The organism is Marinobacterium iners DSM 11526, from assembly GCF_900107855.1.
Taxonomy (GTDB): domain Bacteria; phylum Pseudomonadota; class Gammaproteobacteria; order Pseudomonadales; family Balneatricaceae; genus Marinobacterium; species Marinobacterium iners.
This window is the reverse complement of sequence record NZ_FNRJ01000009.1, coordinates 57,672-114,853: the sequence shown is the minus strand read 5'-3', so window position 1 is coordinate 114,853 and position 57,182 is coordinate 57,672. Positions and strand designations below refer to the sequence as shown.

The following is a 57,182-nucleotide window of genomic DNA, read 5'->3' as shown; positions in this document are numbered from 1 at the left end:
GCTGGACAGCTGCGTCCACCACTGGGTCGAGGGCGCACCAAAACCCAGGCTGGGTTCAAGCAGATTGACGTTTACGCCGATCACCATCGGCATCAATCCCAGCACTGTGGTAATGGCGGTGAGCAGTACCGGACGCATGCGCAGACAACCGGTTTCCAATGCTGCATCTACAGGCGACATGCCCTCACTGCGCAACTGGTTGTAAGTGTCGATCAGGACGATATTGTTGTTCACCACAATACCTGCCAGCGCAATGATGCCCATACCCACCATGACAATGCCAAACGACTGGCCATTGACCAGCAGCCCGATCAAAACACCCGCGGTCGAAAACACAATGGCCGACAGCACCAGCAGAGTCTGGTAAAAGCTGTTGAACTGGATCACAAGAATCAACATCATCAACAGGATTGCAGTGATGAAGGCACTGATCAGGAAGCTGGCCGACTGCTGCTGATCCTCACCCTCGCCCCCAACACTGAGGCTTACACCCTCAGGCAAATTACTGTCACTGGCCTCCAGCAGCGCTTGCAGCCGCTCTGCCACTTGATAGCCTGGCGCCACATCGGCCTGCAGTGTAATGGTCCGCTGACCGTCCACGCGGCGCAGGGTGCCAGTCTTATGAGACGGCTGCAGCGTCACGAAATGACTCAGTGGCATTTGTCCACCATTGCCAGTCAGTGTCATGCGCTGCAGCTGATCCAGGCTGCGCCACGACTCGGGCAGGCGCACACGAATATCAACTTCATCCAGCGCGTCTTCAGGCCGCCAGGTAGCCAGCAGCAAACCATTGCTGACCATTTGCACGGCATTACCGACGGATAGCACATCCGCACCGAAGCGAGCAGCCTCCTCCCTGTCTACCTGCAGCTGCCACTCGATGCCCGGCAGGGCACGGTCATCCTCGATATCCACCAGGCCGCCCAGCTCAACCATGGCACTGCGCACCCGGCTTACCGCCTGATCCAGTGCTGTGCTGTCCTGTGAACTGAGTTTCAACACCACCGGCTTACCGGCGCTGGGGCCCTCCTCCTGTTTGCGAAATTCAAGCTTCAACCCGGGAAGATCAGCGGTTCTATCACGCATGTCATCCAGGATGGTGGCCGCCGGACGGCGCTGATACCAGTCGATCAGCTGAAACTGCAGTATTCCAATCACGTCTTCAGCCATTTGCCCGTCGGCCATGGCAAAACTGCGCGCGTACAGCACCTCGACCTCAGGCATGCCAAGCAAACGCTGCTCTACCCCCTTGACCAGCGTGTCCCGCTCATACACGGACAGATCACCACGGGCGTGAATCAAAACCTGGGCGGACTCCGGCTCCACATCCGGAAAAAACTCAACGCCATGGTTAAAACGACCATAAAAAGCGTAAACCAGAAGCATGGCCAACAGCATCGCCGTCAACGTTTGTCCGGGCCTTGCCAGCAAAAATGCCAGCGTGCGGCGATAGCCACGGCCCAGCCTGCTGTTGCGGCTTTTCTGTGGCGACAGGCGCCCACCTCCGCTGACCTGTCCCATAACCGGCAGAAACACCAGTGCCATCGCCAGTGACGCCAGCAGGCAAAGGATCACGGTAGCTGGCAGGTATTTCATGAACTCACCCACGATACCCGGCCAGAACAGCAAGGGCAGGAACACCATAACAGTTGTGGCAACGGAGGCGATCACCGGCCAGGCCATGCGACTGGCAGCACCAGCCCAGGCCTCAGCCGGGGTCATCCCCTGCTGGCGGTTACGATCAGCCAGTTCAGATACCACGATTGCACCGTCCACCAGCATTCCGGCCACCAGTATCAGCGAGAACAGCACAATGATGTTCAGCGTGAATCCCAGCATGTAGATCAGCAGAATACCGGTCAAAAAGGCGCCGGGGATGGTCAGCCCCACCAGTAACGATGAGCGCAGTCCAAGCGCCGCCAGCATTACGATCAACACCAGCACTACCGCCGTCAACACGTTATTGAGCAGATCGGTAAGCAGTTCCTGCACCTCTTCCGACTGATCCATCACGTAGTGCACCTGCACCCCCTCGGGCAGCAGTGGGCGCGCCTGCTCGATCAACTCCTTGATCTGATCAATGGTGTCGATGATGTTGGAGCCGGCACGCTTGGACACTTCCAGCACCACACCCGGTTGACTATTGATACGCGCAAAGCCGGTGGGGTCCTTGAAGGTTCGACGCAGCACCGCCACATCGGAGAAAGTGACGACCCGATCATCTTCCACCTTGACCGGCATGTTGAGTAGATCTTCGATATTTTCGATCACGCCGGGCACTTTCAGCGGCAACCGCCCCGAACCGGTATCAAGGCTGCCGGCGGCGACCAGCCGGTTATTGTTGCTGACCAGCTGGTAGAGGGCGGCATAGTCCACGTTGTAGCTGTCCAGTACCTGAGGATCGACTATGATCTCAAGCAGGTCTTCACGATCACCGCCGATATCCACTTCAAGCACATCGGCAATACCTTCTATTTCCTGCTTGAGCCGACGCGCGGTTCCAACCAGTTCAGCTTCACTCACCGGGCCGGAAAGGGCTATGGACAGCACCGGAAAGAGGGCGATATTGATCTCGTTCACGCTGGGTTCGTCGGCCTCAGCCGGCAGTTCGGTGCGGGCGGTATCAACCTTCTCACGCACATCCGCCAACGCGGTTTTGGGGTCAAAACCGGCATCGAACTCCAGCATCACCGACGCGTGTCCTTCCGCGGCGATGGAAGTCATCTCCTTCACTCCTTCGAGCGATCGCAACTCCTGCTCCATCGGCCGCACCAACAGCCGCTCTGCATCCTCGGGGCTGATCCCTTCAAGGCGCATGGAAACATAGATATAGGGAATGGTGACATCCGGGTTTGCCTCCTTGGGAATTGTCACCCATGAAGCAAACCCAGCCGCAAGCAGGATCAGCAACAACAGCAGAGTGGCTCTGCTGCGGCTCATTGCGGCCCGAATCAGCGCATCCATCAACGCGACTCCGACGCTTGATCAACCTTGACCTGCTGACCCGGCGAGACAAAGCCGCCGCCCAGCGTGATCAACCGAATTTCTTCCGGCAACCCACTCACCCAGCTGCCTTCGGTTCCGGTACTGATAAGCTGCACCGGCGCGAACTGTACCCGGTCGTCCGGCTCCAGATACAACACACCCAACTGACCGCCTTCACCCAGCGTCAGCAGGGCTGTGGAGATCCGGTGAGCATCCACGCTGCCGATATCGATCCGAACCGTGGCACTGGCGCCGGCGATTCTGAGACCTTCAGGGTTTTCCAGCCGTATCTCCACTGTAAAACTTCGGGTGGCGCTATCCGCCTCCCTTGAGATGTGACTGACAACACCGCTGAAAGTACGTTGATCCAGCAAAACCACTTCTGCTCGTTGCCCCAGCTCGAGCCCGGCCACCTGTTGCTGCGGCACCTGCGCTCGCACTCGCAGCACTGCCGTATCGAGCAACCTCCCCCACACTTGACCGGCAACCAGATAGTCCCCCAGGTCCACATCGAGACTGTCAAGTACGCCTGCGAAAGGTGCGACCGGACGTGTGTGTTCAAGTTCAAGTTCTGCACTGCGTACTGCCTGCTCAGCAGCGGCCAGCTCACTTTGTAATCGCAACAGGTCGGTTTGTGCATTCAGTCCCTGCCGACGCAAACTCTGTCCTGCTTCCAGCTGACTGCGGCTATAGGCCAGCTGGGCACGCGCCTGCGACAGGCGGCTGCGGCGGTCGTCTTCCGACAGTTGCAACAGAAGATCACCCTTAGCAACCTGAGCACCCCGCCCTACCGGCAGAACATCGACTGTAGCATTGATCTGTGCACGCAAGTCCACACTTTGCCAGGGCTCAACCTGCCCCTGCAGCACAACTTGTCGACGATAGGGCTGAGCCGCACTCAGCCTGGCAGCGACCGTAATCGGCTGTGCTACGGGAGCAACCACTTCAGGTGCATTGTCGCGACTGCTGAGCAGTTCACCGCTGAACAGCCACACCAGCAACGCCAGCGTGAGCAGCAAGGCTAGATGACCAAAACCGGGTTTGAATTTCATGGCCTGACAAGACTCCGTTTCGGGCCTGAATCGGGGGATAAAAGCTGGCTTAAGACTACCATTGCCATGGTGCAGGGTCATCCGGTTTCAGCTTTAACCCTGCCGTTTCTACTGCTACTCTTTGAGCAAACTTCAGGAAGGAAACCACCTCCCATGACCGCAAAAACCGGATTTCGTACCCGCATCGCGCTCCCCTTTGTTATTACGGCTGCAGCACTGGTCTTTGTCGGGCTGTTCAGCGTCAACACCAGTCGCAATTTGGTCTCAGACACCGATGACCTGGCCAGCAATTACCTCCCGGCAATCAGCGAAATTCTTAACGGGGATCGTGACCTCTATCAGGCTCTGGTGGCGCAGATGGCGGCCGTCGATGCGGGCACTAACCTGCAGGAAGCCGACGCAAAAGTCGCAAGCTTTGACGAAAATGCGCAGCAGGCGCATGACCGTTTCAACCAAGCTGTTGCGCGCCTTCGCGGTACCGGTGTCTCGAGTTCGTCCGAGGGATTTGAGCAGGCTTTCCGGCAGTGGGAAAGCTCGGCTCGTCAGGTGATGGAACTGGCGCGAGGCGGCAACCCTGAGCGTGCACGTGCCTTGTCACATCAGGTCACACAGCCGCTGTTCAGCCAGCTACGCGACTATTTCGACCGGGTAGGCTCCCATACCGAGCAGCTGGCTCAGGAGCGGGGGGCCGAAGCCTCTTCCGAAGGGGTGAGCAGCTCCGTTACCACACTTATCATCACGCTGGTTTCCGTGCTTCTCAGTGTCGTACTGTTCTTCATTTTCATGCGTCTGATTCTGCGCTCCATCACGGCCCTGCGTGAACAGCTGGACAACATCGCCAAGGGTGAAGGTGACCTGACCCAGCGTATTCCGGTTGAAAGCAACGATGACCTGGGTCGGCTGGCCAACAGCTTCAACCTGGTATTGAGTAATCTGCAGCAGATGATTGGCAGTATTCAGAGCCTGAGCCGTGACTTGGGACAGGAGTCAGGTCGCCTGGCCTCGGCAGCTCAGGATAACGATGCAGGTGTCAGCCGCCAGACTGATGCCATCTCCATGGTGGCAACGGCCATCAATGAGATGCAAAGCGCCATCGAAGAGGTGGCAGGCAACGCTTCACGAGCCGCGGACATAACCCGTGAAGCGGATCAGACCGGCCAGCGCAGCTCCGAGATCATTCACCAGTCTTCGGCGCAGGTACGACGACTGGCCGAACAGACCGAGAAGGCGGTGACCTCAATCCGAACGCTCGCCGACAATTCCAACGAGATCAGCAGTGTGCTGGATGTGATCCGTGATGTGGCTGAGCAGACCAACCTGCTGGCGCTCAACGCGGCCATCGAAGCCGCCCGCGCAGGCGAGCAGGGACGCGGTTTTGCAGTAGTGGCCGACGAAGTGCGTACCCTCGCCAGACGTACTCAGGAGTCCACTGAAAACATACAGAACATGATCAGTCGACTGCAGGGTGGCGTTTCTGAAGTCGTCACCGTAATGGAAACCGGCAGCAAAGAAGCCAGTGCCACCGAATCTCTCTCCAGCAGCGCCGAAGCCGAGTTACAGACCATCCTGCAGGCGATCTCTCATATTACCGACGTCAATACCAGCGTCGCCTCCGCTACCGAGCAGCAGACTCAAGTCGTGGATGAGATCAACCGCAGCATCACCGAAATCAATGATTTGGCCACACAGGGGGCCGATCGCTCACGAGACATCGGCAGCATCAGCCGCTCACTGGATGGGTATGCCCAGCAATTGCAACAGCAAACCGGTCGTTTCAAGGTGTAATGCCGCACCGCAACTGAGCAGGCCTGCACCAGTGTACAGCACAGCTGTGGCGAGTTCTGGTGCGGTCTGCCTGTTTCATATGGCACTTTCATGATCCTGGATAAAAAAACGGTGCCTCCCCCACTGTAGATACAGAAAGGAATAAACACCGTTATCAAAAACCACTTGATGAGCGTCTGACCTTAGGCCTGACCCAAAATAATGGAGCAGGTTTTATGCCAAGATGTCGACTACAAGGGTGAATCATAGGGAAGAGAATGAGGCGCCACCTGAGCCCGCGTACCGGAGTCAATTCCCAGGGCTGCCCCTAAGCAGGTTCATGCGATGACGACGAGATCCAATTGCCAGAACTTGCCACAGACGGTGCAACAGCACCGATTACAGTCACCGATGTTGATTTATATTGGATCAGTGGTCAGTCAACACCACAGTTCCCCCACTGGGGTATCGACCGAAAACCGGTCCGCAACCTGAGCCTGCAGCAGCTCGGCACAGGCCAGCGCGTCGGTCAGAGCATGATGAGGGCGATAGTGAGGCAGATGATAGCGCTCGCGGCTCTGAGCCAGACGGATTGAAACCGGCCTGCGTCCGCGTAAACGATCCCAGAGGCTAAGAGGCCTGCGACGGTGCAGTCGCGCTTCAAGCTCCATGGTATCAATCACCGGGAACTCGATTCCTTCGCCAATTCGTGCCTGCAGGGCCGCATTGAGAAAGCTGCGTTCGATGCCGCGATGGTGCACGACCCCAACTCTGCCACGCAACTGTTCCAGCAATTGATCCAGGATCTGGGACAGATCAGGTGCTGCCGCTATCTCTGAATGGGTGATGCCATGAACCACCACCGATTCAGTGCTGAGCCGAGCACGGGGCTTGACCACCCAATGACGCGCACCGGCACAGTGAATACGGCTCAGACTCATCGGCATCAGCCCGATACTGACAATGCCGCCCTTCCGGGGGTCCAGCCCAGTGGTTTCGAAATCGATCGCCACCAGCGGCACGTCCTTCAGCGGTGTATCCGGCGTCACGGCACCCGCCTGATAAAAGTCCTTCAGCGCCGGGTAGCGTGCCTGTCGAGCCAGTTCGGCAAACCGGGCCGACCAGTCGCTCACCTGCAGATCTTGGGCATCCCGAGCCGGTTCCTCCTGCAGGGCATTCCGATCCAGATAGAACATCAGTTCGAGCGTCCTGGCTGATAACGATATTTCAGAAACTTCTGCGCGTGGCTCAAGATTTGGAAGGCATCCTTGAGATTCTTGCGCTCGAAGTCGGACAGGTTTTCCGGCTCCACGTTATTGTCCGGTTCCTGTCCCGCTTCAAGGTCCAACGCCTGATGCCGTATCCGTACCATGGAGATCAACTCCAGCGCATCGCGCAAGTCCGGCCCGCGCCCGGGGGGCATCACCGACGCATCGATCACATCACGCAGACGCTCGAAAGAGTTGCTCGCCCGAGACCCGACAGCCAGTGCATGCACGCGAATCAGGTCTGCCACCGGTGCCGTCCCGCGCCGCTTCATGTTAATCGAGTTGGTGTGCCGGCCATCGGTCTCCATCACGAAGTCCTTGAAGAATCCCAGCGGTGGCGTACGCAAAAGTGCATTGCGTGCCATACAGGCCAGGAAGCGAGGATTGCGTTTCGCTTTGCGCCGGATCAGGTCATTCAGCATCTCGGCCCAACGGGTCCTGCCCCACACACCCTCCAGATCGAAGAATATGGCACTGTTGAGCAAAAACTCCGGTGTCGGTTTGTCTATCCACTCAGTGAAGTACTGCTCCCATACCCGTAGTGGCTGACGCCATTTCGGGTTGGTGGCCATGATTTTGCCGCTGCAATAACTGTAGCCACAGGCATCCAGCCCATCACAAACAAACTCCGCCAGCGCCTTGAAGTAGGCTTCATGCTGTTGCGGATCATAGCGGTTATCGAGGATCATGGCATTGTCCTGATCAGTCACGATCAGCTGCTCCTCCCGCGCCATGGAGCCCAGAGCGAGAAAGCAATAGGGCACCGGAGGCGGCCCCAGTTCGGCCTCGCCCAACTCCAGCAGACGCTGTTTGAAGCTGCGACCGATCACCGCCATGGCACCGCCAATCATGCGCGAGTTGGCATCCTCGTTCACCATGCGGGTGAAGCAGGCGCGTACATCCTGCTTCAGTGCCACCAGCTCCTCCACACTCTGTGCCCGGAAGATGCTGCTGACCACAAACAGGCTGTTCTGCGACTCGTAGCGGATGATGTCGGACAGGGCGATCACCCCGATCGGCTGCCGGTGTTTCAGAACCGGAAGGTGGTGCACATTGAAGCGCAGCATCAGCAGCATCGCTTCAAACACGAACTGGGAGTGCTCAACGTACCGAAGCTCGGAGGTCATAATCTCGGTGACCGGCGTATCGTAGTCCAGCCCCGGAGAGACCAAACGATTGCGAATATCCCTGTCGGTGATAATACCCGCCATGCGGCTGTCACGCTCGGGATCATCGTTCGCATCCAGAATCAGCAGAGACGACACACCCTCTTCCGTCATCCGAATGGCCGCCTCGCGCGCCGTGGCCGTAACCGGCAGACACACAGGCTCACGACTCACCAGGGTTTCAACCCTGGAGGTCATCAACTCATTGGCATCTTCACGCCGCGCCACCGCCTGGCGCAGACGGGTGCGGTCTTCCACCTCAACAATATCAGCAAAGCCTTCATTATTGTCGAACAGGTCGTTGAACAGGGGCTCGGCAATCAGATACACCAGCGTGTCTTCCAGCGCCACTACCGGAAATCGCACCCGCCTGTTGCGCAGCAGGCCGAACTCACCGAAGAAACCTCCTTCACTCAAACGGTTGTAAAGATCACCGTTACGTCGGAACACCTCAACGGCACCGCTGCGGATGATGTACCAGTCACTGATCTCTTCACCAAAGTTCAGTATCTGGCTACCCGCCTTGAAATAGGCGACTTCAACCTGCCCCGCAACCTGTCCCAGGGTTTCCTCGGACAGCTCCGTAAAGGGAGTAGTACGGCGCAGGAAGTCGAGTATCTCGATATGTTCAGCCTGCTGCGTCTCAACCATGGGTAATCAGACCCTCGGCTCGGAGGCTAGCCCTTTCACCATCGAGAAGGCTGCAACCAGCAACACAATGGTAAACGGCAGACCGGTCGACACTGCCATTGCCTGCAGCGCGACCAGCCCCCCGCCAAGAATCAACGCAATGGCCACCAGCCCTTCAAACGTACACCAGAACACGCGCTGTGGCGTCGGCGCATCCACCTTGCCACCGGCTGCGATTACATCGATGACCAGCGAGCCAGAGTCGGATGAAGTGATAAAGAACACCACCACCAGAATGATTGCGATGAACGAGGTGATCTGCGCCAGCGGCAATACGTCCAGCATGGTGAACAACTGCAGCGGCAGCTCCGCGTCGGCCACGGCGTCGTAGCCCGCATTCACCACCTGGTCAATAGCGGTGGTACCAAACACGGTCATCCACAACACGCAGGCCAGCGAGGGCACCAACAGTACCGAGATGATGAATTCGCGTACGGTACGCCCCCTGGACACGCGCGCGATAAACATGCCTACAAACGGACACCAAGAGATCCACCAGGCCCAGTAAAACGCGGTCCAGCCAGATGCAAAGTTGCTGTCCTCACGCCCAACGGGGTTAGCCAGCTCCGGCAGATAGGTCAGATACGCCATCAAGTTATCGAAGAAGCCGGTTGCAATGGCCAGCGTCGGCCCAACGAGGATCACGAACGCCAGTAACAAGACCGCCAGCACCATGTTTATTTCAGACAGTCGCTTCACCCCGGCATCCAGACCGGCCAGTACTGAAACCAGCGCTATGGCGGTGATCCCGATCACCAGAACAATCTGTGTCGTGTTGCCCAGCGGAATACCGAACAGATAGTTCAAACCTGATGCAGCCTGAGAGGCACCGAAGCCCAGAGAAGTAGCCAGGCCGAACAGGGTCGCCAGCACGGCCAGAATATCAATGACATGTCCCGGCCAACCCCAGACTCGCTCACCCAGAATCGGATAGAACACCGAACGGATGGTCAGCGGCAGACCCTTGTTGAAGGAGAACAACGCCAGCCCCAGTGCCATGACGGCATAGATTGCCCAAGGGTGAAGCGCCCAGTGGTAGATGGTGGCGGCCATGCCCAAGCGCGCAGCCAATTCGGCATCCCCCCCAGCAGCCCCCAGTGGCGCCCAGTCGGTTCGAACTCCGTTCTCGATACTAATGCCACCAAAGGACGAGCTGAAGTGGGACAGTGGCTCCGAAACGCCGAAGAACATCAAGCCGATACCCATACCAGCAGCAAACAGCATGGAAAACCAGCCGGCGTAGCTGTAATCCGGTGTGGCTTCGGTCCCGCCGAGGCGTACCCGGCCAAGTGGGGTGAAAATCAGCACCAGACAGATAATCACGAAAATGTTGGCTGCACTGATGAAAAACCAGTCCAGATTGGTAGTCAGCCAGCCACGAAGGCTGCTGAACAGCGGTTCCACCTGGCTTTGAAAAACCAGGGTAAGCAGTACGAACGCGATCACGGCAAGACCGGAGATCGCAAAGACGCGGTTGTGGATATCCAGGCCGAAAGGGCCTACGTTGACAACGATGTTATCCTGACCGATCTGGTAGTCGGTATCGATCGGATTCACATCACCATCGGGGATCATGGGGTCTTTATTGGCCGCCATTTGGTTTGTCTCCCTCAGGTCAGATTTGAAACGTTTACCTTTTTAGTATGTTGGATCGGGTTATACTTTCGCAAGTCGCAGCCTGCCGGCCGTCACCGTTTGTGCGACGCTTTGTCGCACAAAGGCTGGACCACATACGTGCCGTTGGCAGGTATACTGCCCCATTAACCTTAGCGTAATTCCTCCGGGGCTGCTGTGCTGAGCGGATTTCATCACCACCTGCTGCAACTGACCTATATCCGTACTCTGGTGCTTTTTGCCCAGAGTGGTGCTCTGCTGTTCGCTCTGTTTGTACTGCATCTGACACTGGATGTATGGCTGCTTGGGTCCACTCTTGCAGCTCTGGCACTGCTGAATGTGATGACGTTTGCACGCCTGCACTCGCGCTGGCCGGTGACTGAACTGGAGTTCTTCAGCCAGCTCTGTGCCGATGTCGTGCTTTATGGCTGCCTGCTGTACCAAAGCGGTGGCGCCACCAATCCGTTCATCTTCATGCTGCTGATTCCGTTGCTTGTCAGCGCCGCCACCCTTGGCGCTCGATACACCCTGTTGATGGCCACCATGCTGGTAGTGCTCTATACCTCACTGCTGCGCCACTACATACCGGTACTGAAGTTGGAACAGGGTCACCAACACCGGATTTTCGATTTGTATGACCTTCACATCACCGGCATGTGGATCAATTTTCTGTTTACCGTCCTGCTGATCAGCTGGTTTATCGTGCGCATGCATCAGACCCTGCAGCGCGGTGAACAGCGTTTGCAGGCCGAACGTGAACAACATATTCGTGATCAGCAGCTGCTTGCGCTGGCCACACTGGCCGCCGGTACTGCGCACGAACTGGGTACCCCGCTGTCCACCATGCAGGTTACCCTGCGTGAAATGGAGCTGGATCATCCTGATGACACGTTACTGCAGGATGATATCGCGCTGCTGCGCCAGCAGGTGGCCACCTGCTCGGCACGACTGCAGCAGATGAGTCGCAGCGTGCAAGAAGAACAGCAACGCAGCCATAGCCGTATCGCCGTTACCGAACTGCTTGAGCGCGTGATTGAAGAATGGACCCTGATGCGCCCCGAAGTCAGCTACCGCATACCCCCGTTTCCTTCTGGCCCGGCACCAAGGGTGAGCGCTTCTATAACACTGCAACAGGCATTGCTTAACCTGCTCAACAATGCGGCCGATGCCCACCCCGAGGATATCGAGATTGCGCTGAGCTGGGACAGTGAGCGTATCCTCCTGCAAGTGCATGACCAGGGTCCCGGGCTACCGCTGGAACAGGCCGATCAACTGGGTAAACCGTTTGTAACGACCAAGGGGCGAGGGCTGGGTATTGGCCTGTTTCTCACCTCTTCCACTCTGGCTCGACACCAGGGTGAAGTGCGCCTTTACAGCCACCCGGACGGGGGCACCCTGACTGAAGTTGAACTGCCGATCATACCCGAGCCATTCAAGGGAGCTGACGTATGACCCGACATTTTCTGATTGTGGACGATGACCCGGCCTTTACCCGTGTACTGGCCCGTGCCATGACCCGGAGAGGCTTCGAGGTTCAGGTCGCACGCGACGTAGCAACAGCCGTTGCGCTGGCCCATCAACAGGCACCAGACCTGGCCACTGTGGATCTGAAAATGGAGGGCCCATCCGGCCTGTGCCTGATTCCTCAGCTCAAACAGCTGAATTCAGAGGTACGCATTCTTGTGCTGACCGGCTATGCCAGCATTGCCACTGCTGTCGAAGCAATCAAGTCGGGGGCACATAACTACCTGCCCAAGCCGGCTGATGCCGATCAGATCCTGCGGGCACTTGAAGGTGAAGCAGAGGCTTCAGAGCTGAACAGCGACATTCCAGACACACCGATGTCGGTCAACCGGCTGGAATGGGAACATATCCAGAAAGTTTTGCATGAGCACGAAGGCAATATCTCAGCCACGGCACGGGCACTGGGGATGCATCGCCGCACTCTGCAGCGCAAGCTTGCCAAGCATCCGGTGCGGCGCTGACGTCGGTAGAGCTATTGCTCATCAATGTAATGGCGGGCGTCGAATGTACGGATCCAGTCAGGATGAAACACCATCATGCCGGTCATGATAATGCCGTTCAGCAGTCCTTCGGGGAACATGATAAGCGGCAGAAAGCGCACATACTCCAGATAGATCTTGGCCCAGGGATACACACCATCGGCCCACAGCAGAAGTGCCATCGCCATGCCGCCAACAGCGGTTGCCACACCGGCACCAAAGAAGGCACACAGAAACAGATAGACAAAGAAGTTGCGCGGCAGTTTTGCTTCAACCAGGCGCAGTACCGCCATACTGGCAAGCGCCGGCAACACAACTGAACAGAGCACATTGACACTCAACGTGTCCCAGCTTTCCCGCCCGATCAGGGTCATGCCCAACAACGCCAACGTGCCGGACAGGATGGCCAGGTCCCAGCCAAACATCAGCGTCAGCGTGGTCATACCGAGAAAGTGAATGCCCAGCCCGGGCGAGATGCCGGCCCGCATGGTCCACATCAGCATCAATACAACGGTTGCGCCAAACAGAAGATGTTGCAGCCGGCGCTGCTGCATCAGCACTGACCAGGGAGCAGTCTTCAGCGCCAGCAACAGCACCAGCAGCGCTGCCAGGCTTGCCGCCCAGAGCCAGCCCCCACTGATCAGTCCCTGTGTCAGACTCATTTCGGCTCACTCCCGCTTCAAGGTTCCCGGCTGAACAACAGCGCGTCTTCAAGCGCATCACCCAGAGGATAGTAGTTTTTACGGCGACCGCAGGGTTGCCAACCACAACGATGATAAAGGGCCTGTGCAGCACGGTTGGATGCACGAACCTCAAGGAAAAAGCGGGTTATCCCTCGCTCAATCAGTGCGTCCTGTACCTTGTGCAGCAGGTCGGTAGCCAAGCCCTTGCCACGTTGTTGCGGATCAACCGCTATACGTAGCAGCTCAGCTTCATCCATTATCTCGCTGAACAAACAATAGGCCACCGGTCGGTCCTTCCAGGACAAAATCCAGCTGCTGGCCCCGGCGCTGGTCAATGCTTTCTGCCACCAGACAGCAGCAAAAGGCTCGCTCTCGAAACAGGTCGCATCAAGCTTGAGCACCGCATCCAGCTGAGCCTTCTCAAGCTGTTGCAGCTGCAGATCAGTCACTTGAACGGACCAGGCGCAGCGGCTGAATATCACGCCAGGCTTCAGCTTTACGCTCGGGCAGCCGCAGCAGCTCACTCAGACTCAAGGTTACCACCACCGGCAGCCCTGAAGGCAGTTTGAAGCTGCGCCCCTGCAGCGTATCCAACGGTGCCGTTTCACCAAGTATCCAATGGGCAGCGGCCTCTCCCATCAGCAGCACCTGAGTGATACGGCGATGTGACTCCAGCGTACGCCGGAGCTTGTGCTGCACGGCGCGGCGCGCCTCCTCGGCGCCCTGATCCAGCGTGCGGCTGGCCAGCATCGGCCAGGGCAGCATCATGGCATCGCTCAGTTCAATATCAGCTTCAGCCCCCAGCGCGGTGGTGATTCCGGTCAGCAGGGCACGATGATGTCGACTGAACCCCTGCGGCTGATGCGGCGGCAGTGAATCGACAATCAGCAGATCCTGCCGCAGCACAAAGGCCAGCTTGAAACGCGGCGCTTCAACCACTGTTGAGGTTGGCGTCGTGCGAACCGGTCGCTCAACCGGTGTCGCTTTCGGCACAGCGGCAGGCCGCTGATCCAGCAGGGTCTCGGTGTCAATTCTGGCACGTGCAGCGACAGGTTTTGGAGCTGGGGTCGAAACAGGGACCGCTTGCTCCTCAACGCTTTCGGCAACATCTTCCAGCCAGGCATCAGCCTGGGCATCATTAGGGTAGCAAAATGATTCCACCCAGGGCGCTATCTCGGCTGCACCGGGCAAATTTCCACGCGGCAGCCAGCTGTCGACACCCAGTGCCTCCAGCCAGCGGTGACGATTCTGTTCTTGTGCCGCCAGCGTCATACCGGCCTCACACCTGCGGATGGGCTTTCTGGATATTGGCATCCAGCAGATTCAGTGCGTGCAGATAGGCCTTGGCCGAGGCAATAATGATATCGGTATCGGCCCCCAGACCGTTGACGATGCGACCAGCCTTTTCCAGCCTCACGGTGACTTCACCCTGAGAGTCGGTGCCGCTGGTGATAGCATTGACCGAGTACAGCTGCAGATTGGCACCAGAGGCCGCCACCTGCTCGATCGCCTTGAAAGCCGCATCCACGGGACCGCTGCCGGAGGCTTCAGCGCTGTGTTCCTGCGTATCCACGGACACCACCAAGTTGGCCACCGGCACTTCACCGGTCTGGGAAGTGACATTCAGACTGCTCAGTTTGTACTTTTCATGACCGGCAGAGGCACGGGCATCGCTGACCAAAGCAACCAGATCATCATCAAAGATTTCGCTCTTCTTGTCCGCCAGCTCCTTGAAGCGGGCAAAAGCCGTATTCAGCTCGGCGTCGGTGGCAAACACAGTGCCCAGCTCTTCCATGCGGGCGCGGAAGGCGGCACGACCGGACAGCTTGCCCAGAACCATGCGGTTGGTATTCCAGCCCACATCTTCTGCCGTCATGATTTCATAGGTTTCACGGTGTTTGAGTACGCCATCCTGATGAATGCCTGATTCATGGGCAAAGGCATTGGCACCGACAATCGCCTTGTTGGGCTGTACCGGAAAACCAGTGATACTGGATACCAGACGCGACGCCGGCACAATCTGAGTGGTGTCGATGCTGGTTTCCAGACCGAATGTATCCTTGCGAGTACGCAGCGCCATGACGATCTCTTCCAGCGCGGCATTACCGGCACGCTCGCCCAGGCCGTTGATGGTACATTCCACCTGACGCGCACCGGCATTGACGGCCGCCAGCGAGTTGGCCACTGCCAGCCCCAAGTCATTGTGGCAGTGAACCGAGAAGATCGCCTTGTCGGAGTTGGGAATACGCTCGATCAGCTGACGAATGGTGTTGCCGTATTCGTGCGGCACCGCGTAGCCCACGGTATCGGGGATATTGATGGTGCGGGCACCGGCTTCGATCACCTGCTCAATGATGCGGCACATGAAGTCCAGCTCTGAGCGACTGGCGTCTTCCAGCGAGAACTCCACATCACCGACCAGATTACGCGCCCGCTTGACTGCACGCACGGCGTTTTCCACCACCTGATCCGGCTCCATCTGCAACTTGTACTGCATGTGGATCGGAGAGGTCGCGATAAAGGTATGAATGCGACCGGAGGCGGCATTTTTCAGCGCTTCACCGGCCCGGTCGATATCCGCGTCCAGCGCACGGGACAGAGAGCAGACGGTGCTCTCCTTGATGGTATCGGCGATCGATTTCACCGACTCGAAATCGCCGGGGCTGGCGATGGCAAAGCCTGCTTCGATCACATCCACGCGCAGCTTTTCCAGCTGTTTGGCGATGCGCAGCTTTTCATCACGGGTCATGGAGGCACCGGGACTCTGCTCACCGTCACGCAAGGTGGTATCAAAAATAATGACGCGATCATTGCTGCTCATGCTGGCTACTCCCTTCTATACAGGCTGACAACCGTCGCCTGCATGTAGATACTGAAGCTCTGATTGTAAGATCGGGCATTAACCCGAGTGAAAAACAGGATCAGGGCTGTGTTATGGCTATTATTGTATCACCAGATTGTCGTTGACCGCAGACCCGATGAAGGAGTACCGATGAGCCCAACCCGTTTCGACCAGCTGATTGACCGCCGCGCCACCTCCAGCGAGAAGTGGGAAAAATATGCCGACACGGAAATTCTGCCGATGTGGGTGGCCGATACTGACTTTATGGCGCCAGAAGCCGTGATTCAGGCGCTGCATCAGCGCATCGATCACGGCGTGTTCGGTTACACCAGTACTCCTGCCGAGCTGAATCGGCTGGTGATCGAGCGGATGCAGCGGCTGTATGACTGGTCTATTGAGGTCAACGATCTGGTCTGGCTGCCCGGATTGGTGTGCGGCCTTAACTTGGCCTGCCGCTCGGTGGGCGAATCAGGCTCTGCCGTACTCACTCCGGCACCGGTCTACCCGCCGTTCATGTCGGCACCCCGTCTGTCCGATCGCAGCCTGATCAAGGTACCGCTGATCCGTGAGGAGGATGGGCGCAGCGTCATCGACCTGGACGCACTCGAAGCTGCCATTACACCGGATGCCAGACTGCTGCTGTTCTGTAACCCGCACAATCCCGGTGGTACCCTGTATCGCCGTGAAGAACTGGAAGCCCTGTCCGAAATCATCATCCGCCACGACCTGATCATCTGCTCTGACGAAATCCACTGCGACCTGATTCTGCAACCGGGCCTGACGCATACCCCGATCGCGTCGCTGAACGACGAGATTGCGGCCCGCACCATCACCCTGATGGCACCGAGCAAGACCTACAACATCGCGGGCCTTGGCTGCTCCTTTGCCGTCATCCAGAACCCGGAACTTCGCCAGCGCTTTCAGCGTGTACGCAAAGGGATCGTGCCTGACGTCAACCTGCTTGGCTATACCGCCGCACTGGCGGCCTACCGCGACGGCGATGAATGGAACCGTGCCCAGCTGGATTACCTGCGCGGCAACAGGGACTATCTGGTTGAAGCGATCAACGCCCTGCCCGGCCTCAGGCTTGATCCAATTGAAGCCACCTACCTGGCCTGGATCGATGTCTCCGCCGCCTGCCTGGATAACCCACCCCACTTTTTCGAGCAGGCCGGCGTTGGCCTGTCACCGGGAAGGGACTTTGGCGATGAGCGTTTTATGCGACTGAATTTCGGCTGCCCAAGGGCACTATTGGAAGAGGCAGTCGACAGAATGAGGCGGGCGTTGTTGAAGGAACTGCCGGCTTGAGCAGGCTTATGCCCGCTCATGCATGAAGGATACCACCTGATCCAACCCTTCGGCCCCCAGCGCCAACATCACCAGCCGGTCGACGCCGAGGGCGACACCGGCACAGTCCGGCAGTCCGGTTTCCAGCGCCTGTACCAGTCGCAGCTCCAGTGGTCGCTGTGGTAGCCCCAGCGCCGCCCGCTGCTGCTGGTCAGCCTGCAGGCGTCGCGCCTGTTCCGCCGCATCGGTCAACTCATGGTAGCCGTTGGCCAGTTCGATGCCGTTGACGAACAGCTCAAAGCGGGCGGCCACCCGGCGCCCCTGCTCATCCTCGCACACCTGCGCCAGCGCCGCCATGGAGGCCGGATAGCTGTGGATAAACACGGCACTCTGCAATCGCGGCTCCAGCACGTGGGACATCAGCAAGTTGAGCCAGGTATCGCGATCATCGTCCTCGAAAGGCGCATCCACGTGCTCACGGCAGATCCGCTGCAACTGCTCCAGACTGGCCGTATGTGGATCCAGCCCCAGCTCGGACTCGAACAGCCGGGCATAGCTTAGATAGCTCACTTCAAGATCGGGTATCACCGAGCGCAGCAGAGCGTCCACTTCCGCCATCAACTGGCGATCATCGAACCCCAGACGATACCATTCCAGCATGGTGAACTCGGGGTTGTGGCGCCGCCCAGACTCGCCGTTACGAAACACTTTGGCCATCGAATAGATATCACCACTGCCCGCGGCGAGCAGCCGCTTCATGGCGTATTCAGGCGAAGTTTGCAAATAAAGCCGTTCATCCTCGATTCCCGGCTGAAAGCCGAAACTGACCTCAAGGCTGTCGATAAAAGGGTCACTGACCGCGCAATGAGACAGTACCGGAGTTTCAACTTCCAGTACGTTACGCTCGGCAAAGAAATGACGAATCCGTTCCAGCACTTTGGCTCGGGCACGCAGATTGTGAATCGGGGCGCTGGGACGCCAGAATGACTCTTGCATCGGAATTTTGCTCAAAAACAAGAACGGCAGCCGAAGCTGCCATTTCATAAGCGAGCGGATGCCGGTGAAGGTTTACGGACACGCCATGAATACATCCCTGTAGGCTTGACTGCGGCCATCCTTGGCCGCAGACAGTCCGTAAACCTCCTCCGGCTCCACTTCAGCAGAATCAGTTGGCGCGGCTGACGTACTCGCCGGTACGGGTATCGATGCGCAGCACTTCACCACGTTCGATAAACAGCGGCACACGCACCACAGCGCCAGTGCTCAGGGTAGCAGGCTTGGAGCCACCCTGGGCGGTGTCGCCTTTCAGGCCCGGATCAGTCTCAACCACTTCCAGTTCAACAAAGTTCGGTGGTGTTACGCTGATCGGGTTGTTGTTCCACAGCGTGATGATGCTCTTGTCCTGTTCCTTCAGCCACTTGGCCGCATCGCCAACCGCATTCTGATCAGCCGCGAACTGCTCAAAAGAGCTTGGATCCATGAAATGCCACATTTCGCCATCGTTGTAGAGGTACTCCATATCCAGATCCATCACATCAGCACTTTCAACCGATTCGTTGGACTTGAAGGTACGCTCCCAGATACGGCCGGTCAGCAGGTTACGCAGACGCACGCGAGTAAACGCCTGCCCCTTGCCCGGCTTTACGAATTCGACATCGACCATGCTGCAGGGGTCGCCGTCGATCATCACTTTCATGCCGTTTTTGAACTGGTTGCTGGAGTAATTAGCCATAAATTGAAGGTTCCGCGTCTTGGATTCCAGAGCAGGCTACATTCTTCTGAAGGGCAGCCCGATAAATTGACAGCCATTCTACTGCAAAGGAGAATGCAGGCCAATTTATCCTGCTCACCCTGCACCGGCACTTTTGATGAATCTGCTCTACCCCACTGCCTCTGACTGGCAGACCGAACTGCGCCAGTGTATTGAAGACCCGGCTGAACTGCTGGAGTTGCTGGAACTGCCCGCAACCCTGCTTGAGGGTGCTCTGTCTGCCAACCGCGAGTTTGCACTGCGCGTGCCTCGTCCGTGGCTAAGCCGCATCCGCAAGGGCGACCCGAACGATCCGTTATTGCGTCAGATTTTGCCGCTGGCGGATGAGCTGTTACAGGTGCCCGGCTTCAACACCGATCCGCTGGCCGAGGCCGATGCCAACCACACCAGCGGTCTGATCCATAAATATACCGACCGTGTACTGCTGATCCTGTCCGGTGCCTGTGCCATTAATTGTCGTTACTGCTTCCGACGCCACTTCCCTTACGCCGACAACCAGCTGGGGCCGCGCCAGTGGCAGGCAGTGCTGGACTACCTGCATCAACACACCCAGGTCAGTGAAGTGATTTTTTCCGGTGGCGACCCGCTTGCCACACCGGACAATCGACTGCAGCGGATGCTAAGCGATTTGGGTGAGGTGCCCCATCTTCAGCGTGTACGCATCCACTCTCGCCTTCCGGTGGTCATCCCGCAGCGAGTGACAGACACCTTGATCAGCGCATTGACCTCCTCACGTCTGCAGCCGGTACTGGTACTACACGTCAATCATCCTCAGGAGATTGACGCAGATGTGATCAAGGCATGCGTGCGCCTGAAGCAGGCCGGCATCACGTTGCTTAATCAGGCGGTACTGCTGCGTGATATCAATGACAACAAATCTGTACAAAAAATACTCAGCGAGACATTGTTCTCCTGCGGGGTCCTGCCCTATTATCTGTTCGTACTGGACGCGGTCGCGGGTGCTGCACATTTTGACGTTGATGACCGACAGGCCCAGCGACTGGTAGGGGAATTGCAGTCGGAGCTGCCTGGTTACCTCGTGCCTCGGCTGGCGCGCGAGATTCCCGGGCGTCCATCCAAGACACTGCTGTTGCCATTACAGCCAGGGCAGGTTGACTGAACGCGTTGCTCAGCCGATGTTCAGATGTAAAGCTGCACTTTTGCCCACAGAATTAAAAATGAGGATCATCAACTCCATGGAGACCTGCATGACCATACCTTCAGCCCGTCAGGTGATTCGACTGGGCAGCCTGGCACTGACGGCAGCACTGCTCAGTGCCTGCGCCCAAAAGAAGCCTGAACCGGTTGCACAGCCCAAACCAGCCCCTGTGCTCAAGCCGGTATTGATGATCAGCGACCACCGTGCCGGTGGCAGCAGTGATGCACATATCAGCTTTATCAACGGTACGGACAAGACACTGCAGTACGTGATGTTCAAAACCACCGCCTTTACCCACAGCGGTCAACGTGTGAACTCGAAAAAAAGTGGTCGTCCCGACACATGGCTTCGTGTTGCCGGCCCCTTTGCTCCGGGCGAGCACAGTGGTGACAAAGTCTGGAAACAGGTCTGGCAGCACCGTGACCTGGGCTGTTTTCGGATTGAAGGTGCCGAGCTGATCTATGCCGAAGACCAGAGCGTGGAATACCATGCCACTGACCGTTTTGCCCTGCTCAACGGCAGCGAGCTGCGCAACAGCAACTGCGGCAACAACCTCACGGCCGAACGCACTGTACGCTAGGCACACTGACGCGACGATTATTTGTCACGTTTGGGAGGAGCCAAAGGGAAAGCCGCCACATTCCCTTTGGCCTCACTGATGCGCGCCACCCCTTCGTTGCGTACTTCGTCGATGCGAATGATCGCCTGCATCGGCACATAGCAGGTATTTACGTCAGCAAACTCCTGCTTCAGTTTTTCTTCACCGGGATCGACCAGCAACTCTGAACGATTGCCGAAAACAAACTCTTCCAACTGAATGAACCCCCACATGTCGCTTTGATAGACATGTCGGACATAAACCTCGTACACCTTGTCCTGATTGACGAAACTGACACGATAAAGACGTTCTTCACTGGCCATGGCCCGACTCACTCCGACATAAACTCTGTTGCTGCGGCGATTATGGGGGCAGCCCAAAGAAAAACAAGGCTGAGCATTTTTTGATCAGTTTGTAGCCGACAACGCCCCCCTTGGGTATAATTCGCGGTCCTCTTTCGAGGCCCTTTTTATTTTCACGACGCAACACAGGTGATTCATGGCCAAAAAGCTGTTTATCAAGACACATGGCTGTCAGATGAACGAATACGACTCCTCCCGCATGGCAGACTTGCTGGGCGAGAGCCACGCGCTGGAGTTGACGGACAATCCGGACGAAGCGGATGTCCTGCTGCTGAACACCTGCTCAATCCGTGAGAAGGCGCAGGACAAGGTGTTCCACCAGCTGGGGCGCTGGCGCAAACTGAAGCAGAACAAGCCTGACCTGATGATCGGTGTCGGTGGCTGTGTTGCATCTCAGGAAGGGTCCGCAATTCTGGAACGCGCGCCCTATGTCGACATGATTTTCGGACCGCAGACCCTGCACCGCCTGCCGGAAATGATTACCGAAAGCCGCAAGGGCAGTGTTGGTATCGTGGATGTCAGCTTCCCCGAGATCGAGAAATTTGACCACCTGCCGGCTCCCAAGGTGGAAGGCGCCGAAGCGTTTGTGTCCGTAATGGAAGGCTGCAGCAAGTACTGCACTTTCTGTGTGGTGCCTTACACCCGCGGCGAAGAGGTCAGTCGTCCGCTGGATGATGTCCTGGCTGAATGTGTCGAACTGGCGGAACAGGGCGTACGCGAAGTCAACCTGCTGGGGCAGAACGTGAACGCCTATCGCGGCGCTACCCATGACGGCGACAGCGCCGACCTGGCTGAGCTGATCCGCTGCGTGGCGGCCATCGACGGCATCGACCGCATCCGCTTCACCACCTCGCACCCGGTAGAGTTCAGCGACAGCCTGATCGATGTCTATGCGGAAGTACCCGAGCTGGTCAGTCATCTGCACTTGCCGGTACAGAGTGGCTCCGACCGTATTCTGATGGCTATGAAACGCGGTCACACGGTACTGGAGTACAAGTCCAAACTGCGCCGCATCAAGAAATTGCGTCCGGACATCAGTTTCTCCTCCGACTTCATCATCGGCTTCCCCAACGAGACCGAGGCCGATTTTGAAGCCACCATGAACTTGATCGCCGAGATCGGCTTTGACGCCTCGTTCAGCTTTATCTACAGCCGACGCCCGGGCACTCCGGCCGCCGATCTGCCGGACAACGTGGACGAAGAAACCAAGAAGCAGCGTCTGAAGATCCTGCAGGACCGCATCACTGCGCAGGCGTTTCAGATCAGCCGACACATGGTGGGCACTACGCAACGCATTCTGGTCAACGGCTATTCCAAAAAAGACCCAGGGCAGTTGTCTGGCCGCACCGAGAACAACCGAGTGGTCAACTTCCGCTGTGACAACCCTGACCTGATCGGCCACTTTGCCGATGTACGTATCGCTCAGGCCTACGCCAACTCCCTGCTGGGTGAGCTGGTCAGCTCCGAGCTTGATCACTGATTTTTCCCGAGGAGCATTTTTTGACCCCGACCCAATCCGTCACCCTGCTGCTGGAACCCAATAACCCGGCAGCCCTGCTCACTCTGTGCGGCCAGTTTGATGCTCACCTCAAACTGCTTGAGGAACGCACCGGCGTCGAGATCCGCAACCGTGGCAACCGTTTTCAGCTGGTCGGTCAGCCGACACAGGTCAAGGCCCTTACCGCACTGCTGGAGCAGATTTATCAGCAGATTCTGGGTGGCGCCGATCTGTCTCCCGAACAGATCCACCTGCAACTGCAGGGCAGTGGTCTGGATCAGCCCAAGCGCGACAAGGCCGAAACTGAAGCGGAAAAACGCTACGCCATTCGTACCCGCAAGGTATTGATCCGTCCACGCGGCGGCAACCAGCAGGACTATGTGCAGCGCATCCGCACCCACGATATAAACTTCGGCATCGGCCCGGCCGGCACCGGCAAGACTTACCTGGCCGTGGCCTGTGCCGTGGAAGCACTGGAGCGTGAAGAAGTCAGTCGCATCCTGCTGGTGCGCCCGGCGGTCGAAGCCGGTGAAAAACTGGGTTTCCTGCCCGGCGACCTGAGCCAGAAAGTTGACCCCTATCTTCGACCGCTCTATGACGCGCTGTATGAGATGATGGGGTTCGAAAAGGTTGCCAAGCTGATCGAGCGCAACGTGATCGAGGTTGCACCGCTGGCTTACATGCGTGGTCGCACACTGAACGGCTCGTTCGTGATTCTGGACGAGGCCCAGAACACCACCCGGGAACAGATGAAAATGTTCCTGACCCGTATCGGCTTCGGTTCCACTGCGGTGATCACCGGCGACAAGACCCAGATCGACCTGCCCAAGGGCACCCGCTCGGGTCTGCTGCATGCGATGGAGGTACTGGATGGCGTAAAAGAGATCGGCTTTACCCATTTCGGTTCGAAGGATGTGGTACGCCATCCGCTGGTACAGCATATTGTTGAAGCCTATGAACGGTATGAGAGCGCACAGGAGCAGGACAATTGAGCACACAGATTGATCTGCAGATTGCATGTGATGCACCCGACCTACCCTCCGAAGCCGACTTTGCACGCTGGGTGGAGACGGTTCTGAAGCAGCAGAAATCCGAAGGCGAAGTGTGCATCCGCGTGGTAAGCCCAGAGGAAAGTCGAGAGCTGAACCGCGACTACCGCGGCAAGGATGCACCGACCAATGTCCTCTCATTTCCGTTTGAAGTTCCAGCCGGAATTCCGGTCACGCTACTGGGTGATCTGGTGATCTGCGCCGAAGTGGTGGCCCAGGAGGCGGAAGAGCAACACAAGGCCCTGCAGGACCATTGGGCACACATGGTTGTGCACGGAGCCTTGCATCTGCTCGGATTCGATCATATAAATGACGACGAAGCCGAGGAGATGGAGGCGCTGGAACGCGCCCTGCTGGCCCGGCTGGATATAGCCGACCCCTATGCATTCAGAGGACCCGTATGAGCGAAGACCGATCGAGCGGCACGTCAAAAAGCTGGCTGGAAAAACTGGCCCAGGCCTTTTCTGACGAGCCCCGCAGCCGAGAGGATGTCCGCGAAATTCTGCAGCAGGCCTGCGAATCCGGGATTCTGGACAACGATGCTCATGGCATCATCGAAGGCGCCATTCAGGTCACCGAAATGCAGGTGCGGGATGTGATGATTCCGCGCTCACAAATGACCATGGTGCAGGTCAACCAGACACCACGCGAGTTTTTGCCGGTGATCATCTCCAGCGCCCACTCCCGCTTTCCTGTCTGCGGCGAGAATCCCGACGAGGTGCTTGGCATTTTGCTGGCCAAAGACCTGCTGCCTTACATGCTTGAAGGGACGCTTGATCAGTTCGACATCCGCCAGTGCCTGCGCAAGGCCACATTCATCCCTGAAAGCAAGCGCCTCAATGTATTGCTCAATGAGTTCCGCGGCACCCGCAATCATATGGCGATCGTGGTGGACGAATATGGCGGCATCGCCGGGCTGATCACCATCGAGGATGTGCTGGAGCAGATTGTTGGCGAGATCGAAGACGAGCATGACGCCGAGGAAGATGACGGCAACATCAAACCGTTCGACGATAATGGCTACCTGGTCAAGGCACTGACGCCTATCGAGGATTTCAACGCCTATTTTGACGTCGGCTTCTCCGATGACGAATTTGACACCATTGGCGGTATCATCACTCAACACTTCGGACACCTGCCGGCCAAGGATGAAAACATTGTCATCGAAGGTTTCAACTTCAAAGTGCTGTCGGCCGACAACCGACGCCTGCGCCTGTTGCAGGTTACCCGCACCTGAGCGTGAGCACTGACCGCATGGCTCGATCACTGACGACAGCCTTTACTGCACTGCTTGCAGGTGCCAGCATCACGCTGGCACTGGCGCCCTTTGACCTCAAACTGCTGGTCTTATTGGGTCCCGCCCTGCTTTACCTGATCCAGCGCCACCAGACACCCCGGCAATCCCTGTTCAGCGGCTACTGTTTTGGCCTGGGATTCTGGGGTGCCGGAGTCTCCTGGGTCTATGTCAGCATTAACACCTACGGCAACGCTTCAGCCATACTGGCCACTGCGCTGACAGTGCTGTTCGTGATGGCACTGGCCCTGCTGTGTGCACTGCAGGGTTGGCTGTTTGCCCATTTGGCCCGAAACGCCGGACAGCGCTGGCTGATATTCACGGTTGTCTGGGTGGGATTCGAGTGGCTGCGCAGCTGGCTGCTGACCGGCTTCCCGTGGCTGTATCTGGGCTATGCCGTGCTGGACACCCCACTGGAGCGATGGGCCCCCCTGTTTGGTATCTGGTGGCTGTCATTGATTCTGGTACTGCTGGCCACCGCCAGTGCCCGAGCTCTGGCAGATCGAAAATGGCTGCCACTGTTGCCGGGCCTACTGCTGGCGGTCGGTTCCCTGCTGCTGCCTCAAAACTGGACCCAGCCAGCCGACTCTCCCGCACTGAAAGTCGTGCTGGTGCAACCCAACATACCGCAGTTGCAGAAATGGCAGCCGGACCAGCTGAGACGGATTCTGCAGCAACAGATCCAGCTCAGTCGCCAGCACCCTGATGCAGACCTGCTGATCTGGCCCGAGACTGCCATTCCTTCCACCTTCAATCGCGCAGCCCCCATACTGGGCCCGTTTCTGGATCAGCTTGATCGCAACGGCGTCACCCTGATCAGCGGCTTTCCCTATGCCGAAGCCGACCCGGACAGCCCTTTCGGCCAGCGCTTTCACAACAGTCTGGGTATTTTCAGTAACGGCAGCGACCTGTATCACAAGCAGCGGCTGGTCCCCTTTGGCGAATATGTACCGCTGGAGAAGCAGCTGCGTGGTGTGATCGATTTTTTCAACCTGCCCATGTCCAGCTTCAGCCTGCCTGAAGACAATACCGATGCTCTGCAGCTGGATAACCTGCGCATTGCGCCGGCGATCTGCTACGAGATCGCCTACCCGCAACTGGTCAACCGCCTGACCCGTGACAGCAGTCTGATGCTGACCGTATCCAACGACACCTGGTTTGGGCGTTCCATCGCGCCGGAACAGCACCTGCAGATCGCCCGCATGCGGGCACTGGAAAACGGTCGCTGGCTGCTGCGCGGCACCAACAACGGCTATACAGCACTGATTGACCCCAGAGGCAAGGTCAGTGGACAAGCTCCGCTTGACAGCTCGACCACTCTCACCGGCGAGGTGCAACCGATGCAGGGCAATACGCCCTGGCAGCATCTTGGCCTCTGGCCTTTGCTGGCAGGGCTTGCAGGCCTGCTACTGCTGGGTTACTGGCGCCCAGGGCAACGACACCCGCTCAAACACCACCGCACCACAGTGTGAACAGGCGGCAATTTTGTCGGTTGCCTTGAGCTGCTGAGACTCACCGCACTGCAGGCAGCGCAAAGTGCCCGGCGCACTGACTTCGCCTGCCAGATACTGATCTTCATCATGAGCCAGCTGTTCACGCAGCAGCTCATGCTGAACGCGAGTCTTGTCGGCCAGATCCAGCAGCGCCTGGCGCACCTTCTCTTCCAGCACCCCCAGATCGAAGTTCAGCCAAGCCGCAAGGCCATCACCGGTTTCATGCGCATAGTAACCAAGCTGCTTCAGATCACGCCGCAAATAGGCTTTCATCAGCTCGACTTCATCCCGGGTCATCTCTTCAGCAGCCAGCTCCAGCTCTGCCGCTTCTTCGATCTGATCCTGCAGATAGTCCCAACTTACCTCACCGGCCTCATCAAGCCGCTGGCGCAAACGTTCCAGCACCCGATCATAGGCACGCGGTGCCTGATCCGAATGCTTTGGGGTTTTCTGTTCATGCTCGCTCATGGGCAACTCCTGTGTCAGCGGGCGGGGCCCGATTCTCGCGCCCCTTTTGCGTTCAGTATATCCCCGATTGTGGAAAAGCTCAGCGCTGCAGGTCAATCTCTGTGCTACAGCTCGCTGCCGACTTCTCCCCTGTTGACGACGAGGGGAATATTGTATGCTATGCCCCATTCAGCCTTTTGCGGCGCAGGCCCGGTGACGACCGGCCACACAGCGCAAATTCCCGTTATCAGTGAGTTGCAGCCAAGCATAATGAACGAACAATATACCCCCCAGGATATCGAGCCCAAGGTACAGCAGCATTGGGAACAACAGGACAGCTTCAAGGCGGACGAAAGTGCGCCGGGAGAGCCCTTCTACTGCCTTTCCATGTTCCCCTACCCCAGCGGCCGCCTGCACATGGGGCACGTTCGCAATTACACAATCGGTGATGTAGTTTCCCGCTACCAGCGCATGCAGGGACGCAACGTACTGCAGCCAATGGGCTGGGATGCGTTTGGTCTGCCGGCTGAAAATGCGGCAATGAAAAACAACGTACCACCGGCCAAGTGGACCTACGAAAACATCGACTACATGCGCCATCAGCTCAAGCAAATGGGCTTTGGCTATGACTGGTCACGCGAGCTGGCCACCTGCCATCCTGAATATTACCGTTGGGAGCAATGGTTCTTTACCCGACTGATGAAAAAGGGGCTGGTCTACAAGAAGGAAGCAGAGGTCAACTGGGATCCGGTTGATCAGACAGTTCTGGCCAATGAACAGGTAATCGATGGTCGTGGCTGGCGCTCCGGCGCGCTTGTCGAGCGGAAAAAGATCCCACAGTGGTTTCTGAAAATCACCGACTATGCTGACCAGTTGCTGGACGACCTGGACAAGCTCGATGGCTGGCCGGAACAGGTCAAGACCATGCAACGTAACTGGATCGGCCGCTCGGAAGGGGTCGAACTCAGCTTCCAGGTGGACGGCTACGGCGAACTTGAAGTGTTCACCACCCGCCCAGACACCCTGATGGGCGTAACCTACGTAGCGGTTGCGGCCCAGCATCCATTGGCGTTGCAGGCCGCTGAAAACAATGCCGAGCTGGCTGCATTCGTCGAAGAGTGTCGCCACACCAAGGTTGCCGAAGCCGACATGGCAACCATGGAAAAGAAAGGCATGGCACTGGGAATTGAAGCAGTACACCCGCTGACCGGTGAAAAGCTTCCGGTCTGGATAGCCAACTTCGTACTGATGGATTATGGTTCTGGTGCGGTGATGTCAGTACCAGGCCACGACCAGCGCGACTGGGAGTTTGCCCGTAAGTACGGCTTGCCAATCAAGCAGGTCGTCGCACCGCTGAATGGCGATGTGATCGTAGACCTCGAAAAAGAAGCCTTTACCGACAAGGGCGTACTGGTTAACTCCGGCGATTTTGACGACTTGGAATTTGATGTTGCCTTCAAGGCCATCGCCCGAGAGCTGGAACGCAAGAACAGGGGCCGCACCACCATCAACTACCGCCTGCGTGACTGGGGTGTTTCACGCCAGCGTTACTGGGGCGCACCGATTCCCGTGATCAACTGCAACCGCTGCGGCGCCGTAGCGGTTCCGGAAGACCAGCTGCCGGTGCGTTTGCCGGAAGAGGTCGAATTCGATGGCACAGGCTCACCGATCAAGAAGATGCGCGACTTCATCGACACGACCTGCCCCAAGTGCGGCGGTCCTGCTGAACGTGAAACCGACACCTTCGATACCTTCATGGAGTCCAGCTGGTACTACGCCCGTTACGCCAGCATGAATCCTGATGCCATGCTTGACCCCAAGCAGGCCAATCATTGGCTGCCGGTGGATCAGTACATCGGCGGTATCGAACATGCCATTCTGCATCTGCTCTACTCGCGCTTCTTCCACAAACTGATGCGTGACGAAGATCTGGTCAACTCAGACGAACCATTCAAACGCCTGCTGTGTCAGGGCATGGTACTGGCCGACAGCTTCTACTATGAAAACGAAAAAGGCGGTCAGGTGTGGGTCTCCCCGGCTGACGTTACCACCGAGAAAGACGAAAAGGGCCGCGTGATTCGTGCCACCGACGCCGCAGGTCGGGAGCTTAACCACGACGGCATGTCGAAGATGTCCAAGTCCAAGAACAACGGCATCGATCCGCAGATCATGATCGACCGCTACGGTGCCGATACCGTGCGTCTGTTCATGATGTTTGCCGCGCCGCCGGAGCAATCGCTGGAATGGCTCGACTCGGGAGTAGAAGGGGCACACCGCTTTCTGCGTCGCCTTTGGAAGCAGGTGCATGACCATCTGCAGCAGGGTATCGCATGCCCGGCACTGGACATTGAAGCACTTGACGAAACGCAGCGCGACCTGCGTCGCAAGGTGCATGAAACCATCGCCAAGGTGAGCGATGACATGGAACGACGCCAAACCTTCAACACGGCGATCGCAGCCGTTATGGAGTTGTCCAACGCCATCGGTCGTTTTGTGGATGTCAGCGAGCAGGGCCGCGCCGTGACCCGAGAGGCACTGGAAGCCGCCATCCGCCTGCTGTCCCCCATTGTGCCTCATATTACGCACCAGCTCTGGCTTGAACTGGGCCACACGGATGACTTGCTGCACACTCCTTGGCCCCAGGTGGATGCATCGGCGCTGACCCGCGCCAGCGTTGAACTGGTTGTGCAGGTCAACGGCAAGGTTCGCGCCAAGATTACCGTATCCGCCGATGCGGACGAAGACGTGATCCTGCACACCGCCCTGGCCAGCGAAAACGTACAGAAGCACCTTGAAGGCAAAACGATTCGCAAAAAAATCGTTGTGCCCGGCAAGCTGCTCAATATTGTTGTGGGCTGAACGGAGACTGCCATGACCAAGCGCCTGACCCTGCCCCTGTTTGCTGTACTGATGAGCCTGACACTGAGTGCCTGCGGCTTCAAGTTGCGCGGCCTTTATGATGTACCGGAGGTACTGCGTCAGGTGCATCTGGTAACCGAGTCCACACCCAGTCAGATTGAGCCGGAACTGCGCTCGGCACTGGAGGTGAACCGGATTAGCCTTACGGAGTCGGGCCGCTATCAACTGGAAATACTGTCGGAGCGGCATACTCGCCGTATCGCCACATTGACCGGTAACGCCGATGCGGCTGAATATGAACTGCGCTCGGAAATCCGCTTCCGGGTACTGGACCGTCAACATGACAATGCAGTCGTAATGCCCGAGCGCAGAATCATGAACGAACGTGTCTATCGTAACGAGCGCGACAACATTACTGCCAGCGGCTCACAGGAAATACTGATCAGACAGCAGATGCTGCAGGATCTTGCCCAGCAAGTGGTACGTCAGTATCTGCGCGTCAACACTACGCAATGAAAACCCGTGCAGAACAGCTGAACGCTCAGCTGCAGCGTCTCACTTCCCCCTTTCCTGTATTTATGATCACCGGGGACGAGCCGCTGCAGCATGCTGAAAGCTGCGATGCCATTCGCGCTTGGCTACGTAAGGCAGGCTTTACCGAACGTGACGTGATGCATGTGGATGCAGGGTTTTCCTGGGAGCGCCTGCTGGAAAGCGCCAACGCCCTGTCCCTGTTTGCCGACCGCAAGATCATCGAACTGCGCCTGGGTAGCCAGAAACTGGACAAACAGGCCAGTGCACTGCTGCAACGCTATCTTGATAATCCCGCCCCCGACAATGTGCTGTTGATTCAGGCCGACCGACTCGATGCCGGTGCAAAAAAAAGTGCCTGGTTCAAGCAGGTCGAAAAATGTGGGATGGTAGTAGAGATCTGGCCAGTTGAGCCTGAACAGCTGCCGCAGTGGATGTCACAGCGAGCTGCCGCTCAAGGACTCCAGCTCAGTGGCGATGCACTGCAACTGCTGTGTGCACGGATAGAGGGCAATCTGCTGGCAGCCAAACAGGAACTGGATAAGCTCAACCTGCTTTACCCCAGCCAAACCATCGATGCCGAGCAAGTGGTTGAAGCCGTCGCTGACAGCTCCCGTTACGACATTTTTGCGCTCAGTGATGCCGTACTGATGCGCGACCCCGCACGCTGCCAGAAAATCCTGCAGGTCCTGCGTCAGGAAGGCATCGAGGCCACTCTGGTACTTTGGGCCCTGACCCGAGAGATCCGTAGCCTACTCAACCTGCAGCGCGGACTGGCCTCAGGCGTACCCTATGACACCCTGTGCCAGCGAGAGAAAATCTGGGGCAAGCGCAAGCCCCTGATGCGCAAGGCCTGTCAACAGACGCCGGCAGCAAGGCTGGAAGGCCTGCTGGTACTGAGCCATGATATTGATTTGGCGATCAAGGGTCAGCTCAACAGTTGCCCCTGGCTGCTGCTGTCCAGCCTCACACTCGAGCTGTCCGGCTGCCAGCTGGGCCTGCCACACCCGATACACTGAACTGACAGACTCCGGCACGCCTGTTAGTATTCAACGGCAGACTTGGTTGAGGAGCCGGCATGAAGCTGTTGCGATACTCTGTATTACCGATCATTCCCCTGCTGCTGACCGCCTGTGGAGAGCCCCCACCCGAACGGATGAAGCAAGGGGATAAGCTGTATGCCTACTACTGCCAAAACTGCCACCAGAAAGCCGGACTTGGCCCTTTTCTGGAACAGGTCCCACTCACTGAACGCTCATTGCAGAGACACGAGATTGTCCTGATGATCAAGCATGGCTACGATCAGGGGCACACTCACATGCCCACCTTCAGCCAACTCAGCGACCTGCAGGCCGATGCACTGGCGGAATTTGTCATCGAGCGACGCAGGGCTCAGGCAAGAGCCCCCTCAAACCCCAACTGACGCCAGGCCTCGTACACCACGACAGCGCAGGCGTTGGACAAATTCAGACTGCGACTGTCAGCCAGCATCGGCAGGCGCAGGCCTGAGTACTGCTGAAGGACTTCGGCGGGGAGACCCCGGGTTTCAGGGCCGAACAACAGCAGGTCGCCGGGAGCAAAGTCGGCATCGGCATAACCACGTTTTGCTTTGGTCGTCAGCGCCCAGACGCGCCGAGGCCGAAGCGCCTCCAGGCAGGACTGCAGATCATCATGTACCTGTACCCGGGCCCACTCATGGTAATCCAGCCCTGCCCGACGCAAACGTTTGTCATCAAGATCAAACCCAAGTGGCCGGATCAAGTGAAGACGAAAGCCGGTGTTGGCACACAGGCGGATGATGTTCCCGGTATTCGGTGGAATTTCGGGTTGGTAAAGGGCCAGATCAAGCATCAGAGTCTCCGGTGGATCGGCCCACATTATACCGGCCAGCGGTTAATCGTCACCTTCTTCGTCATTAAGACCGGAGGTATCCATCTGCAGCTCCTTGATCTTGCGCGTCAAGGTGTTGCGCCCCCAGCCCAGCAAACGAGCGGCATCACGTCGACGACCCGCAGTGGCTCCCAACGCGGCGGTAATCATGACGCGCTCAAAGGCCGGCACAGCCTCCTGCAGGATACCTTCTGAGCCTCGTGCCAACTGCTGTTCGGCCCAGAGCCTCAATCCTTCCTGCCAGCTGCAACTGGTACCGGCCACCTTGGGATCATGTTGCTGCTGCTCCAGCAGCTCTGGCGGCAGATCAGAGACCAGCACCTCACGCCCGGATGCCATCACAGTCAGCCAGCGACAGGTATTTTCCAGCTGACGCACATTGCCAGGCCATGACAGATCACACATGAACTCGGCTGTTTCCGGTTTCAGTACCTTGGGTTCTACCGCCAGCTCTTCGGCCGAACTGGCCAGAAAGTGCCGTGCCAGGCGCGGAATGTCTTCGCGCCGCTCCGCCAGCCGCGGGATATGGATGCGGATAACATTGAGGCGGTGAAACAGGTCCTCACGGAAACGCCCGTCCCGTACCAGCTTCTCCAGATTCTGGTGAGTTGCAGCAATGATCCTGACATCCACTCGCACCGGTGTATGACCGCCAACCCGATAGAACTCGCCATCGGCCAGTACACGCAGCAGTCGAGTCTGAGTATCCGCCGGCATATCACCAATTTCGTCCAGAAACAGGGTGCCACCATCCGCCTGCTCAAAACGGCCGCGACGGCTCGCGGCGGCTCCGGTGAAGGCACCTTTCTCATGCCCGAACAGTTCGGACTCAATCAGGTCTCGCGGAATCGCCGCCATATTCAGTGGAATGAACGGCTTCTCTGCTCGCGGGCTGTGCTTATGCAGGGCATGAGCAACCAGCTCCTTGCCGGTGCCCGACTCACCGTTGATCAGTACCGTGATATTGGAGTGCGCCAACCGCCCAATGGCACGGAACACCTCCTGCATGGCAGGCGCCTCACCGATAATTTCAGCCGCCTGCTCAGGCTGGGGTTGTGCCGTCTGCTCGCGCTGTTCCTGGGCATGTGCAACCGCGCGTCGCACCAGTGAAAGCGCCTCATCCACGTCAAATGGTTTGGGCAGATACTCAAAGGCACCGCCCTGATAGGAGGCCACGGCGCTGTCGAGATCCGAATGGGCTGTCATGATGATAATCGGCAGCTGCGGCATCACCTCGTGCAGATGCTGCAACAGCTTCAGCCCATCCATGCCCGGCATGCGCACGTCACTCAGAATGGCATCCGGGTGCTCGTCTTCCAGTCGCGCCAGCAGTGGCTGCGCCGAATCGAAGGCTTCGGTCTCGAAGCCAGCCGATGTCAGCGCCTTGTCGAGAACCCAGCGGATCGAGCGGTCGTCATCAACGATCCAGACCTTGGCTGCTTGTGTCATGACTCAACTCCAGTGGTATAAACAGGTTGAAGCGGGTCTGCCCCGGCTCCGACGTAAATTCGATCAGCCCCTTGTGCTGATTCATGATCGACTGGGCGATGGACAGGCCCAGACCAGACCCCTGCGCCCGGCTGCTGACCATGGGGTAAAAAATGGTATCGGCAATTTCGTCGGGTATGCCCGGACCGTTGTCGATTATCTCAAGTGAGCACACCAGCCGATGCCGCTCTGTGCCCAATGTAATCTGGCGCAGTGCTCGTGTACGCAGCATGACCTGAGGCGCCGTTGTACCGGTCTCCTCCATCGCCTGTACCGCATTGCGGATGATATTCAGAACCGCTTGAATTAATTGGCCCCGAGCACCATCAAACTCGGGAATACTCGGATCATAGTCGCGCATCAGTTTGACGCGATTGCCGGTTTCGGCCTTTACCAGACTGCAGACATGCTCAAGAATGGCGTGAATGTTCACCCGTTCAATCACCGGCAGCTTATGCGGCCCCAACAGGCGATCCACCAGGTGGCGTAGCCGATCCGCTTCTTCAATAATGATCTGGGTGTATTCATGCAACTCTTCCCGATCAAGCTCGCGGTCCAGCAACTGGGCAGCCCCACGGATGCCGCCAAGCGGATTCTTGATCTCATGCGCGAGCCCTCGTACCAATATCCGTGCACTGGCATGACGGGTGAGCAGTTCCTCTTCCCGTTCAATTCGCATCAATCGGTCACGGGCCTGTATCTCAAGCAGAATCCCTCCATCCGGTATCGGGTTGACGCTGTAATCAACGGTCAACTCCTGCCCGGTCTGAGTCACCAGCCGTGCTTCCCGCTTGCTGTAGGGGTGGCCGCTGCACAATGACTGGCGCAGGACATCCAGCTCCGCTTCACTGGACGATAGCCACTCTTCGATGGGACGATTCTTGAGCCGTCGTGCACTGGCTTCCAGCAACATTTCAGCGGCCGGATTCATGTACTGGATGCAAAGGGACTCGTTCAGTACTAATACCGAACTGGTCAGGTTATCCAGTATCTGCTTGTGTGACTGTGAACGGGACATCGGCTGCTCTCCTTCCTGACCCTTCTCATGCAAGAAAAGCGCCAGTTTTTCTGAAATCCCAATCGCCCGGCATATGGGGCTTGAGGCCAAACCAAGGCCCTGTAGGTCAGCTATTGAAAATGGTATTACGCACCATAATAGTGCAAAGATTTAATCCGGTGCGCTCTTGCACCGGAAATGCACAAGCCTGAATGCCGGAGACAAAAAAGGCCTCCCGAGGGAAGCCTTTTCAGTTTTACAACTCAGTGTCGAATTACACGGAGTAGTACAGGTCGAACTCGACCGGATGAGTGGTCATGTTCACTTTGGCCACTTCTTCACGCTTCAGCTTGATGTACGCATCCAGCATATCGTCGGTGAATACGCCGCCACGTGTCAGGAACTCACGGTCTTCTTCCAGAGCATCCAGCGCTTCGGTCAGAGAGGCGACAACAGTCGGGATCTCTTTTGCCTCTTCCGGCGGCAGGTCGTACAGATCCTTGTCAGCCGGATCGCCCGGGTGGACCTTGTTCTGGATACCGTCGAGGCCGGCCATCAGCAGCGCTGCAAAGCAGAGGTACGGGTTGGCAGCCGGATCAGGGAAGCGCGCTTCAACACGACGCCCTTTCGGACTAGTGGTGTACGGAATACGCAGGGAAGCGGAACGGTTGCGGGCGGAGTAAGCCAGCATAACCGGTGCTTCGAAGCCCGGGACCAGACGCTTGTAGGAGTTGGTAGACGGGTTGCAGATAGCATTCAGCGCTTTGGCGTGCTTAACGATACCACCAATGTAGTACAGAGCGGTTTCGCTCAGACCACCGTAGCCGTCACCGGCGAAGATGTTGGCACCGTCCTTGGACATGGACAGGTGAACATGCATGCCGGAACCGTTATCACCAACCAGCGGCTTGGGCATGAAGGTAGCGGTTTTGCCGTATGCATGCGCAACGTTGTGTACACAGTACTTCAGGATCTGAACTTCGTCTGCCTTGGAAACCAGGGTGTTGCCACGCACACCGATTTCACACTGACCGGCAGTCGCCACTTCGTGGTGGTGCACTTCGATGGTCAGGCCCATGGCTTCCATGGCATCACACATCGCTGCACGCAGATCATGCAGGGAGTCAATCGGCGGAACCGGGAAGTAACCGCCCTTGACGCGCGGACGGTGACCGGTGTTACCACCTTCGATCTTGTGGTTGGATGCCCATGATGCTTCTTCAGACTGGATGCTGTAGCCGCAGCCGCTGATGTCAGCATGCCATTCAACACCGTCAAACACGAAGAATTCCGGCTCTGGGCCCAGCATGGCGGAGTCGGCGATACCGGTAGACTTCAGATACTCTTCAGCGCGCTTGGCAACAGAACGCGGATCACGCTCATAACCCTGGCCAGTAGCCGGCTCGATGATGTCACAGCGTACGATAACGGTTGCATCTTCGGTAAAGGGATCCAGAACGGAAGCACTGTCATCCGGACGCAGGATCATGTCGGATTCCTGAATACCCTTCCAGCCGGCAATGGAAGAACCGTCAAACATTTTGCCGTCTTCAAAGAAGTCATCACCCATGTCTGTGACAGGGATGGTCACGTGCTGTTCCTTGCCCTTGAAATCGGTGAAGCGCATGTCGATCCATTTTGCGCCGCTTTCTTTGATCAGATTCAGAGTCTTCTCTGACATTTGGCTATCCCCACTCGTTATTAAGTATTGCCAAAACAATACTTCTGTCATTACGGATCCGGAAACCGGTTTGCTATTACTTAAGCAAAGGCTGTGCCATCTTGAAAATCATGCTAACCCACTGATTTTCTGTTTTATCTCACATCCTTTGTCAATACAGAAGGCACCAAAATCGTGCATGCCGGAAAATAACGACCCATTAAGGTGCACTGATGGTCGATTTTGGGGCCGTACCAGTAATCGGTAATCCATGATAGTGCAATCAGACCAGAAATGCTGTGCCTGAGGCAGGCTTCCCGACAGCTTTTTTTACCAGTAACCTGTGACGACGAGATGCTCAAACAACGGAGAGGAACATGGCTGCCAGGGAATTGATGATTGCCACACTGATGATCGCATTATTGAGCATCAGCACCGCTGCGACAGCCTCGACCGCCTCAGAGGAAAGCTACCGCAAGCGCTTTCCGGCGCAGTGGCTGGAACGTAACGGTGAGATCAGACTGGAAACAATCTGCTACAACTACCCCGATAGCAGCTATATGTATCGACTCTGCCGCGAGCAGGCCGCCCACACACTTCGAGCCCGCTGCAGTCGTTACCGTGCACTGACGGATACCTATAGCGGCGATACCCGATCGCACTATCTGCACATGGCTCAGAAGTACTGCACCGCAAGCGAGCAGTATCAGTCTGAGGTCAATGGAAAAAAATAGACTGCTGTCACAGAATAATGATCACTCAGTGATCGCTTGTTTAACCTCCCTTCCGTATAATGTCGCGCTTTACACCATCACAGGGTACACACGCGTGATTGAAAACCTCCGAAATATTGCCATTATCGCCCACGTTGACCACGGCAAAACCACACTGGTCGACAAGCTGCTGCAGCAGTCAGGCACTCTGAACCGCCGCGATGAAAGCGCTGAGCGCATCATGGATTCCAATGACCAGGAGCGTGAGCGCGGTATCACCATTCTGGCCAAGAACACGGCCATTCGCTGGAACGACTACCGAATCAACATCGTTGATACCCCGGGACATGCGGACTTTGGCGGTGAGGTTGAACGTGTACTCTCCATGGTGGACTCGGTTCTGCTGCTGGTGGATGCGGTTGACGGCCCGATGCCGCAGACCCGCTTCGTAACCCAGAAAGCCTTTGCTCAGGGCCTGCACCCGATCGTGGTCATCAACAAGATCGACCGCCCGGGTGCGCGTCCGGACTGGGTTATGGACCAGGTGTTTGACCTGTTCGACAACCTGGGCGCCACCGACGAACAGCTGGACTTCCCGATCGTCTACGCCTCTGCCCTGAACGGCATTGCCGGCAATGCCCCCGAAGAAATGGCAGACGACATGACGCCGCTGTTTGAAGCGATCGTCAAGCACGTGCACGCACCGCGTGTCGATGCCGACGGCCCGTTCCAGATGCAGATTTCCGCACTGGACTATAACAGCTATGTGGGCGTTATCGGTGTTGGCCGTGTATCACGCGGCCGAGTCAAGACCAACACCCAGGTGAAGGTGATCGACAGCCATGCCAAGGTGCGTAACGGCCGTGTTCTCAAGATCATGGGTTACCACGGTCTGGAGCGTATCGAAGTTGATACGGCTCAGGCGGGTGACATCATCTGTGTGACCGGTCTGGATGAGCTGAACATCTCCGATACCCTGTGCGACCCGGAAGTGGTCGAAGCACTGCCGGCACTGTCTGTTGATGAGCCCACCGTATCCATGACCTTCCAGGTCAACGATTCTCCGTTTGCAGGCCAGGAAGGCAAGTTCGTCACCAGCCGTAACATCAAGGAGCGTCTGGATCGTGAACTGATTCATAACGTGGCCCTGCGTGTTGAGCCCGGTGATACCCCGGAAAAATTCCGTGTATCCGGTCGTGGTGAATTGCATCTGTCGGTACTGATCGAATCCATGCGCCGCGAAGGCTTCGAACTGGGTGTATCACGCCCCGAAGTTATTCAGAAAGAAGTGAACGGCGAAATCCACGAACCTTACGAAGTCGTGATGATCGACGTGGAAGAAGAGCACCAGGGTTCCATCATCGAAGAACTGGGCAAACGTCGCGCTGACATGACCAACATGGAAGTGGACGGCAAGGGTCGTGTACGCCTGACCTTCATGATGCCGTCCCGCGGCCTGATCGGCTTCCGCAGCCAGTTCATGACCATGACATCCGGTACCGGCATCATGACATCGGTCTTCGACCATTATGGCCCGGTCAAGGCCGGTGACGTGATCTCTCGTCACAACGGTGTGCTGGTGTCCATGGTCACCGGCAAGGCACTGGGCTATGCCCTGTTCAACCTGCAGGAGCGCGGCCGCCTGTTCATAGACCCGAACGTTGAGGTCTATGAAGGCATGGTGCTGGGTATTCACAGCCGCAACAATGACCTGGTGATCAACCCCACCAAGGGCAAGCAGCTGACCAACGTACGCGCGTCCGGTACCGATGAAAACATCGTTTTGACCCCGCCGATCAAGTACTCACTGGAACAGGCTCTTGATTTCATCGAAGATGATGAGCTGGTCGAAGTGACCCCAGCAGCCATCCGCATCCGTAAGAAGCTGCTGAAAGAGAACGAGCGCAAACGCAACAAGAAGTAACCGCTTGACTGCGTAACGTATGGAAAGGCCGGCGGAGCAATCCCCGGCCTTTTTGTTTGTCTGGCCCCATCTGCAAATCGATGATGGGGTACCCACAAAGGAATACCCGTGAACAACAACGATATAATGCGGCGCCTGCGCTACACTTTTGATCTCAAGGATTCGGCCATGGTCGAGATCTTTGCAGCTGCCGACCACCCCGTTACCCAGGAGCAGATCGTCAACTGGTTGCGAAAAGAGGATGACTCCGCGTACTGCGCAGCGACGGATACCGAACTGGCCATTTTCCTTAACGGCCTGATCAATACCCGCCGTGGTCGTCGCGAAGGCGAACAACCTCAACCGGAAAAACGCCTGAGCAACAACATGGTATTCATGAAGCTGAAAATTGCCCTGAACATGACCTCGGATGATGTGCTGGATACCCTGCGGAGCGTTGGATTCCCTCTGAGCAAGCACGAACTGAGTGCTTTTTTCCGCAAACCTGACAACAAGCACTACCGGGAATGCAAGGACCAGATTCTGCGCAACTTTCTGCTCGGTTTGCAGCGGCGGCTTCGCCCTGACAATGCAGGCGCCATTGATTCAGAGGCCCATTAAACCTGTCCGAATCAACACTTCCGCCCCGAGTACAGACATCGGTTCACCTGACTGCAGTGGGCCGATATACTGGCCCTATCCGTTACCCACAGGAGAGCCTCATGCGCACCCTCTACCCCGAGATCAGCATCAATCACGAGTACTATATTGAGGTGGGCGACCGACATACCCTGTACGTGGAGGAATGCGGCAACCCCAACGGCATTCCGGTTCTGTTTGTACACGGTGGACCCGGCGGGGGCTGCGGACCAACTCACCGACGTTTCTTCAACCCCGAGCGCTATCGCATCATCCTGTTCGACCAGCGCGGCTGTGGTCGCTCAACACCGCATGCAGAGCTCGAAGCCAATACCACTCAGGCACTGGTGGCGGACATGGAGCAGATCAGGGAATTCCTCAGCATTGAGCAATGGCTGCTGTTTGGTGGCAGCTGGGGCTCGACGCTGAGCCTGGTCTATGCCGAGACGCACCCTGAACGCGTCGCCGGCATGATTCTGCGCGGCATTTTTCTCTGCCGCGACCAGGATATACAGTGGTTCTACCAGCAGGGTGCCAGCGCCCTGTTCCCCGACTACTGGCAGGATTACTTGCAGCCCATTCCCGCTACAGAGCGAAGCGACCTGCTCAGTGCCTACCATCAGCGCCTGACCGGAAACAACGACTTGGTACGGATGCAAGCAGCCAAGGCCTGGTCCGTGTGGGAGGGGCGCTGTTCAACACTGGACCCGAACCCGGATGTCGTTGAACACTTTGCCGATCCCCATTTTGCCCTTGCGATGGCACGGATCGAGGCGCACTACTTTATCCACAAGGCGTTTCTGGAGTCGGATCAGATCCTGAATGACGCCCACCGGCTGGCGGATATCCCGATCACCATCGTGCACGGCCGCTACGATGTGGTTTGCCCGCTAGAGCAGGCCTTTGCCCTGCAACAGGCGGCACCGCATGCGCATCTACATATCGTTCGAGATGCCGGCCACTCGGCCTTTGAACCCGGCATTATCGACAATCTGGTCCACGCTACCGACGAATTTGTACAGCGCAGCGCCTGAGGAGCAATATTGTGAAGGGACTGATTCAACGTGTCAGCCATGCCTGCGTAAAAGTGGATGACGAGATTACCGGTGCCATTGATGGCGGCATTCTGCTATTGCTGGGAGTGGAACAGGGTGACAACGAAACAACAGCTGACAAGCTGCTGCAAAAGGTCCTAAACTACCGCATTTTTTCGGATGTCGATGGCAAAATGAATCGAAGCCTGACCGATGTAGGGGGCGGGCTGCTGGTGGTATCGCAGTTCACACTGGTTGCCGATACGCGCAAGGGGCTCAGACCCGGCTTTTCCCGCGGTGCTACACCCGCTGAAGGTGAGCGACTGTATGACCTCTTTGTTCAGCGGGCGCGGGCCATGCATGGGTCAGTCGAAACCGGTCGCTTTGGTGCGGATATGAAGGTAGAGCTATTGAATGACGGGCCGGTCACCTTTCTGCTGGAGGTGCCGCCCGTCGACTGACAGCGGCATCAAGCGATGCAGCTGGGCTCAACCAAGTGGTGGGTCACCCGTGTTTCCAGTTTGATATTGTCATGCAGTGGGCAACGTTCACAGACCGCATCCAGAAACACCTGCTTCTCTTCATCAGTCATGTCGGCATCGATTTCGGCTGATACCTGGATCTGCTGGAAGCCAGTGCGGTCATCACTGGGCTTGCCCAGCAAACCGGCAGGGTTGTAGTCACCCTCGACACTGACTTTCATGCCACGCAGCTCAATCTTCTGCTGCATCGCCGCGATACGGCCGATAGTGCAGATACAACCACCGAGCGAGAACAAAAAATACTCCAGCGGGGTAGGTCCCAGGTTCTGTCCACGGGCAGCCTCCGGCTGGTCAATCACGACCTGATGGCCGCGTATATCCGCGCGAACGGCAAAACCTTCCGTCATTTGGGCGTTAACACTGACTCGCTTGTCGGCGCTCATGCACGACTCCTCACACATTAGTTAAGAATAAACTAATATTATTAATTCCCGACGGCAGATGCAAACGCTCCCTTCGGGTGAAGAAGAGGATGACTCAATACCAGACCCGGCCCTCAGAACAGGCCGCTCGGGTCAATCGGCGTTCCTTCTGTATCGCCGTCAGGGCGTGATTGCAGTCGATCCAGTGCCTCTTCTGCGTCACCCTTCTGAATGACAATCTCCACACGGCGGTTGCGAGCGCGAAGCTCTGCCGTGCTGTTGGGTGCCAGCGCACGGGTATCGGCATAGCCGGTAATATTGAAGCGGGACTGATCTATACGGCGGTCAGCAAAAAGTTCATGCGCCACCGCCAGCGCTCGTGCAGCTGAAAGATCCCAGTTGGACTCGAAGCGCCGCCCTGAATAGGGGACATTGTCGGTGTGCCCCTCAATGGCTACCTTGCCACTGATATCCAGCAGCAGGTCACGAATTTTGGCGATCACCGGAATATACTGAAACTTCAACTCGGCCGAGCCGGAATCAAATGATCCACGCTCCTTTACTCGGATGATGATGCGAGTGCCATCAGTTTCAACCTCAATACTGCCCTCACCGATTTCAGCCGCCAGCGCCTGAGCAACGGCGACCGCCTCCTGCTGAGCCTGCTCTTCCTGCTGTCGGCGCAGCTCTTCAAGCCCTTTCAATTCATCTTCGATTTGGGCCTCGCCCTCACGCGAGCGCACATCCAGGCTATTGAGGTCATTGTTGACCGTCATCTGACGCACTTCATTCAAGGGCGTCGGCTCAGGGCGGCCAGGGCTGAACTCCTGCGCAATGATGGAGGTTCCCTTCGGGATATCTTCCACCTTGATCTGGTTCTGAACGCCAAATGCTTCACGCATGGAGCCGGCCAACTGCTTGAATTTGAGCACGTCCATTTCCGAGAAGGAGAGCAGCAGCACGAAGAAACACATCAGCAGCGACATCAGGTCGGCAAAGGTCGCCATCCACAAGGGTGACCCCGCCGGCGGACATTTACATTTTTTGTCTTCGCTGTCGTCACTCATGGCCGGCTCCCTCAGCTTTCAGCAACGGCACGCTTGCGCTCGGGCAGGTAGTTGCGCAGCATCTGATCGATTACACGCGGGTTCTGACCCGCCTGAATCGCCAGCAGGCCGTCGATGATCAGGGCCTGATTCAGCGCCTCCTCATCCTTGCGTACCTCCAGCTTGTCCGCCACCGGAATGGCAAACATGTTGGCGATCATCGCACCGTACAGTGTCGTCAACAGTGCAACCGCCATGGCCGGACCAATCGATTTGGGGTCGGACATGTTGGACAGCATCTGTACCAAGCCCACCAGGGTGCCGATCATGCCCATTGCCGGTGCCACATCGCCCATGGCTCGGAATATCTTGGAACCGAAGTCATGTCGCTCGTATGTAAGGCCTGCCTCTTTCTTCAACAGCTGTTTGACTACCTCAGGGTCATGCCCGTCCACCAACAGCTGAATACCACGCTGCATGAACTCGGAAGAAACCTCTTTATCCTCAAGTGACAGCAGCCCTCCCTTGCGTGCAGCATCTGCCAGATCAACCGTTTCGGCAATGATGTCCTCAGGGTTAACCGACTTGAACATGAACGCTTTTGCCATGATTTTCCCGGCACCGAGAAACTGCCCGAGGGTGAATTTCATCAACACCACCAGCAGTGTTCCACCGATAACAATCAGCATGGATGGTGGGTTAACAAAAATACCGATATCACCGCCCAGTACCATCGCGGCAACGATGATAGCAAAAGCCCCTAAGAGACCAACGAGGGTAGCCAGATCCACTGATCGCTCCTGAAAATATGTACCGATGCTAATAAAGGGCAAGAACACTGACTTTGCCAGCAGCAGATCATACCAGAATTAAACATACGTTCACGCTTTGATCGGCTTTTTCCATAGCTCCGATTGACCCCTGTCGGCAGGTTGGTTAACGTGAACGCCTTAACCGATCAGATGAAATCCGCATGACCCGCAAAGCCGAGAAACCCGACTTCGAACACGCCCTGTCAGAGCTTGAAAGCCTCGTGGTACGTCTTGAGCAGGGAGACCTGCCCATTGAAGATGCCCTTGCTTCATTCGAGCAAGGGGTACGTCTCACGCGTGAATGTCAGACCATTCTGCAACAGGCCGAGCAGAAAGTGCAGCTGCTGACTGAACAGGATGGCGAAATTCACGCCAACGACTTCCCCAACCGGGAAGAGTAGGCATGGACATTCAGCAGGTACTGGCTCAGTACCGCTCTCGCACTGAGCTGCAGCTTGAGCAACTTTTTCAGGAAATGGCCTCACTTGAGCCCCGACTGCCCGAAGCAATGCGTTACGGCCTGCTTAACGGCGGCAAACGCCTGCGACCGGCACTGGTCTACCTTAGCCACCAGCTGTGCAGTACCGACCAGCCTCCTCACGCCCTGACTGACCGGGCAGCGGTTGCCATTGAGTGCATCCACAGCTATTCGCTGATCCATGATGACCTGCCGGCGATGGATGACGACGACCTGCGTCGCGGCAAGCCCACCTGTCATATTGTCTTTGATGAGGCGACAGCCATCCTGGCCGGTGATGCCCTGCAGTGTCTGGCGTTTGAGCAACTGAGCGAAATCATCGACCCAACACTGGCACTGCGTCAGCTGAAGATGATGAAGGTGCTGGCACGCGCCAGCGGCCGGCAGGGCATGGTAGCCGGGCAGGCGTTTGACCTTGGTCATGTAGGCCAGCCTCTGACACTGGAGCAGCTGCAGGCAATGCACGCCTGCAAGACCGGAGCACTGATTACCTGTGCCGTAGAGCTGGGCGCACTTTCAGCCGGTGAGCCGGAAGGCGAACGTCTGGACCAACTGCGTCGCTTTGGCGACCTGGTCGGGCTGGCATTTCAGGTCCAGGACGACCTGCTCGACATTGAAGGTGATACAGCCACGCTGGGTAAACCCCAGGGGTCTGATCAGGCACAGAACAAACCCACCTATCCCGCTCTACTGGGCATGGAAGGTGCACGCTCAAAACTGAACCAACTGCACCAGGAAGCCGTAGCCATACTCACAGGCTTTGGCCCTGATGCCGAAGCGCTGATTGCCCTGACCGACTACATTGTTGCGCGTGACCATTGAGCATGTTCAATCGGATTCCTGACCAGCGACCCGATACCCCCTTGCTGGACCTCGTCCAGTCACCGACCGATCTGCGCCAATTAAGTCGTACCGACCTGCCTGAACTGGCCCGGCAACTACGTGCCTTTTTGCTCTGGTCCGTGGGCCAGACCGGAGGACATTTCGGCGCAGGCCTGGGCGTGGTCGATCTGACCATTGCACTGCATTACCTGCTCAATACCCCTGATGACAGCCTTATCTGGGATGTGGGCCACCAGAGTTATCCACACAAGATTCTGACCGGTCGGCGCGACTCCATGGCCAGCATGCGTCAGAAAGGGGGTCTTTCCCCCTTTCCAAAACGCACCGAAAGCCCCTATGACAGTTTTGGTACAGGCCACTCCAGTACCTCGATCAGTGCCGCACTGGGCATGGCGCTGGGCTACCGGCTACAGGGTGAAAACCGCCGTACCGTAGCGGTGATCGGTGATGGTGCCATGACCGCAGGCATGGCGTTCGAAGCGTTGAATCATGCCGCCCACACCCGCGCCGACCTGCTTGTGATCCTCAACGACAACGACATGTCGATCTCACGTAATGAAGGCGGCCTGGCGAGCTACCTGGCACGCAATCTGAAACAAAAAATGGATGGCCCCGTCACCGCCGCTCTGTTCAAGGCACTTGAGTTCAATTATTCCGGCCCCGTGGACGGACACGACTTCAGCCTGCTGCTGCCGGCACTGGAGCGGTCATTGCAATGCCCCGGCCCACAGTTGCTGCATGTCATCACCCGCAAGGGCAAAGGTTTCGCACCGGCCGAAGCGGACCCGGTTGGCTACCATGCTCTGACCAAAATCGAGCCGCTGGCCGCAGTCGACAACACTGCCAAACGGCCCAAGTACTGCAATGTATTCGGCCGCTGGCTCGCCGAGACTGCCGCTCGGGACTCACGCCTGATCGGGATTACACCAGCGATGCGCGAAGGCTCGGATCTGATCGAGTTCTCCGAGCGCTTTCCCGAGCGCTATTTTGACGTTGCCATCGCCGAGCAGCACGCCGCGACTCTGGCCGCGGGCTTCGCCTGCAGCGGCATGAAACCGGTGCTGGCGATCTATTCCACCTTTTTGCAGCGTGCCTGGGACCAAATCGTACATGATGTGGCGATTCAGGATCTCGATCTGCTGCTGGCGATCGATCGGGCAGGGCTGGTGGGTGAAGATGGCGCTACCCACGCCGGCAGCTTCGACATCGCGGCGTTGCGATGCCTGCCCGGTCTGCTGCTGATGACACCAGCCGATGAGACCGAGCTGGAAGCGATGCTGACACTGGGCTATCAGTACCCGGGGCCTGCCGCCGTTCGCTACCCCCGTGGCAGTGCTGCCCTGCCACAGACAGACGATGCAGCTAGACTGGATATTGGCAAAAGCCGAGTACTGCGCAGAGGAAAACAGGTGGCACTGCTCAATTTTGGCCCGTTGCTGGACAGTGCGCGCCAAGTAGCCGACACGAATGGCTATACATTGGTGGACATGCGCTTTGTGAAACCGCTGGACAGTTGCATGGTCGAGCAACTGGCAGGTGAACATGAACTACTGGTCACCCTGGAAGATCATGCCATTCAAGGTGGGGCAGGCTCAGCGGTAGCCGAGTTCTGCACTCAGGCGGCCCTGGATACAGAACTGCTGCTGTTGGGGATACCGGATCGCTGGATAGGTCACGCCAGTCGCAGCGAACAGCTGGCCGAGTGCGGCCTGGATACTGCCGGTATCGAAACCGCGATCCGGCAGCGCTTGCAGGGTTAGTTATTCATCCTTGAAGTGGTGTTCGGTCATCATGTGGCCGAGCTTACCCATCTTGGTTTGCAGATAGCTTTCGTTGTGGCGGTTCTTACCCACCTGGAGCGGTACACGCTCTGACACGTTGACGCCGTATTTCTCCAGTGCTGACACCTTGCGCGGGTTATTGGTCATCAACTTCACAGCCTTGATGCCCAGATGCTCAAGCATCGGCTCACACATGCTGTAGTCACGCATGTCGGCGGCAAAACCCAGCTGCTCGTTGGCTTCCACTGTATCGGCACCGCCATCCTGTAGGTGATACGCCTTGATCTTGTTCAGCAAGCCAATTCCCCGGCCCTCCTGACGCAGATACAGCAGTACCCCCCTGCCCTCTTCCGCGATGCGCTTCAGTGCTTCCTGCAGCTGGAAACCACAATCACAGCGCAGGCTGAACAGCGCATCGCCGGTCAGACACTCGGAGTGAATACGGGCCAGTACCGGCTCGTCACCGGCCACTTCGCCGAACACCAGCGCGACGTGCTCTTTCCCGGTGGCGGGGTCTTCAAACCCCACCATGGTAAACACCCCCCAGGGGGTTGGCAGCCGCGAATCGGCTACATACTGAACTGACACCTTGGTTGTTTCCTCTGCAAATTCTTTTCAATTCAAGCTGTCGGCTCAAAACAGCCAGATCAGCCCGTGCAGTACTGCGGCGGCCATAACGCCCGCAAGCACATCATCCAGCATGATACCCAGCCCACCGTGCACCCGCTTGTCCACAGGACCAATGGGCCAGGGTTTGAGAATATCGAACAGGCGGAACAGGATAAAACCCGCCAGCGCCCAGACCCAGTCCACCGGTACCGCGATCATGGTGATCCAATAGCCGACAAACTCATCCCAGACAATGCCGCCGTGGTCATGAACACCCAGATCCCGGGATGTACGCCCACACAACCAGATCCCGATCACAAAGGCGAGCAATACCAACAGCAGGTACATCGCCAGCGGCGTCTGTGACAGCAAATACCAAAGCGGTACCGCCGCCAGAGTTCCTGCCGTACCCGGCGCCTTCGGCGAGGCACCGCTGCCCAGACCAAAGGCCAGAAAATGGATCGGATTGCGCCACACCGAGGCGGGGGCTTTATTCATCTTCACTCCTGAAATGATCCCAACTGCCAGGCAAGTCACCCAGTACCGTTGTCCCCGCTTGCAGAACCTGAAGCCCGGTGTCGGCGGTTATTTCACCGACATCGGTCAGGCGAATGCCGAGCGCTTGCGCCGTGTCCAGACAGGACGACAGCTGTGCGGCAGGTACTGCCAAACACAACTCAAAGTCTTCGCCACCGGCCAGTGCCCAGTCTTGCACCTGCTGGGGATAAAGCTGCTGCAGGGCGAATGAGACAGGTAACTGATCTACCTCCAGCCGCGCTCCCACTCCAGAGGCTTCGAGGATATGGCCCAGATCACCCAGCAGGCCATCCGAGATATCAATGGCCGCATGTACATGTTCACGCAGGCTCTGAGCCAGCTCAAGCCTCGGTTCCGGGCGGTAAAAGCGCTGCCTCAACTGTTCAACCGCTTCTGGCTCTGCACTCACGGGCAGCGGCTGCAGCAGCGTTTCCAAGCCGCCACGGCTGTCCCCAAGGGAGCCAGTCACCAGAATGCGATCTCCGGGAACTGCACCACTGCGAAGCCACGCCTGGCCATTGGGCACCAGCCCATGCACCTGAGCACTGAGAACGCAGACCGGGCCACGGGTGGTATCCCCTCCCACCAAGGCAATACCCAGCTCACTGCAACGCTGAGACAGTGCGCGCGAGAAGGCCAGCAGCCAGGTTTCATCCGCCTGCGGCAGGGTTACGGCCAGTGTAATCCAGGCGGGGGTCGCGGCCATGGCCGCCAGATCACTGACCGCAGCGCCCACAAGACGCTCGGCCAGCTGTGCGGGCGCGGTACCGGGCAAAAAGTGCACGCCCTCCACCAAGGTATCGATCGACACCACCAACTGCTGACCTGGAGGCACCTCCAGTACGGCGCAGTCATCACCAATGCCGTTGATGACACCAGCACCGGTTTGCTCCTGCATGAAGCAGCGTCGGATCAGCTCGAACTCACCCACGCGAATCTGTCATCGTTCAGTCGGCAGCACGCCGAGCACGAATTTCAGCCGCACGCACGCGCTGGGCCAGCTTGTCGAGAATGCCGTTGACATACTTGTGGCTTTCTGTGGCACCGAATATCTTGGCCAGATCAACACTTTCGTTGATCGCCACACGATAGGGCACCTGCAAACGGTGAATCAGTTCGTAGGCACCTATGCGAAGCACGCTCAGTTCAACCGGGTCCAGGTCGGTCAGCGGCCGGTCAAGGAAGGGACGGTAGGCTTCATCCAGATCCTTGCTGCCTGCCGTAACCCCGCGCAGCAGCTCAGAGAACAGCTGTACATCGGTGGTGCTCATGTCGTTATCGACCCGAAACTGCGCCTCAATCTCATTAGCGCTCTGACCTGCCACGGACCACTGGTACAGTGCCTGCAACGCAAAGCTGCGGGCGCTGCGGCGCATTTCAGTCAGATTGGGCTTGCCTTTTTTACGCGGCGTGGACTCGCTCATGCTCAAACCTCAAGCTGACGCATCAGGCTGACCATTTCCAGCGCTGACAATGCGGCTTCCGCCCCCTTGTTACCGGCCTTGGTACCGGAACGCTCAATCGCCTGTTCAATGGAATTCACAGTCAGGATGCCATTGGCCACGGGGATATCGTAGTCCATGGACACCTGCGCCACGCCCTTGGAGCTTTCGGACGAAACATATTCAAAATGTGGTGTACCGCCACGGATTACGGCGCCCAACGCGATAATGGCGTCATCCTGCTTCTGTTGTGCCACTCGCTTGACCGCCAGCGGAATCTCGAATGCGCCTGGCACACGGATGACACGAATATTTTCTTCAGATACGCCGTGGCGCACCAGCGCATCGATGGCGCCGTCCAACAGGCTTTCAACCACAAACGCGTTGAAGCGACCCACCACAATGGCATATTTGCCGTCGGCGCTCACGAAGTCGCCTTCAAATACTTGTACTGTCATAGACTTGTCCATCAATCCTCGTAGGGGATGTACTCTTCGATTTCCAGATCAAAACCGGAGATCGCGTTGAATTTCATTGGCGAGCTGAGCAGGCGCATTTTATGCACCCCCAGATCCCGCAGAATCTGTGAGCCGGTACCTACGGTCATGTAAGCACCAGATGCACTGACGTTCACCTTGGAACGGGTACGGTCAGCATTGAGCAGACTTTCGATCGCCTCACCCAGATCGACACGGGTGCCCTTATCGATCAACAGCACCACACCTTTGCCTTCGTTGGCCACACGCTCCAGCGCACGGCGCATGGTCCATTTCACTTCCGGCCCGCGGCGTACGCCGACCACATCACGCAACACTTCAGTACGGACATGGACGCGCACCAGCGTGGGTTCGTTCGGGTCGATATCACCCTTCACCAGCGCCAGATGGGTGCAGTTCTGAATTTCGTCACGATAGCTGACATAACGAAACTCGCCAAACTCGGTCGGCAATACACCCTCGCCCACACGCTCAACTGTATGCTCATTGCGGGTACGGTAGTGGATCAAATCCGCAATGGTGCCGATCTTGATGCCGTGCTTGGCAGCAAACTTTTCCAGATCAGGACGGCGTGCCATGCTGCCGTCTTCATTGATGATCTCAACAATAACCGACGCCGGCGCAAATCCGGCCAAACGCGCCATGTCGCAACCGGCTTCCGTATGACCGGCCCGGCTAAGTACACCGCCGGGTTGAGCCATCAACGGGAAAATATGCCCCGGCTGAACGATATCCTCCGGCTGAGCATCACTCTTCACAGCCGCGTGTACGGTGACCGCACGATCAGCTGCCGAGATACCGGTGGTGACGCCCTTGGCGGCTTCGATCGACAGGGTAAAATTGGTCGAGAAAGCGGCGCCGTTGTTTTGCACCATCAGCGGCAACTTGAGCTGCTCGCAGCGCTCACGGGTCAGTGTCAGGCAGACAAGACCGCGGGCATGGGTGATCATGAAATTGATGTCTTCGGGCCGCACGCACTGGGCGGCAATCACCAGGTCGCCTTCATTTTCACGATCTTCGTCATCCATCAGGATAACCATCCTGCCCTGACGGATATCTTCGATCAGTTCTTCAGTTGTATTCAGCTGCATAGTTCTCTCCCGCCGCATCAGCGACGCATGAATCCGTGTTGAGCCAGCATCGCCAGTGTCAGGCTGCCTGCTGTCTCGTCCTCGGCCTGTGGAGCCGCAGCTCCGATCAGGCGTTCAAGATAGCGGGCAATGATATCCACCTCCAGGTGGACCCGACGACCGGCGCTGTAGCGGTCGATAATCGTTTCCTGTGCCGTGTGCGGCACGATATTGAGCCAGAAGCAGTCGCCATCGAGGCTGTTGACTGTCAGACTGACCCCATCCACTGTGATCGAGCCCTTGGCTGCAACATAACGCTGAATGGATACCGGCATACGAATTTTCAGTTGCACCGAGCGGGCATCATCCGCCCGCTCGACCACGGTACCCACCGCATCCACATGACCGGTGACAATATGCCCGCCCAATCGGCTGTCCGGACGCAACGCCTTTTCCAGGTTGACCGCCTCACCTGGCTCCAGCTCCTCAAAGCGGGAATGAGCAAGGGTTTCAAGCGACACATCGGCAATAAAGCCATCGCCCGGCAGTTCCACGGCGGTCAGGCAGACGCCATTGGTAGCGATGCTGTCACCCAGTTTCACATCGGACAGATCAAGGCCACCGGTGCGCACATACAGCCGCATGTCTCCACCGATCATTCGTTTGTCGGCAATTTCACCGATCGCTTCGATGATTCCGGTAAACATCAGTTAATTTCTCCGTCGCAGCTCAGGGTCAGACGCAGGTCTTCACCCAGCATACGACTGTCGGTCAGTTTAAGCCGTTGCTGCTGTGCCATGCGCTCCAATGGCAACTCCAGTAACGGACGCGCCGAACTGCCCAGCAGCGTAGTGGCCATATACAGTACCAGTTCGTCCACCAGGCCCGCCTGCAGCGCCGCACCGGCGAGGGTCGCACCACATTCCAGCAACAGCTCGTTGCACTGGTACTCTTCAGCCAACAGCACCAGCAGCGCACCCAGATCAACTCGCCCCTCGGTGCCTGGCAGGCTCAGCATACGCGCCCCGGGCTGTATCAGAGCCGCGGCGCGAGGATGATCCTGCGACAGTGCGGTGGCAATCAAAATTTCGCCGGGCAAGCTCAGAAGTTTCGACCCTGCCGGCAGACGCAGCTGGCTGTCCAGTACCACTCGCAACGGCTGACGGCTTGCCGCCTGCTCAGCCAGTTCGGGCGACAGCCCCAACTCGGGGGCACGCACAGTCAGTGAAGCGTTATCATGCAAGACGGTTTCAACGCCGGTGACAACAGCCGAGCTGCGTGCGCGCAGTCGCTGCACATCAGCACGAGCGGCTGCGCCTGTGATCCATTGTGACTCGCCGCTGCGCATGGCCGTACGTCCATCCAGACTAGCCGCCAGCTTCAATCGAACAAAGGGACGCCCCCGTTCCATCCGGCTAATGAAGCCGGGGTTGAGCCTGCGTGCCTCTGCCTCCAGCAGCCCCGAGGCCGTGGTGATCCCTGCGGCGGCAATACGCGCCAGCCCCTGCCCGGCCACCAGTGGATTGGGATCCTGCATGGCCGCGACAACCCGGGCCACACCTGCCTTGACCAGCGCATCCGCACAGGGTGGCGTACGGCCATGATGACTGCAGGGCTCCAGTGTGACATAGGCGGTAGCACCCACAGCCTGCTCACCGGCCATACGCAGGGCATGAACTTCGGCATGGGGTTCGCCTGCCTTAAGGTGAGCGCCTTCACCGACCACAACACCATCACGCACCAGCACACAGCCGACACGCGGGTTGGGGTCGGTGGTGTATAGCCCCTGCTCGGCCAGTTGCAGCGCATGCGCCATGTAACGGTGGTCGTCGCCGCTGAAATGATCAGTCATGCTCCGCTCCAGACAGGCGCTCGATCTCTTCACGGAATTCGTTGATATCCTGGAAGCTGCGATAGACCGAAGCAAAACGCACATAGGCGACTTGATCCAGCTTGCGCAACTCAGCCATAACCGCTTCACCCACCTCCCGCGAAGGTAACTCACGTTCACCCGTGGCACGGAGGCGTTGTTTGATGCGGGTGATGCAGGCTTCGATCTCTTCGATGCTGACCGGACGCTTTTCCAGCGCCCGCTGGATACCGGCGCGCAGTTTTTCTTCGTCAAAGGGCTGGCGCGAGCCATCGGTCTTGATGACACGAGGCATCAGCAGTTCGGCGGTCTCGTAGGTGGTAAAACGCTCATGGCAGCTGATGCATTCGCGCCGCCGTCGGATCTGCTGCCCCTCGGCCACCAGCCGGGAGTCGACAACTTTGGTTTCATGGGTGCCACAAAACGGACAGTGCATGGGTTGCCTCAGCGAAAGAGCGTTTCCCCGAAGGGTCAAGGAGGGGACAGGCCCCAAACAAAAAGGGCGGCCGCAGCCGCCCCTGCTATTCTACCGGCTTACTTGTAAACCGGGAAGCGGGCACAGATTTCCTGTACCTGGCCCTTCACGCGCGCAATGGTATCGTCGTTACTGATGTCGTCGAGGATATCGCAGATCCAGTTCGCCAGCTGCGCCACTTCCTCTTCCTTGAAGCCACGACGGGTCACGGCCGGAGTGCCGATACGCAGACCAGAGGTCACGAACGGCGAACGCGGATCGTTCGGCACGGAGTTCTTGTTCACGGTGATGTTGGCACGGCCCAGCGCCGCGTCTGCATCCTTGCCGGTGATGTCCTTGTTGATCAGGTCAACCAGGAACAGGTGATCTTCAGTACCGCCGGAGACGATATTGATGCCACGATCCAGGAACACCTTGGCCATGGCCTGAGCATTCTTGACGACCTGAGCCTGGTAGGCTTTCCACTCGGGCTCCATCGCTTCCTTGAAGCATACGGCCTTAGCCGCGATGACGTGCATCAGCGGGCCGCCCTGAGATTCCGGGAATACCGCGAAGTTCAGCTTCTTCTGCAGCTCTTCATCCGCGTTGGAAGACAGGATCAGGCCGCCACGCGGACCGCCCAGTGTCTTGTGAGTGGTGGTGGTAACAACATCTGCGAAGGGCAGCGGCGTCGGGTATACGCCGGCAGCCACGAGGCCTGCGATGTGGGCCATATCGACGAACAGATAAGCGCCAACCTTGTCAGCGATCTCGCGGAAACGTGCCCAGTCCACGATCTGTGAGTAGGCAGAGAAGCCGGCCACGATCATCTTCGGCTTGTTCTCAACCGCCAGACGCTCGACCTCATCGTAATCGATGGAGCCGGTTTCCGGGTTCAGACCGTACTGAACGGCCTTGTAGATACGACCGGAGAAAGATACGGCAGCGCCGTGAGTCAGGTGACCACCGTGAGCCAGACTCATGCCCAGCACGGTATCGCCCGGCTGGCACAGCGCCATGTACACGGCAGCATTGGCCTGGGAGCCGGAGTGCGGCTGGACGTTGGCGTAGGTAGCGCCAAACAGTTCCTTGGCACGTTCGATCGCCAGCTCTTCAACCACGTCGACGTATTCGCAACCGCCGTAGTAACGCTTGTGGGGGTAGCCTTCAGCATACTTGTTGGTCAGGACCGAGCCCTGAGCTTCCATCACACGCGGGCTGGTGTAGTTCTCGGAAGCGATCAGTTCGATGTGCTCTTCCTGACGCGTCGCTTCGGACTGCATCGCAGCGAACAGATCCGGATCAAAACTGGCGATAGACATATCTTTGCTAAACATTGCTGTCCCCTGAAGTGGCAAAAGTAGCGGCAAAGTCGGCGCAGGTAGTGATGGACTGACCTGTAGCTGCCTCGAAAAAGATGCGCATTATAGTCTAAAAATCATACGGAAGGCACATGAAAAGGGGTCAGTCCATTGCGCAAATGATTCATCTTCGCAGGAGTAGACATGACTCATGCCTGTCAACGTCATCACCTGCGTAACAAAAGCATCCATTTCGACCACGAAGAGATACCCTGGAAGGCACGGGAGATGCTTGACCACTCACGCCTGTGCCAGACGCCATGAGCGTGGATCGCTATTCGCCACCTCACCAATCTACAATTTGCCTGAACGTTTCAACAGCAAATACTGCTCAACCAACGCCACATGCAACTGTTGTGGCGGCGCATCGACAGCAATGACACCCTGCCTCTGCAACCACTGAATGACCTGCTCACGCTGCTCACGATACAGCGCCCGGGCACAGTAGTTAAGTGTCTCCTGACGCCCCGCTTGAGTCGACAGCTCCCTATCAAGGTAACTTTCGCGCAGGCAGGCCAACATCACCAGATGCCTGCGTGCCAGTAATTTGACTGCTAGCTGCAAATCATTGCTGTCATCATCCCTGAGATTGGTCACTATCACGACCAACGCTCGTTTTTGCTGCCGCTGCATCAGCGTCCCGGCAGCTTGAACAATGTCGCTGGCTTCGGTACTGCTGTGCACGTCATACAAACTGTTCAGCAGCGCATTGATGCCCAGGCGTCCCTTCACCGGCTTTACCCAGCGACAGCTGCCGGCAAAGCCAAGCACGCCGACAGAATCGCCAGCTCCCAGCGCAATATAGGACGTCAGCAGTAATGCATTCAGCGAATGATCGAAGTGGCTTGCCTCACCATCCATCGCACGCATGCGCCGCCCGGTATCGAGCATAAACAGCACTTCCTGATCACGCTCGTCCTGATATTCCCGTGAAATCAGTCTCTGCTGACGCGCAGTCGCTTTCCAGTCGACCTGCCGAATTTCGTCACCACGCTGATATTCCCGCAACTGCTTGAACTCCTGACCGGAGCCGCGACGCTGGCTTAAGTGTGCGCCCACATGGGCAATGCGCTGCTCGTAGTCAAGAAAGTTCAGATTGGCCAGCGCCATAAAGTTGGGATATACCTTGACCCGTTGCTCTGCGGCAATCGAATAATGCCTACGCCAAAGTCCGAGCGGCGATTGCACCCGTACATCAATCGCACCAAAATGCGCTGTTCCCCGACGCACGGGGCGAGCGATGTACTCAACGATGCGACTTGCACCTGCCGGTAGTTCCAGCGCCGCCGGCAGCTGTTCTGTACTCAGTGCGTCCGGGTAATGGTCGGTACAATCCAGCCGAATTGCACGTCGACCGGGATTATCGAGTTTCAGCTTGACCGAGGCGGGAGCCCCAAGTGCCAGGTTGCCCGGCAACCTCCGCTGGGCCAGCACCTCGGGCAAGCCACACACCCAGAACGCATCTATCAGCGAGATGACACACCCTACTGACAGCAGCCCCCACCAAAGACTCCGGAGCGGCGAGGTATCCAGCTCAGTAAAGACGCGCACTACCAACAGCAGCACAGCCAAGCCCAGCAGCCCCAGAAGAGACTTCAGCAGTATCCTGTCAGGGATCAGGCCGAGGAGTGCCCTGATCATGTCCGCGGCGCATCAACCGTTTGCAGCAGCTGCTGCAACACCCGGTCAGGGGTAAACCCTTCGATTTCGCTCTCCGGTGCCAGCAGAATGCGGTGTCGCATTACCGGTAGCGCGACCTGTTTGATATCATCCGGCAGAACGAAATCACGTCCGTTCATCAATGCCCAGGCCTTGGCTGCACTGACCAGACCAATACTGGCACGGGGACCCGCGCCCTTTAGGATACTGCCAGCATTGCGGGTGGCTTGTACCAGGCTCACGGCATAGTTCAGCACCTGCTCATCGAGCGTAACACGCTCGGTTGCACGCTGCAGCTCCAGCACGTCTTCCGGGGCCAGGGTACCGGATAGGCGCTCACGGAGCGTCGCCATGTTCAGCTCTCCTCCAGTCACCTGACGTACCAACCGGGTTTCGTCCTCGAACGCGGGGTAGTCGATAAAGACCTTCATCAGAAAGCGGTCCAGCTCCGCTTCCGGCAGCGGATAGGTGCCCTCTTGCTCAATCGGGTTTTGGGTCGCCAATACCATAAAGGGAGGTGCCAACGCGTAGGCTGTGCCTTCTATGGTCACCTGATGCTCCTGCATCACTTCAAGTAGCGCGGCTTGAGTCTTGGCAGGCGAACGGTTGATTTCGTCCGCCAGCAGCAAATTGGTGAACACCGGTCCACGGCGTACGTGAAAGCGCCCTTCTTTCATGTCATAGATGGAGTGACCAGTCATGTCGGCGGGCATCAGGTCCGGGGTGAACTGGATCCGACGGAACTGCCCGTCAAAGCAGGTGGCAAGCGCTCTTACCAGTAGTGTTTTGCCCAGACCGGGCACCCCTTCGAGCAGCACATGACCACGACACAGCAATGCCACCAGCACCTGGTCAATCACATCATCCTGCCCAATCAGCATGGACTGGATATTGCGACGAAGGAAATCGACTTTCTCAGTCAGTTCGTTGGTAGCCTGTAAATCTTCCGTTTCCATGGTCATAGTCGGTTCCTGATCCTGATTAGAAGTTGCACTGTATCGACCAGCTCAGTCGCGTTGTAGTGCTCCCGGGGCATCAGTGCCTGCGTGGCCTCTTCCGGTTGCAGTGTGGCCAGCCGCG

Annotated in this window: 56 protein-coding genes (2 of these 56 cut by a window edge); 23 read left to right on the top strand and 33 right to left on the bottom strand. The window is 57.6% G+C overall.

The window, feature by feature from the left end; genetic code table 11:
* Together BLV48_RS11145 and BLV48_RS11140 are read right to left on the bottom strand one after the other, a co-directional pair.
* Positions 1-2,964, bottom strand: partial view of an efflux RND transporter permease subunit gene (locus BLV48_RS11145; RefSeq protein WP_091826862.1) — the 5' portion only. It extends 117 nt beyond the left edge of the window; the window shows 2,964 of its 3,081 coding nt (coding positions 1-2,964); it begins with the start codon at positions 2,962-2,964; its stop codon lies off the left edge, out of view.
* On the bottom strand, positions 2,964-4,037 hold the full coding sequence (locus BLV48_RS11140; RefSeq protein ID WP_175527646.1) for an efflux RND transporter periplasmic adaptor subunit: 1,074 nt from the start codon (positions 4,035-4,037) through the stop codon (positions 2,964-2,966). The genes BLV48_RS11145 and BLV48_RS11140 overlap by 1 nt, the downstream gene beginning before the upstream one ends.
* A 153-nt stretch (positions 4,038-4,190) precedes the next feature.
* Here BLV48_RS11140 and BLV48_RS11135 point away from each other — a divergent pair, with 153 nt between their 5' ends.
* Positions 4,191-5,822: a methyl-accepting chemotaxis protein gene (locus BLV48_RS11135; RefSeq protein ID WP_091826860.1), complete on the top strand. Its 1,632-nt coding sequence runs from the start codon at positions 4,191-4,193 to the stop codon at positions 5,820-5,822.
* 419 nt (positions 5,823-6,241) lie between these two features.
* On the opposite strand, the gene BLV48_RS11130 is transcribed toward BLV48_RS11135, so the two are convergent.
* The 3 genes from BLV48_RS11130 to BLV48_RS11120 are packed head-to-tail and all read right to left on the bottom strand — an operon-like array spanning position 6,242 to position 10,521.
* Entirely contained in the window at positions 6,242-6,997 is a 756-nt protein-coding gene (locus tag BLV48_RS11130) for a 3'-5' exonuclease (protein WP_091826859.1), read from the bottom strand.
* Positions 6,997-8,886: a DUF294 nucleotidyltransferase-like domain-containing protein gene (locus tag BLV48_RS11125; protein ID WP_091826858.1), complete on the bottom strand. Its 1,890-nt coding sequence runs from the start codon at positions 8,884-8,886 to the stop codon at positions 6,997-6,999. Before BLV48_RS11125 ends, BLV48_RS11130 begins: the two co-directional genes overlap by 1 nt.
* A gap of 6 nt (positions 8,887-8,892) precedes the next feature.
* On the bottom strand, positions 8,893-10,521 hold the full coding sequence (locus tag BLV48_RS11120) for a BCCT family transporter (protein WP_091826857.1): 1,629 nt from the start codon (positions 10,519-10,521) through the stop codon (positions 8,893-8,895).
* Between the two features lie 195 nt (positions 10,522-10,716).
* Between BLV48_RS11120 and BLV48_RS11115 the strand changes: the two genes are divergently transcribed.
* Both BLV48_RS11115 and BLV48_RS11110 read left to right on the top strand, forming a co-directional pair.
* Positions 10,717-11,991, top strand: coding sequence for an ATP-binding protein (locus tag BLV48_RS11115; RefSeq protein ID WP_254775023.1), 1,275 nt, complete (start codon positions 10,717-10,719; stop codon positions 11,989-11,991).
* Complete coding sequence (locus BLV48_RS11110) at positions 11,988-12,524, top strand: response regulator transcription factor (protein ID WP_091826856.1); 537 nt, start codon at positions 11,988-11,990, stop codon at positions 12,522-12,524. The genes BLV48_RS11115 and BLV48_RS11110 overlap by 4 nt, the downstream gene beginning before the upstream one ends.
* 11 nt (positions 12,525-12,535) lie before the next feature.
* Here BLV48_RS11110 and BLV48_RS11105 read toward each other — a convergent pair whose 3' ends face one another.
* The 4 genes from BLV48_RS11105 to BLV48_RS11090 are packed head-to-tail and all read right to left on the bottom strand — an operon-like array spanning position 12,536 to position 16,046.
* Positions 12,536-13,204: an energy-coupling factor ABC transporter permease gene (locus BLV48_RS11105; RefSeq protein WP_091826855.1), complete on the bottom strand. Its 669-nt coding sequence runs from the start codon at positions 13,202-13,204 to the stop codon at positions 12,536-12,538.
* A gap of 17 nt (positions 13,205-13,221) precedes the next feature.
* A complete protein-coding gene (rimI, locus tag BLV48_RS11100; RefSeq protein ID WP_175527645.1) occupies positions 13,222-13,674 on the bottom strand; it encodes a ribosomal protein S18-alanine N-acetyltransferase in 453 nt (150 codons plus the stop codon).
* Entirely contained in the window at positions 13,667-14,497 is an 831-nt protein-coding gene (locus BLV48_RS11095) for a uracil-DNA glycosylase family protein (RefSeq protein ID WP_091826853.1), read from the bottom strand. Before BLV48_RS11095 ends, rimI begins: the two co-directional genes overlap by 8 nt.
* 7 nt (positions 14,498-14,504) lie before the next feature.
* Complete coding sequence (locus BLV48_RS11090) at positions 14,505-16,046, bottom strand: 2-isopropylmalate synthase (protein WP_091826852.1); 1,542 nt, start codon at positions 16,044-16,046, stop codon at positions 14,505-14,507.
* A 171-nt stretch (positions 16,047-16,217) separates the two neighbouring features.
* Here BLV48_RS11090 and BLV48_RS11085 point away from each other — a divergent pair, with 171 nt between their 5' ends.
* On the top strand, positions 16,218-17,375 hold the full coding sequence (locus BLV48_RS11085) for a MalY/PatB family protein (RefSeq protein WP_091826851.1): 1,158 nt from the start codon (positions 16,218-16,220) through the stop codon (positions 17,373-17,375).
* Between the two features lie 6 nt (positions 17,376-17,381).
* On the opposite strand, the gene epmA is transcribed toward BLV48_RS11085, so the two are convergent.
* Both epmA and efp read right to left on the bottom strand, forming a co-directional pair.
* Positions 17,382-18,350: an EF-P lysine aminoacylase EpmA gene (gene epmA / locus BLV48_RS11080; protein ID WP_091826902.1), complete on the bottom strand. Its 969-nt coding sequence runs from the start codon at positions 18,348-18,350 to the stop codon at positions 17,382-17,384.
* Positions 18,351-18,519: 169 nt separating this feature from the next.
* A complete protein-coding gene (gene efp, locus BLV48_RS11075) occupies positions 18,520-19,086 on the bottom strand; it encodes an elongation factor P (protein WP_091826850.1) in 567 nt (188 codons plus the stop codon).
* A gap of 136 nt (positions 19,087-19,222) precedes the next feature.
* Here efp and epmB point away from each other — a divergent pair, with 136 nt between their 5' ends.
* The gene (epmB, locus tag BLV48_RS11070; RefSeq protein ID WP_091826849.1) at positions 19,223-20,245 is read left to right on the top strand and encodes an EF-P beta-lysylation protein EpmB; all 1,023 of its coding nucleotides are present in this window, start codon (positions 19,223-19,225) and stop codon (positions 20,243-20,245) included.
* 88 nt (positions 20,246-20,333) lie between these two features.
* Positions 20,334-20,864, top strand: a complete 531-nt coding sequence (locus BLV48_RS11065) for a hypothetical protein (RefSeq protein WP_091826848.1) — start codon at positions 20,334-20,336, stop codon at positions 20,862-20,864.
* A 17-nt stretch (positions 20,865-20,881) separates the two neighbouring features.
* On the opposite strand, the gene BLV48_RS11060 is transcribed toward BLV48_RS11065, so the two are convergent.
* Positions 20,882-21,205, bottom strand: coding sequence for a DUF1820 family protein (locus BLV48_RS11060; RefSeq protein WP_091826847.1), 324 nt, complete (start codon positions 21,203-21,205; stop codon positions 20,882-20,884).
* Between the two features lie 175 nt (positions 21,206-21,380).
* On the opposite strand from BLV48_RS11060, the gene miaB reads away from it, so the two are divergent.
* Genes miaB through lnt form a run of 5 tightly spaced genes read left to right on the top strand, consistent with a single transcriptional unit; the run spans position 21,381 to position 26,557 of the window.
* Positions 21,381-22,724, top strand: coding sequence for a tRNA (N6-isopentenyl adenosine(37)-C2)-methylthiotransferase MiaB (gene miaB, locus BLV48_RS11055; protein ID WP_091826846.1), 1,344 nt, complete (start codon positions 21,381-21,383; stop codon positions 22,722-22,724).
* A gap of 20 nt (positions 22,725-22,744) precedes the next feature.
* Positions 22,745-23,734, top strand: coding sequence for a PhoH family protein (locus tag BLV48_RS11050; RefSeq protein WP_091826845.1), 990 nt, complete (start codon positions 22,745-22,747; stop codon positions 23,732-23,734).
* Entirely contained in the window at positions 23,731-24,195 is a 465-nt protein-coding gene (gene ybeY, locus BLV48_RS11045) for an rRNA maturation RNase YbeY (RefSeq protein ID WP_091826844.1), read from the top strand. The genes BLV48_RS11050 and ybeY overlap by 4 nt, the downstream gene beginning before the upstream one ends.
* Positions 24,192-25,028 (top strand): HlyC/CorC family transporter, encoded by an 837-nt coding sequence (locus BLV48_RS11040; RefSeq protein WP_091826843.1) that lies wholly within the window; start codon positions 24,192-24,194, stop codon positions 25,026-25,028. The genes ybeY and BLV48_RS11040 overlap by 4 nt, the downstream gene beginning before the upstream one ends.
* A 17-nt stretch (positions 25,029-25,045) precedes the next feature.
* Entirely contained in the window at positions 25,046-26,557 is a 1,512-nt protein-coding gene (gene lnt / locus BLV48_RS11035) for an apolipoprotein N-acyltransferase (RefSeq protein ID WP_091826901.1), read from the top strand.
* Here lnt and BLV48_RS11030 read toward each other — a convergent pair.
* Positions 26,492-27,046: a zinc ribbon-containing protein gene (locus tag BLV48_RS11030; protein WP_091826842.1), complete on the bottom strand. Its 555-nt coding sequence runs from the start codon at positions 27,044-27,046 to the stop codon at positions 26,492-26,494. The genes lnt and BLV48_RS11030 overlap by 66 nt on opposite strands.
* A gap of 249 nt (positions 27,047-27,295) precedes the next feature.
* On the opposite strand from BLV48_RS11030, the gene leuS reads away from it, so the two are divergent.
* The 4 genes from leuS to BLV48_RS11010 are packed head-to-tail and all read left to right on the top strand — an operon-like array spanning position 27,296 to position 31,838.
* Entirely contained in the window at positions 27,296-29,884 is a 2,589-nt protein-coding gene (leuS, locus tag BLV48_RS11025) for a leucine--tRNA ligase (protein WP_091826841.1), read from the top strand.
* Between the two features lie 12 nt (positions 29,885-29,896).
* The gene (locus BLV48_RS11020) at positions 29,897-30,400 is read left to right on the top strand and encodes an LPS-assembly lipoprotein LptE (RefSeq protein ID WP_091826840.1); all 504 of its coding nucleotides are present in this window, start codon (positions 29,897-29,899) and stop codon (positions 30,398-30,400) included.
* Positions 30,397-31,434, top strand: coding sequence for a DNA polymerase III subunit delta (gene holA, locus BLV48_RS11015; RefSeq protein ID WP_091826839.1), 1,038 nt, complete (start codon positions 30,397-30,399; stop codon positions 31,432-31,434). Before BLV48_RS11020 ends, holA begins: the two co-directional genes overlap by 4 nt.
* A gap of 59 nt (positions 31,435-31,493) precedes the next feature.
* Complete coding sequence (locus BLV48_RS11010) at positions 31,494-31,838, top strand: c-type cytochrome (protein WP_091826838.1); 345 nt, start codon at positions 31,494-31,496, stop codon at positions 31,836-31,838.
* Here BLV48_RS11010 and trmL read toward each other — a convergent pair.
* The 4 genes from trmL to glnA form a co-directional block, all read right to left on the bottom strand.
* Entirely contained in the window at positions 31,808-32,266 is a 459-nt protein-coding gene (gene trmL, locus BLV48_RS11005) for a tRNA (uridine(34)/cytosine(34)/5-carboxymethylaminomethyluridine(34)-2'-O)-methyltransferase TrmL (protein WP_091826837.1), read from the bottom strand. The genes BLV48_RS11010 and trmL overlap by 31 nt on opposite strands.
* A gap of 42 nt (positions 32,267-32,308) precedes the next feature.
* Positions 32,309-33,754: a nitrogen regulation protein NR(I) gene (gene ntrC / locus BLV48_RS11000; protein WP_091826836.1), complete on the bottom strand. Its 1,446-nt coding sequence runs from the start codon at positions 33,752-33,754 to the stop codon at positions 32,309-32,311.
* Positions 33,723-34,811 (bottom strand): nitrogen regulation protein NR(II), encoded by a 1,089-nt coding sequence (glnL, locus tag BLV48_RS10995; protein ID WP_091826835.1) that lies wholly within the window; start codon positions 34,809-34,811, stop codon positions 33,723-33,725. The genes ntrC and glnL overlap by 32 nt, the downstream gene beginning before the upstream one ends.
* A 253-nt stretch (positions 34,812-35,064) precedes the next feature.
* The gene (glnA, locus tag BLV48_RS10990; RefSeq protein ID WP_091826834.1) at positions 35,065-36,471 is read right to left on the bottom strand and encodes a glutamate--ammonia ligase; all 1,407 of its coding nucleotides are present in this window, start codon (positions 36,469-36,471) and stop codon (positions 35,065-35,067) included.
* Positions 36,472-36,827: 356 nt separating this feature from the next.
* On the opposite strand from glnA, the gene BLV48_RS10985 reads away from it, so the two are divergent.
* From BLV48_RS10985 to dtd, 5 genes are all read left to right on the top strand, one after another.
* A complete protein-coding gene (locus BLV48_RS10985; RefSeq protein ID WP_091826833.1) occupies positions 36,828-37,184 on the top strand; it encodes a hypothetical protein in 357 nt (118 codons plus the stop codon).
* A gap of 94 nt (positions 37,185-37,278) precedes the next feature.
* Positions 37,279-39,087, top strand: coding sequence for a translational GTPase TypA (gene typA / locus BLV48_RS10980; RefSeq protein ID WP_091826832.1), 1,809 nt, complete (start codon positions 37,279-37,281; stop codon positions 39,085-39,087).
* 108 nt (positions 39,088-39,195) lie between these two features.
* Positions 39,196-39,687 carry a YehS family protein gene (locus BLV48_RS10975; protein ID WP_091826831.1) on the top strand — a complete coding sequence of 164 codons (492 nt, stop codon included), beginning with the start codon at positions 39,196-39,198 and terminating at the stop codon, positions 39,685-39,687.
* Positions 39,688-39,788: 101 nt separating this feature from the next.
* The gene (gene pip, locus BLV48_RS10970) at positions 39,789-40,739 is read left to right on the top strand and encodes a prolyl aminopeptidase (protein ID WP_091826830.1); all 951 of its coding nucleotides are present in this window, start codon (positions 39,789-39,791) and stop codon (positions 40,737-40,739) included.
* An 11-nt stretch (positions 40,740-40,750) separates the two neighbouring features.
* Positions 40,751-41,200 carry a D-aminoacyl-tRNA deacylase gene (gene dtd / locus BLV48_RS10965; protein ID WP_091826829.1) on the top strand — a complete coding sequence of 150 codons (450 nt, stop codon included), beginning with the start codon at positions 40,751-40,753 and terminating at the stop codon, positions 41,198-41,200.
* A gap of 8 nt (positions 41,201-41,208) precedes the next feature.
* On the opposite strand, the gene BLV48_RS10960 is transcribed toward dtd, so the two are convergent.
* The 3 genes from BLV48_RS10960 to pomA all read right to left on the bottom strand — a co-directional run bounded on the left by BLV48_RS10960 (position 41,209) and on the right by pomA (position 43,480).
* Positions 41,209-41,664 (bottom strand): OsmC family protein, encoded by a 456-nt coding sequence (locus tag BLV48_RS10960; protein ID WP_091826828.1) that lies wholly within the window; start codon positions 41,662-41,664, stop codon positions 41,209-41,211.
* Between the two features lie 113 nt (positions 41,665-41,777).
* Entirely contained in the window at positions 41,778-42,710 is a 933-nt protein-coding gene (locus BLV48_RS10955) for a flagellar motor protein MotB (RefSeq protein ID WP_091826827.1), read from the bottom strand.
* An 11-nt stretch (positions 42,711-42,721) separates the two neighbouring features.
* A complete protein-coding gene (gene pomA / locus BLV48_RS10950; protein WP_091826826.1) occupies positions 42,722-43,480 on the bottom strand; it encodes a flagellar motor protein PomA in 759 nt (252 codons plus the stop codon).
* A 182-nt stretch (positions 43,481-43,662) separates the two neighbouring features.
* On the opposite strand from pomA, the gene BLV48_RS10945 reads away from it, so the two are divergent.
* From BLV48_RS10945 to dxs, 3 genes are read left to right on the top strand one after another with little or no spacing between them, the layout of a single operon-like run.
* Positions 43,663-43,902: an exodeoxyribonuclease VII small subunit gene (locus BLV48_RS10945; RefSeq protein ID WP_091826825.1), complete on the top strand. Its 240-nt coding sequence runs from the start codon at positions 43,663-43,665 to the stop codon at positions 43,900-43,902.
* A gap of 2 nt (positions 43,903-43,904) precedes the next feature.
* Positions 43,905-44,801: a polyprenyl synthetase family protein gene (locus tag BLV48_RS10940; protein WP_091826824.1), complete on the top strand. Its 897-nt coding sequence runs from the start codon at positions 43,905-43,907 to the stop codon at positions 44,799-44,801.
* A gap of 2 nt (positions 44,802-44,803) precedes the next feature.
* Entirely contained in the window at positions 44,804-46,582 is a 1,779-nt protein-coding gene (gene dxs / locus BLV48_RS10935; protein ID WP_091826823.1) for a 1-deoxy-D-xylulose-5-phosphate synthase, read from the top strand.
* On the opposite strand, the gene ribA is transcribed toward dxs, so the two are convergent.
* From ribA to BLV48_RS10870, 13 genes are all read right to left on the bottom strand, one after another.
* On the bottom strand, positions 46,583-47,191 hold the full coding sequence (gene ribA, locus BLV48_RS10930; protein WP_091826822.1) for a GTP cyclohydrolase II: 609 nt from the start codon (positions 47,189-47,191) through the stop codon (positions 46,583-46,585).
* A 45-nt stretch (positions 47,192-47,236) separates the two neighbouring features.
* Positions 47,237-47,710 (bottom strand): phosphatidylglycerophosphatase A family protein, encoded by a 474-nt coding sequence (locus tag BLV48_RS10925; RefSeq protein WP_091826821.1) that lies wholly within the window; start codon positions 47,708-47,710, stop codon positions 47,237-47,239.
* A complete protein-coding gene (gene thiL, locus BLV48_RS10920; RefSeq protein WP_091826820.1) occupies positions 47,703-48,680 on the bottom strand; it encodes a thiamine-phosphate kinase in 978 nt (325 codons plus the stop codon). The genes BLV48_RS10925 and thiL overlap by 8 nt, the downstream gene beginning before the upstream one ends.
* A 16-nt stretch (positions 48,681-48,696) precedes the next feature.
* Entirely contained in the window at positions 48,697-49,173 is a 477-nt protein-coding gene (gene nusB / locus BLV48_RS10915; RefSeq protein WP_091826819.1) for a transcription antitermination factor NusB, read from the bottom strand.
* A 2-nt stretch (positions 49,174-49,175) separates the two neighbouring features.
* Positions 49,176-49,649 carry a 6,7-dimethyl-8-ribityllumazine synthase gene (gene ribH / locus BLV48_RS10910; RefSeq protein ID WP_091826900.1) on the bottom strand — a complete coding sequence of 158 codons (474 nt, stop codon included), beginning with the start codon at positions 49,647-49,649 and terminating at the stop codon, positions 49,176-49,178.
* Positions 49,650-49,660: 11 nt separating this feature from the next.
* The gene (gene ribBA, locus BLV48_RS10905) at positions 49,661-50,779 is read right to left on the bottom strand and encodes a bifunctional 3,4-dihydroxy-2-butanone-4-phosphate synthase/GTP cyclohydrolase II (protein WP_091826818.1); all 1,119 of its coding nucleotides are present in this window, start codon (positions 50,777-50,779) and stop codon (positions 49,661-49,663) included.
* A gap of 17 nt (positions 50,780-50,796) precedes the next feature.
* Positions 50,797-51,465, bottom strand: coding sequence for a riboflavin synthase (locus BLV48_RS10900; RefSeq protein ID WP_091826817.1), 669 nt, complete (start codon positions 51,463-51,465; stop codon positions 50,797-50,799).
* Positions 51,465-52,610 carry a bifunctional diaminohydroxyphosphoribosylaminopyrimidine deaminase/5-amino-6-(5-phosphoribosylamino)uracil reductase RibD gene (ribD, locus tag BLV48_RS10895; protein WP_091826816.1) on the bottom strand — a complete coding sequence of 382 codons (1,146 nt, stop codon included), beginning with the start codon at positions 52,608-52,610 and terminating at the stop codon, positions 51,465-51,467. Before ribD ends, BLV48_RS10900 begins: the two co-directional genes overlap by 1 nt.
* A complete protein-coding gene (gene nrdR, locus BLV48_RS10890) occupies positions 52,603-53,064 on the bottom strand; it encodes a transcriptional regulator NrdR (protein WP_091826815.1) in 462 nt (153 codons plus the stop codon). The genes ribD and nrdR overlap by 8 nt, the downstream gene beginning before the upstream one ends.
* A gap of 98 nt (positions 53,065-53,162) precedes the next feature.
* Positions 53,163-54,419: a serine hydroxymethyltransferase gene (glyA, locus tag BLV48_RS10885; RefSeq protein ID WP_091826814.1), complete on the bottom strand. Its 1,257-nt coding sequence runs from the start codon at positions 54,417-54,419 to the stop codon at positions 53,163-53,165.
* Positions 54,420-54,737: 318 nt separating this feature from the next.
* Positions 54,738-56,084, bottom strand: a complete 1,347-nt coding sequence (locus BLV48_RS10880) for a DUF58 domain-containing protein (RefSeq protein WP_091826813.1) — start codon at positions 56,082-56,084, stop codon at positions 54,738-54,740.
* The gene (locus BLV48_RS10875) at positions 56,081-57,064 is read right to left on the bottom strand and encodes an AAA family ATPase (RefSeq protein ID WP_091826812.1); all 984 of its coding nucleotides are present in this window, start codon (positions 57,062-57,064) and stop codon (positions 56,081-56,083) included. The genes BLV48_RS10880 and BLV48_RS10875 overlap by 4 nt, the downstream gene beginning before the upstream one ends.
* A protein-coding gene (locus BLV48_RS10870) for a DUF4350 domain-containing protein (RefSeq protein ID WP_091826811.1) crosses the window boundary here: on the bottom strand, positions 57,061-57,182 show its end. 1,198 nt of this gene lie beyond the right edge of the window; the window shows 122 of its 1,320 coding nt (coding positions 1,199-1,320); the start codon falls outside the window, past its right edge; it ends in the stop codon at positions 57,061-57,063. Before BLV48_RS10870 ends, BLV48_RS10875 begins: the two co-directional genes overlap by 4 nt.

What these genes read in the sequence shown, in the direction of transcription:
- BLV48_RS11140 (WP_175527646.1), bottom strand. Translation starts at nt 4,037, where the DNA reads ATGAAATTCAAACCCGGTTTTGGTCATCTAGCCTTGCTGCTCACGCTG.
- BLV48_RS11135 (WP_091826860.1), top strand. Translation starts at nt 4,191, where the DNA reads ATGACCGCAAAAACCGGATTTCGTACCCGCATCGCGCTCCCCTTTGTT.
- BLV48_RS11130 (WP_091826859.1), bottom strand. Translation starts at nt 6,997, where the DNA reads ATGTTCTATCTGGATCGGAATGCCCTGCAGGAGGAACCGGCTCGGGAT.
- BLV48_RS11125 (WP_091826858.1), bottom strand. Translation starts at nt 8,886, where the DNA reads ATGGTTGAGACGCAGCAGGCTGAACATATCGAGATACTCGACTTCCTG.
- BLV48_RS11120 (WP_091826857.1), bottom strand. Translation starts at nt 10,521, where the DNA reads ATGGCGGCCAATAAAGACCCCATGATCCCCGATGGTGATGTGAATCCG.
- BLV48_RS11110 (WP_091826856.1), top strand. Translation starts at nt 11,988, where the DNA reads ATGACCCGACATTTTCTGATTGTGGACGATGACCCGGCCTTTACCCGT.
- BLV48_RS11105 (WP_091826855.1), bottom strand. Translation starts at nt 13,204, where the DNA reads ATGAGTCTGACACAGGGACTGATCAGTGGGGGCTGGCTCTGGGCGGCA.
- BLV48_RS11095 (WP_091826853.1), bottom strand. Translation starts at nt 14,497, where the DNA reads ATGACGCTGGCGGCACAAGAACAGAATCGTCACCGCTGGCTGGAGGCA.
- BLV48_RS11090 (WP_091826852.1), bottom strand. Translation starts at nt 16,046, where the DNA reads ATGAGCAGCAATGATCGCGTCATTATTTTTGATACCACCTTGCGTGAC.
- BLV48_RS11085 (WP_091826851.1), top strand. Translation starts at nt 16,218, where the DNA reads ATGAGCCCAACCCGTTTCGACCAGCTGATTGACCGCCGCGCCACCTCC.
- epmA (WP_091826902.1), bottom strand. Translation starts at nt 18,350, where the DNA reads ATGCAAGAGTCATTCTGGCGTCCCAGCGCCCCGATTCACAATCTGCGT.
- efp (WP_091826850.1), bottom strand. Translation starts at nt 19,086, where the DNA reads ATGGCTAATTACTCCAGCAACCAGTTCAAAAACGGCATGAAAGTGATG.
- epmB (WP_091826849.1), top strand. Translation starts at nt 19,223, where the DNA reads ATGAATCTGCTCTACCCCACTGCCTCTGACTGGCAGACCGAACTGCGC.
- BLV48_RS11065 (WP_091826848.1), top strand. Translation starts at nt 20,334, where the DNA reads ATGACCATACCTTCAGCCCGTCAGGTGATTCGACTGGGCAGCCTGGCA.
- BLV48_RS11060 (WP_091826847.1), bottom strand. Translation starts at nt 21,205, where the DNA reads ATGGCCAGTGAAGAACGTCTTTATCGTGTCAGTTTCGTCAATCAGGAC.
- miaB (WP_091826846.1), top strand. Translation starts at nt 21,381, where the DNA reads ATGGCCAAAAAGCTGTTTATCAAGACACATGGCTGTCAGATGAACGAA.
- BLV48_RS11040 (WP_091826843.1), top strand. Translation starts at nt 24,192, where the DNA reads ATGAGCGAAGACCGATCGAGCGGCACGTCAAAAAGCTGGCTGGAAAAA.
- lnt (WP_091826901.1), top strand. Translation starts at nt 25,046, where the DNA reads ATGGCTCGATCACTGACGACAGCCTTTACTGCACTGCTTGCAGGTGCC.
- BLV48_RS11030 (WP_091826842.1), bottom strand. Translation starts at nt 27,046, where the DNA reads ATGAGCGAGCATGAACAGAAAACCCCAAAGCATTCGGATCAGGCACCG.
- leuS (WP_091826841.1), top strand. Translation starts at nt 27,296, where the DNA reads ATGAACGAACAATATACCCCCCAGGATATCGAGCCCAAGGTACAGCAG.
- BLV48_RS11020 (WP_091826840.1), top strand. Translation starts at nt 29,897, where the DNA reads ATGACCAAGCGCCTGACCCTGCCCCTGTTTGCTGTACTGATGAGCCTG.
- holA (WP_091826839.1), top strand. Translation starts at nt 30,397, where the DNA reads ATGAAAACCCGTGCAGAACAGCTGAACGCTCAGCTGCAGCGTCTCACT.
- BLV48_RS11010 (WP_091826838.1), top strand. Translation starts at nt 31,494, where the DNA reads ATGAAGCTGTTGCGATACTCTGTATTACCGATCATTCCCCTGCTGCTG.
- trmL (WP_091826837.1), bottom strand. Translation starts at nt 32,266, where the DNA reads ATGCTTGATCTGGCCCTTTACCAACCCGAAATTCCACCGAATACCGGG.
- ntrC (WP_091826836.1), bottom strand. Translation starts at nt 33,754, where the DNA reads ATGACACAAGCAGCCAAGGTCTGGATCGTTGATGACGACCGCTCGATC.
- glnL (WP_091826835.1), bottom strand. Translation starts at nt 34,811, where the DNA reads ATGTCCCGTTCACAGTCACACAAGCAGATACTGGATAACCTGACCAGT.
- glnA (WP_091826834.1), bottom strand. Translation starts at nt 36,471, where the DNA reads ATGTCAGAGAAGACTCTGAATCTGATCAAAGAAAGCGGCGCAAAATGG.
- BLV48_RS10985 (WP_091826833.1), top strand. Translation starts at nt 36,828, where the DNA reads ATGGCTGCCAGGGAATTGATGATTGCCACACTGATGATCGCATTATTG.
- pip (WP_091826830.1), top strand. Translation starts at nt 39,789, where the DNA reads ATGCGCACCCTCTACCCCGAGATCAGCATCAATCACGAGTACTATATT.
- BLV48_RS10960 (WP_091826828.1), bottom strand. Translation starts at nt 41,664, where the DNA reads ATGAGCGCCGACAAGCGAGTCAGTGTTAACGCCCAAATGACGGAAGGT.
- BLV48_RS10955 (WP_091826827.1), bottom strand. Translation starts at nt 42,710, where the DNA reads ATGAGTGACGACAGCGAAGACAAAAAATGTAAATGTCCGCCGGCGGGG.
- BLV48_RS10945 (WP_091826825.1), top strand. Translation starts at nt 43,663, where the DNA reads ATGACCCGCAAAGCCGAGAAACCCGACTTCGAACACGCCCTGTCAGAG.
- BLV48_RS10940 (WP_091826824.1), top strand. Translation starts at nt 43,905, where the DNA reads ATGGACATTCAGCAGGTACTGGCTCAGTACCGCTCTCGCACTGAGCTG.
- dxs (WP_091826823.1), top strand. Translation starts at nt 44,804, where the DNA reads ATGTTCAATCGGATTCCTGACCAGCGACCCGATACCCCCTTGCTGGAC.
- BLV48_RS10925 (WP_091826821.1), bottom strand. Translation starts at nt 47,710, where the DNA reads ATGAATAAAGCCCCCGCCTCGGTGTGGCGCAATCCGATCCATTTTCTG.
- nusB (WP_091826819.1), bottom strand. Translation starts at nt 49,173, where the DNA reads ATGAGCGAGTCCACGCCGCGTAAAAAAGGCAAGCCCAATCTGACTGAA.
- ribH (WP_091826900.1), bottom strand. Translation starts at nt 49,649, where the DNA reads ATGACAGTACAAGTATTTGAAGGCGACTTCGTGAGCGCCGACGGCAAA.
- ribBA (WP_091826818.1), bottom strand. Translation starts at nt 50,779, where the DNA reads ATGCAGCTGAATACAACTGAAGAACTGATCGAAGATATCCGTCAGGGC.
- BLV48_RS10900 (WP_091826817.1), bottom strand. Translation starts at nt 51,465, where the DNA reads ATGTTTACCGGAATCATCGAAGCGATCGGTGAAATTGCCGACAAACGA.
- ribD (WP_091826816.1), bottom strand. Translation starts at nt 52,610, where the DNA reads ATGACTGATCATTTCAGCGGCGACGACCACCGTTACATGGCGCATGCG.
- nrdR (WP_091826815.1), bottom strand. Translation starts at nt 53,064, where the DNA reads ATGCACTGTCCGTTTTGTGGCACCCATGAAACCAAAGTTGTCGACTCC.
- glyA (WP_091826814.1), bottom strand. Translation starts at nt 54,419, where the DNA reads ATGTTTAGCAAAGATATGTCTATCGCCAGTTTTGATCCGGATCTGTTC.
- BLV48_RS10880 (WP_091826813.1), bottom strand. Translation starts at nt 56,084, where the DNA reads ATGATCAGGGCACTCCTCGGCCTGATCCCTGACAGGATACTGCTGAAG.
- BLV48_RS10875 (WP_091826812.1), bottom strand. Translation starts at nt 57,064, where the DNA reads ATGACCATGGAAACGGAAGATTTACAGGCTACCAACGAACTGACTGAG.